Genomic DNA, 55972 nt, shown 5'->3' with positions numbered 1-55972 from the left:
GGCCGTGAAGGTACTCCAGCCGCCGTGTCAGCCCCTCGAAGTCGCCGCAGCCGTCGCCGTTGGAGTCCATGAAGGTTCCCACGGAGAGGCAATACACCACGGCGTTTTTGTACCAAAGGTCGTTGATCATGCCGGGGAACCTCCTGAAGATCGGAGCCTCGCAAACACGGAACACACGAAAGGAAACCCGATGTCGGCCGATGCTTGGTGGAAGAACGGAATCGTCTATCAGATCTATCCGCGTTCATTCCAGGACAGCGACGGAGACGGCATCGGCGACCTGCGTGGCATCCGCAAGCGGCTCGATTATCTGGTCGAGCTTGGCGTGGATGCCGTCTGGATATCGCCGATCTACCCCTCACCAATGGCCGACTTCGGGTACGACATATCCGACTACTGCAACATCGATCCGCGCTTCGGCACGCTCGAGGACTTCGACGCGCTCGCGGCGGAGTGCAAGGCGCGCGGCCTGAAGCTGGTGCTGGACTTCGTGCCCAACCACACCTCCGACCAGCACCCGTGGTTCGTGCAGAGCCGCGCCTCGCGCACCAGCCCCAAGCGCGACTGGTACCTGTGGCGCGACCCGGCGCCCGGTGGCGGCCCGCCCAACAACTGGCTCAGCAATTTCGGCGGTCCGGCATGGACCTTCGACGAAGCCAGCGGCCAGTACTACTGCCACTCCTTCCTGAAGGAGCAGCCCGACCTCAACTGGCGCAACCGCGAGGTGCGCGAGGCGATGTACGAGGTGCTGCGCTTCTGGCTGCGGCGCGGCGTGGACGGTTTCCGCATCGACGTGCTCTACCACCTCATCAAGGACGACCAGTTCCGCGACAACCCGCCCAACCCGTCGTTCCAGCCGGGGCAGGATCCTTCGCACCGGCTGCTGGCGCTCTACACGACGGACCGGCCGGAGATGCAGGACATCGTGTTCGAGATGCGCCGCGTGGTCGATGCGTTCAGCAGCGAGGCTTCGGCGCGCGTGCTGATCGGCGAACTCTATCTTCCGCTCGAGCGGCTCATGGCCTACTACGGGCTCACGTCGGAAGGCCTGCTGCAGGGCGTGCAGCTGCCGTTCAATTTCCAGCTCATTGCGGCGCCGTGGCACGCGGCCGAGATCGACCGCATCGTGCGCAGCTACGAAGCGGCGCTGCCTCACGGCGCGGCGCCCAACTGGGTGCTCGGCAACCACGACAAGCCGCGCATCGCGAGCCGCGTGGGGCAGGAGCGGGCGCGGCTCGCGGCCATGCTGCTGCTCACGCTGCGCGGCACTCCCACGCTCTACTACGGCGACGAGATCGGCCTGACCGACGTTCCCATTCCGCCCGATGAGGTGCAGGACCCGTTCGAGAAGAACGAGCCGGGCAAGGGCCTGGGGCGCGATCCGCAGCGCACGCCCATGCAATGGAGCCGGGCCCACATGGCCGGCTTCACCGACGGCACGCCGTGGCTGCGCCTGGGCGGCGACTGGGGCATGCGCAACGTCGAAGCGCAGCTGGCCGATCCGGCCTCGATGCTGCAGCTCTACAGGAAGCTCATCGCGCTGCGCCGCAAGGAACCCGCGCTGCACGAAGGAACCCACGAACAGCTCCACGCCGGCGACGACGTGCTGGCCTATGCGAGAGCATCGGGAACGCGGCGGCTGATCGTGCTGCTGAACTTCTCGACCTCCGACACCCGGATCGCGGCCGAGCTGCTGCCGCGCGAAGTGGTCGTGCTGGCCTCGACGCATCCTGAGCGCACCGGAGCGGTGGCGGGCGAACTGGTGCTGCAGCCGCTGGAGGGCGTGATCGTCGCGCAGTGATCGGTGCGTGAAAGCGGTGCGTGAACGCGACGCGGCTACTGGCCCGAGGGATAGGTCTCGGGCACCTCCGCGTCGGTTGCGGCCGCATCGCGCTCCGGCGGATCGACCGCGCGGCTCTGGTCGAAGTGCAGCAGCGCATCGAACTGCACCGGCAGCCGCGCGAAGAAATAGTGGCTCTGCCGTTCGGTCTCGGGCCGGTAGATGACGCCAATGGCGCGTTCGAGCCGCGGCTCCCGCAGCGCGAAGAAATGGCTTCCCTCGCCACGCAGCGGCAGCATGAAGCGCTCGAGCCCGGTCTCGTGCATGAGGCCCTCGTAGCTGTCCTCGCGCGAGGGGACCACCTGCTTGCGTTCGGCGGCCGCGCCCCAGTCGGAGGCCGCCATCACGCTGCCGGTGTGCGTGGTGAAGCCCACCAGCACCGCATCGCGGCCCTGGCGTTCGCGCACCAGCTGGCCCACGTTGAGTTCCCCGCGGCGCTCGCCCATCTCGGTGGCGCGGGCATCGCCCAGGTGCGAGTTGTGCGCCCACACCACGATCTTCGGTCGATCGCTCGCGCGCCACAGGTGGCGCTCGATCTCGCCCAGCGTCTCCACCATGTGCCGGTCGCGCTGGTTCCAGGAGGACACGTCGCTCAGGTACATCGAGCGGTAGTAGGCCTCGGCGTTCTTGACGAGGCGCGCATTCTGCTCGGCGTTGAAGGCGTCTTCCTCATTGGCCGCGCCGCCGCTGCGCCATGCATCGCCGGCGGCGCGGCGCATCTCGACCAGCATCTCGACCACTTCGCGCTGGCAGGAGGGCGTGTTGCCGAGCCCGGCCATCAGGCCGTAGACCTGGCCGCCGTCGCCGAAGCGGTCGAAGCATGCGTAGCGTTCGCGGGCGCTGCGCGCTGCCACGGGATCGGTGCGGTCGAAATAGTCGAGCACGGCTTCGATGGAGGCGTGCAGGCTGTAGAGGTCCAGGCCGTAGAAGCCGGTCTTGCCCTGCGGCGGGCCCGCGTCGTTGAAGGCGCGCTGCCATTCGATAAAACTTGCGACGTCCTCGTTGCGCCACATCCAGGTCGGAAAGCGCCGGAAGCCCGCGAGCGCTTCGCGCGCATTGGCGTCGCCGCCGGCGCCCCTCACGTAGCGGTTCGCGCGGTAGGCGTCGGGCCAGTCGCCTTCGATGGCCACCGCGTGGAAGCCTTTCTCGGCCAAGAGGCGCCGCGTGATGTCGGCGCGCGCCGCATAGAACTCGTGCGTGCCGTGCGAAGCCTCGCCGAGCAGCACATAGTGCGCATCGCCGATCAGCTCGAGCAGCGCGTCATGGTCGCTGGAAGATCCGTCCATCGGATGCGCCACGGCACGCAGCGCCTCCGCTTCGTTCGAAATGCGTGAGGGATTCATCGTCCACGGTCCTCAGGCAGGAAGCGCGCCATGAGGGTTGGCGTCTTCGATCAGGTGGCAGACCTCCTCATCGCTGGTCTGCGAGAAGTCCAGGTACCAGCGCCCCACGCCGAGGAAGGGCTCCGGTGTCTCGGCGCAGACCACGTCGTCGGCTTCGCCTAACAGCAGCGCGCAGGCTTCGCGCGAAGCCACGGGCGCTGCAACCACCACGCGGGCCGGCGCCTGCCGGCGCACCGCGCGCACGGCCACGCGCATGGTCGCGCCGGTGGCCAGGCCGTCGTCCACCAGGATGGCGGTGCGGCCATGCAGGTCGGGCGCGGGCCGGTCGCCGCGGTAGGCGCGTTCGCGCCGCTCGAGTTCGTCCTGCTCGTTGCGCACGACCTCGTCGACCTCCTTCGCGCCGATGCCGAGTTCGCGCACGAGGTCTTCATCCAGCACCCGCTCGCCGCCGCCCGCGATGGCGCCCATCGCGTATTCCTCGTGTCCCGGAACGCCGAGCTTGCGCACCACGAGCACGTCGAGCGGCGCATGCAATGCCTTGGCCACTTCGTAGGCCACCGGCGTCCCGCCGCGCGGCAGGGCCAGCACAGTGACGTCCGGCTTGTGCGCATAGGCGGCGAGCCTGTGAGCGAGCACGCGGCCCGCCTGCTGCCGGTTCCTGAAAAACTCGAAAGCCATTTCTCGGGTGTCCTTGCGGCCACCTTATTTTTCCTGGCACAGGGGTGCTGTAGGGGGATGCGCACATTGGCGTAGGCGTGCACTGCCATGGGGCGGCGCGCCGTGCCCCCGTCTCTCAGCGGCAGCTAAGGGTGCTGCTGGATCAGGCGCCAGCCTGCCGCAGCCCACCCCGCCCGCGCCGCGCCCCCTCCCGCCACGCATTCACGATCAGCTCGCGCGCCTTCGGGTGCTCGGGGTCGGTGACCACCCATTCGGGGTAGGCGTGCGGAAGGCTGGCCGCGGTGGCGCGGATCGCGTCGAACTCGATGGGGGAGAGCGGCGCGGCCGCGCCGGCGCGGTGGGCCAGGGTCTTGCGCAGGCCCGCCTTCCATGCGTCCGGCAGGTGGTCGACGGCGGGCAGGAGCGCCAGCGCGATGTGCGCGGCGCGCGGGCTCAGGGCCGCGGCGTCGGCGCGCAGCCGCGCCAGGCACTCGGTGCCGCTCATCTTTCTTCTTCCATCGCCTTGGTCGCACGGCATGCTGCGCCCCTCGCTCAGGCCGCCTGGATCTCGATGCGCCGCGGCTGCGCGTGCTGGGCCTTGGGAATGCGCAGCTTCAGCACGCCCTGCGAAAGCTCGGCCGAGACGGCGTTGGTGTCGAGCTCCTTGCTGAGCGTGAAGACGCGGCGGAAGCGGGCCAGCCCCACCTCCGTGTGGCTCGACTCGAGCCCCTCGGGTATCGAGAGCCCCGACTCGGCCTCGATGGTCAGCGTGTCGGATGCGACCTGCAGGCTGAGCTTGTCGCGCGAGACGCCCGGCAGGTCGGCAAAGAGCGTGATGCCGCCGCTGTCCTCGACCACGTCGACCGGCGGCGTCAGCGCCGCGTCGCTGTAGCGCGTGCTGTCGTCCTTGCGCGCGAGCTCCTTCGACCCGGCCGCGCGGGTCGAAGTGCTGGGGGTGTTGCTGCTGTCCATGATCGTCTCTCCTTTCTTCATTTCAGGGTTGCGTCGTCGTCATCACTGCACCGTGATGCGCCGCGGCTGCGACGAAGCCTGGCGCTGCACGCTGATGTGCAGCACGCCGTCGCGGTACTTGGCGGTCACGGCGTCGGGGTCGGCATCGTCGGGCAGGGTGAGCACGCGGCGGAACGAGCCCTCGAAGCGCTCGTTGATGTGCACGGCTGCCTTGGCGTCGGACTCGGGCAGCTTGTTGGCGCGCTGGCCGGCAATGGTGAGCAGGCCGCGCTCCAGGTTCACCTCGAGGCTGGACGGGTCGACACCGGGCGCGAACGCGTAGATCTCCACGGTCTGCGGCGTGCCGCCGATGTTCAGGGCCGGAAAGCCGTTGCGGCCGAAGCCCCGGATGGTCGGAGACAGATCGAAGGCCTGCTGCATCTCGCGCTGCAGGCGATCCATCTCTGCAAACATGTCACGCGGAAACAGGGATCGGTACATGGCGAAAACCTCCATTCAAAGAAAGAACAACAGGTTGAACGGTGCGCTCGAGGCGTGCGCCTCCAGCGCTTCCGATCAGCGAAATAGGCGCAGGCGGCAGGTTTTCAAGAGGGGATGTCCGGGGGGCGGTAGCCCGATTGCGCGGGTGCTATGAAGGCCGATGCCGCAATTGAAAAAAACTCGACGCCGGGCCTCTTGAAGGGGCGCGGCGCGGACCTAAATCGATCCTCGTCGAAATCGTCAATCGTCATTCCAAACCTGAAGGAGATTTGCCATGCCGATGGACCTGCTCAAGCAGATAGCCGCATCCCGCCTGCCCGTGTCTTTCCGCACGCCCAAGGAGATCGACGAGGTCAGGATCCTGCGCCAGGCGGGGCTCGTGATCGCACTGATTCCGGCGCCAGCCGACCCCCTGAAGCTCGCGGGCAGCGAGCCCGCGGCGCAGGTGCTGGCCATCACCGAGAAAGGACGCGAGGAGCTCGCGCGGATCCGCTATCCGGGTGAGTTGCCGCAGCAGTCGAAACGCCGCCATGCGGGCCTGAAAGGCTGGCTTGGCGAGAAGCGCTTCGGACATGCATTGCAGCAAGTCTTACCAGCCCGAAGCCGCGATTCGCGCCCCTCGCAGGGTTTGTAGGCCGCATCCTTCCTGAACATGCGCGCAAATCCATGCCGCCGGATGCGTGCTTCCGCGCTGAATCCGATTCGCTCATGCAAGCGAAAAATTCATCAGGAGACAGACATGGACTTCGAAGGCATCTATTGCTTTGACACGGCGGCCGTCCGCTTTGCGATCTACCCGGACGGCCACGATGGCGCGCGGATCATCGGGCAGATTTCGGAGGAGACCCTGCACGACGTGTTCGGCACCAGGGACCTGGGCGACCGCCTGCTGGAAACCTGCAAGGCGCACTTCGAAGCCATTGGCGCCGCGGCGCTCAAGCGCTACCGCACCGACCCGAACCAGCCGATCGTGCTGACCGTGGACGATTTTTCCCAGCGCCTTTCTCCCCGTTCCGGCGGCTCGCAAACCGCACCGCAGGCCACGTCGCTGGCTGCCTGAAAACGCCGCGCCCGGTGCGCGGCCGGTTTTCGCCCCTGGTCGCGTGATGGGCAACTCTCCGACACGGCAAGGAGGTTTCAGCCTTACCCGCTGCGCCCGGATTCTTTGCAAATTGTGTGCTCAGGCCTTGTAGATGCCGAAAGCGTGTCCGTTGGACACCCGGTCGCTGGCCTTCATGCGAGCAAGGAACACCGGTGCCAGTGACCCAACTGCTTTCAGAGCCTGAGGCGCAAGACGCCTACCTGTTCCGCGAAGGAACGCATTCCCGCCTGTACGACCTCATGGGTTGCCATCTTCTGAAGGAGGGCGGCGCGCGCTTCGCGGTGTGGGCGCCCAACGCGGAATCGGTGGCGGTGGTCGGCGACTGGAACCACTGGTCCGGCGATGCCGATCCGCTCGCGCCGTCCGCGGACGGCACCGGCATCTGGCTGGGCCGTGCGCCCCATGCCGCGCCGGGGCAGGCCTACAAGTACCGCATCCGCTCGCGCTTTGGCGGCTACACGGTCGACAAGGCCGACCCGTTCGCGTTCTGCGCCGAGCTGGCGCCCGCCACGGCCTCGCGCATCTGCGAACTTTCTTATGAATGGAACGATGCCGAATGGATGGCCACGCGGGGCGCGCGCAATGCGCTCGATGCGCCGATGTCGGTCTACGAGGTGCACCTGGGCTCGTGGCGCCGCCGCGAGGGCCGGTTCATGGGCTACCGCGAGATCGCGCATGAACTCGCGGCCTACGTGAAGGAGATGGGCTTCACGCACGTGGAGCTCATGCCCGTGACGGAGCACCCCTTCTACGGCTCCTGGGGCTACCAGACCACCGGCTACTTCGCGCCCACGGCGCGCTACGGCTCGCCGCAGGACTTCATGTACCTGGTCGATCACCTGCACCAGAACGGCATCGGCGTGCTGCTGGACTGGGTGCCCTCGCATTTTCCGACCGACGAGCACGGCCTGGCGTTCTTCGACGGCACGCACCTCTACGAGCATGCCGATCCGCGCCAGGGCTTCCACCCGGAGTGGAACTCCAGCATCTTCAACTACGGCCGTGCGGAGGTGCGCAGCTTCCTGGTGTCGTCGGGCCTGTTCTGGCTCGACAGGTACCACGTGGACGGGCTGCGGGTCGATGCGGTCGCCTCCATGCTCTACCTGGACTACGCGCGCAAGCACGGCGAATGGATTCCCAACCGCCATGGCGGCCGCGAGAACCTGGAGGCGATCGACTTCCTGCGCACCCTGAACCGCGCCGTCTACCGCGAGCACCCCGACGCGATCACCGTGGCCGAGGAATCCACGGCCTGGCCGCGCGTCTCGCGGCCGACCGATATGGACGGGCTGGGCTTTGGCGAGAAATGGAACATGGGCTGGATGCACGACGTGCTCGCCTACATGAAGGAAGAGCCGATCCACCGCAAGTACCACCACCACAAGATGACCTTCTCGCTGGTGTATGCGTTCCATGAGAACTTCGTGCTGCCGCTGTCGCACGACGAGGTGGTGCACGGCAAGGGCTCGCTGCTCGGCAAGATGCCGGGCGACCACTGGCAGCAGTTCGCCAACCTGCGCGCGCTGTTCGGCTTCATGTGGGCGCACCCGGGCAAGAAGCTGCTCTTCATGGGGGGCGAGTTCGGCCAGCGGCGCGAGTGGACGCACGACGGCGAGCTCGAATGGTGGGTCTGCGAACTCGAGGGGCACGGCGGCCTGCAGCGGCTGGTGGCGCAGCTCAACCGCGTGTACCGCGATGCGCCCGCGCTCTACCAGCAGGATTTCTCGGCCTCGGGCTTCGAATGGGTCGCGGCCGACGATGCCGACGCCAGCGTGTTCGCCTTCCTGCGCAAGCCGCGCGATGGCCACGCGCCGCTGCTGGTGGTCAGCAACATGACGCCGGTGCCGCGCACCAACTACCTGCTGGGCGTGCCGCTGCCCGGCTTCTGGCGCGAGCTCATCAACACCGACGCCGTCGAGTTCGGCGGCTCCGGGTGGGGCAACCTTGGCGGCGTCGAGGCCGCACCCGTGCGTTCGCATGGCCGCATGCACTCGGTGTGCATGACCCTGCCGCCGCTGTCCACGCTGATTCTCGAGCACCGGCCATCATGAAAAAACTGTTCGCAAATCCGCAGGCCCCCGCGGCTTCCTCCGTGGCGCCCGAGGTGCAGGACGGCAACCGGCGCGCGGTCGTCGATGTCGTGCTGCCATCGGTGGACAACGGCCGCTTTGCCGTGAAATGCATCGTCGGCGAAAGGATGCAGGTGAAGGCGCACTGCTTCACCGACGGCCACGATGTGCTGCGCGTGCTGCTGTGCTGGCGTCCGCAGGGCAAGGCCGAGTTCCGCGAAGTGCCGATGAAGCCGCTCGTCAACGATGTGTGGGAGGCATCCTTTGCGCCGCCCGCGCTCGGGCGCTACTTCTACACCGTGGTGGCCTGGGTCGACCCGTTCGAATCGTGGCGCCATGAAATGACACGCCGCGTGGACCCCGACGACGTGCGCATCGCATCGCAGGTGGGCGCACTGGAGGTGGCCGGCGCAGCCGAGCGGGCCGAGGGCGCGGACCGGCAGGCGCTGGCCAACTGGGCGACAGAGCTCGATGCCGTGGCGGCCGACCCCGGCGCGGACGTGTCGGCGCTCAAGGCGCTGGCGCTGGACGAAGAGCTCGCCATGCTGGCGCGCCGCCACCCCGACCGCCGGCACGAAGTGCGCTTTGCTCTCGAGCTGCCGCTGGAGGCCGAGCGCGAGCGTGCGCGCTTCAGCACCTGGTATGAGCTGTTCCCGCGTTCGGCCGGCACCACGCCCGGCGTGCACGGCACCTTCAAGGACGTGGAGGCGCGGCTGCCCGCCATCGCCGCCATGGGCTTCGACGTGCTGTACTTTCCGCCGATCCACCCGATCGGCCGGCTGCAGCGCAAGGGCCCCAACAACGCGCTGGCCAGCGGCGCGGACGACGTCGGCAGTCCCTGGGCCATTGGCGCGGCCGAGGGCGGCCACAAGGCCATTCTTCCGGCGCTGGGCACGGCGGAAGACTTTCGCCACCTCTGCGCAGAGGCCGCCTCGCACGGCCTGGAGATCGCGCTGGACATCGCCTTCCAGTGCGCCCCCGACCATCCCTATGTGAAGGCGCACCCCGACTGGTTCCGCTGGCGCCCCGACGGCAGCGTGCAGTACGCGGAGAACCCGCCCAAGAAGTACCAGGACATCTACCCCTTCAACTTTGAGAGCGAGGACTGGCGCGGCCTGTGGGCTGAGCTGCGCAGCGTGATCGAGCACTGGATAGGCGAGGGCGTGCGCATCTTCCGCGTCGACAACCCGCACACCAAGGCCTTCGCGTTCTGGGAATGGGTGATCGGCGAGATCCGGCGCCAGCACCCGGAAGTGATCTTCCTGGCCGAGGCCTTCACGCGGCCCAAGGTGATGCACCGGCTCGCGAAGCTGGGCTTCTCGCAGTCCTACACCTACTTCACCTGGCGCAACACCAAGCAGGAACTGGTCGAGTACTTCACCGAGCTTTCCACGCCGCCGGGCGTGGACTACTTCAGGCCCAACGTGTGGCCCAACACGCCCGACATCCTGCACGAGCAGCTGCAGGGCGGCGAAGCCTCGGTCTACATGGCGCGGCTGGTGCTGGCCGCCACGCTCGCGGCCAACTACGGCATCTACGGGCCGGCCTACGAGCTGCGCGAACACCGGCCGCGCTCGTCCGGCAGCGAGGAATACCTCGACTCCGAAAAATACCAGCTGCGCCACTGGAACCACGACGACCCGGGCAGCCTGGCGCCGTTCATCACGCGCGTGAACCGCATCCGCCGCGAGAACCCGGCGCTGCACCGGGACCGCGGCCTGCGCTTCCTGCGCATCGACAACGACCAGCTGCTGGCCTATGCCAAGGTGTCGGAGGCCGGCGACAACGTGGTCGTGACCGTGGTCAACCTCGATCCGCACAACGTACAGTCGGGCTGGCTCGAGCTCGACCCCGAAAGCGTGAACGTCGAGCGTTCGCGCCCGTTCCAGATGCACGACCTGCTGAGCGGGCAGCGCTTCATCTGGCAGGGCGGCTGGCACTACGTCAAGCTCGATCCGCACAGCGTGCCCGCGCACATCTTCGTGGTGCGGCGGCGCCATGGCGACGAGCGCGACTTCGACTACTTCCTGTGAGGCCGCAACGATGAACGCCCCTGTCTCCCACATTGCGCTCGAAACGGTAGAGATCGACATCAGCGACGACCCGCTGTGGTACCGCGATGCGGTGATCTACCAGCTCAACGTCAAGGCGTTCTTCGACTCCAACAACGACGGCATCGGCGACTTCAAGGGCGTCACGGCCAAGCTCGACTACGTGAAGGAGCTGGGCGTCAACACCATCTGGCTGATGCCCTTCTATCCATCGCCGCTGCGCGACGACGGCTACGACATTTCGGCCTACGAAGACGTGAACCCGCAGTACGGCACGCTGGACGACTTCCGCGAGATGCTCGACGCCGCGCACGAGCGCGGGCTGCGGGTGATCACCGAGCTGGTCATCAACCACACCTCGAGCGACCACCCGTGGTTCCAGGCCGCGCGGCGCGCACCGGCCGGCTCGCCCGAGCGCGACTTCTACGTGTGGAGCGACACCGACCAGATCTACCAGGGCACGCGCATCATCTTCACCGACACCGAGACCTCCAACTGGGCCTGGGACCCGGTGGCCAAGGCCTACTACTGGCACCGCTTCTTCAGCCACCAGCCGGACCTCAACTTCGACAACCCCGCGGTGCTCGAAGCCATCTTCAAGGTGATGCGCTTCTGGCTCGACATGGGCGTGGACGGCTTCCGGCTCGACGCCATTCCCTACCTGGTGGAGCGCGACGGCACCAGCAACGAGAACCTGCCCGAGACCCACGCGGTGATCAAGCAGCTGCGCGCGGCGATCGATGCGCAGTACAAGAACCGCTTCCTGCTGGCCGAGGCCAACATGTGGCCGGAAGACGTGCGCGAGTATTTCGGCGATGGCGACGAGTGCCACATGGCGTACCACTTTCCGCTGATGCCGCGCATGTACATGGCCATCGCGCAGGAAGACCGGCATCCCATCGTCGAGATCATGCAGCAGACGCCCGACATTCCCGAGGGCTGCCAGTGGGCCATCTTCCTGCGCAACCACGACGAGCTCACGCTCGAGATGGTCACCAGCAAGGAGCGCGACTACATGTACACCATGTATGCCGCCGACCTGCGCGCGCGCATCAACCTGGGCATCCGCCGGCGCCTGGCGCCGCTGATGGAAAACGACATCGACCGCGTGAAGCTCATGAACGGCATGCTGCTGTCGATGCCCGGCTCGCCGATCATCTACTACGGCGACGAGATCGGCATGGGCGACAACGTGTTCGTGGGCGACCGCAACGGCGTGCGCACGCCCATGCAGTGGAGCCCCGACCGCAACGCCGGCTTCTCGCGCGCCGATCCGCAGCGGCTGTACCTGCAGCCCATCATGGACCCGATGTTCGGCTACGAGGCGCTCAACGTGGAGGCACAGGCGCGCGACAGCAGCTCGCTGCTCAACTGGACCAAGCGCATGCTGGCCGTGCGCAAGACCAGCCACGCCTTCGGCCGCGGCAAGCGGCGCTTCCTGAAGCCGGGCAACCGCAAGATCCTGGCCTACCTGAGCGAGTACGACGAGGACATCATCCTCACGGTGTTCAACCTGTCTCGCGCCGCGCAGCCGGTGGAGCTGGATCTCTCGGCCTTCAAGGGCCGCGTGCCCATCGAGATGCTGGGCCGCGCGCCGTTTCCGCCCATCGGCGAGCTGCCCTACCTGCTCACGCTGGCCTCGTACGGCTTCTACTGGTTCAGGCTCACTTCCGATGCCGAGATGCCGAGCTGGCACCAGGAAGGCGTGGCGCTGCAGGAGTGGCCCACGCTGGTGCTGTTCGACGGCTGGACCAGCTTCTTCCGCGACCGCGTGATGCCCTGGCGCATCGGCATGTCGGAGCGCATGCGCAACCAGTTCGAGCTGGAGACGCTGCCGCGCCACATCGAGATCCAGCGCTGGTATGCATCCAAGGGCACCCCCATCGAGCGCGCGCGCCTGGCGGACCACGTCATCTGGGAGGCAGGCCCGCTCAGCTGGATGCTGCCCTTGCTCGAACTCGATGGGCCGCCCGGCGGCGCCACCTACTTCATGCCGCTGGCACTGGCCTGGGAAGAGCGCGACGAGGAGCGCATGGCCGGCGTCGCGCAGGCCGCGCTCGCCAAGGTGCGGCAACAGGCGCAGGTGGGGCTGATGGGCGATGCGTTCTATGACGAAGCCTTCTGCCGCGAATTGGTGCTGGCCATCCGCAGCGGCATGGAACTGGAAACCGCCCAGGGGCGGCTGCGCTTTCGCGCGACGGCGGCCTTTGCCGAAGTGGAGGCCGATATCGCCAGTCTGCCGATCGGCCGGCCGAGCGGCGTGAGCAGCAACACCGTGGTCACGCTCGACGAAACCCTGTTCCTCAAGGGCTACCGCCACCTGCGCGAAGGCCTGAACCCCGAGCTGGAGATGGGCCGCTTCCTGACCGAGGTGGCCAAATATCCGCACTGCGTCCCGGTGCTGGGCGCGCTCGAATACACCGGCAACGACGGGCGCACCATGACCCTGGCCATGGTGCAGTCCTATGTGTCGAACCAGGGCGATGGCTGGGACCACACGCTGGGCTACCTGGAGCGCTTCCTGCGCGACTTCGCCACCACCAACGGAGCGCTGCCGGACCCGATGGCCGTGCACGGCGGCTTTCTCGCGCTCATGGCCACGCTGGGCCGGCGCACCGCCGAGCTGCACCAGGCGCTTGCGCTGCGCACCGGCGCGGCGGCCTTCGATCCCGAGCCGCTGCTGGACAGCGACATCGCCCGCTATGCGGAGCAGGCCCGCGCCGACGCCACCGCCACGCTGGCGCTGCTGCGCGAAAGGCTGGCCCAGCTGCCGGCGCCGGCGCAGCCCGATGCCCAGGCCCTTCTGGCCATGGAAGACGCGCTGCAGGGCTCCATCGCGGCGCGCAGGCCGCAGGCGCAAGGCGGCATCAAGAGCCGCTACCACGGCGACCTGCACCTGGGGCAGGTGCTGCTGCGGGACAACGACTTCGTGATCATCGACTTCGAAGGCGAGCCCGCGCGCAGCTTCGACGAGCGCCGCGCCAAGGGCTCGCCGCTGCGCGACGTGGCCGGCATGCTGCGTTCGTTCAACTATGCGCGCTGGTCCGCGCTGCGCCGCGTTGCGCAGAGCGTGGAGGAGGCCGCCTACCTGGGGCCGCCCGCCGCGGCCTGGGAGCAGTCGGCACGCCAGGCCTTCCTGGACGGCTACATGGAGGCCGGCGCGGGCGAGGAGGCCACCCGCATCGACGCCGACCTGCTCGCGCTGTTCGAGACCGAGAAGGCGCTGTACGAGCTGCGCTACGAGCTCAACAACCGCATCGACTGGGCGCAGGTGCCGCTGAACGGCGTGCTCGCGCTGCTGCAGGTGGAGCGGCCCGGTTGATGCTTGCACCGCATCCACCGCCTTCGTCCGCAACCGCAACCACGCACCGGAGAGAAACATGGACCGATTTGGCATTCACCTGGAGCCGCTGAACGCAATGCTCTACCAGGTCGGGGCCTTCGTGCCCCGCCTGGCGATTGCATTGGTGGTGGTGCTTGCCGGCTGGCTCATTGCCAAGGCCGCGCGCTTTGCGGTGACCAAGGCGCTGCGCGCGATCAACTTCAACGTGCTGACCGAGCGCGCGGGCCTGGACAACTTCCTGCGCCAGGGCGGCTGGCCGGGCGACACCTGCAGCCTGTTCGGCGTGCTGGCCTATTGGCTGGTGATCTTTGCGGCACTGCTGCTGGCGTTCAACGGCATGGGCCTGAGCTACATCGCCGACCTGCTCGGGCGCGTCGTGTGGTTCGTGCCCAATCTCTTCGTGGCCCTTTTGGTGCTGGCCTTCGGTTCCTACTTTGCCCGCTTCGTGGGAGAGGCGGTGTCGAGCTACTTCCGGGGCGCGCAGCTGCGCGACGCCATGCTGCTGGGCCAGATCGCGCGCTACGCGGTCATGGCCTTCGTCATCCTGATTGCGCTGGACCAGGTCAAGGTGGGCGGCGACATCGTGCGCGAAAGCTTCCTGGTGATCCTGGCGGGCGTGGTGTTCGCGCTGGCGCTGGCCTTCGGCCTGGCGGGCAAGGATTGGGCGGCCGAGCAGATCGAACGCTGGTGGCCGCGCCTGCCGAAGGACGGCAGCGACAGCAGCAGCGGCACGGCCAGGCCCAAGCCGAACCCGTTCGACGAGCGCCCGCCGCGCTGAAATTTCTTTCTCCCACATCCAACTTGATGACACGCAGCAGCCAACGCAATCCGATCTCGGCCGTCTGGCCGGGGCGCCCCTATCCGCGGGGCGCCAACTGGGACGGGGAGGGCGTGAACTTCGCGCTTTTTTCCCAGCACGCACAAGGGGTGGACCTGTGCCTCTTCGACGACAAGGGCCGCCACGAAATCCAGCGCATCCCGATCCGGGAGCGCACCGACGGCGTATGGCACTGCTACCTGCCCGAAGCCCGCCCGGGCCAGGCCTACGGCTACCGCGTGCACGGCCCCTACAAGCCCGAGGAGGGCCACCGCTTCAACCCGCACAAGCTGCTGGTCGATCCCTACGCAAAAGACCTGGTGGGCGAACTGCGCTGGGGCGATGCGCTCTACGGCTACACGGTCGGCAGCAAGCGCGAAGACCTCTCGTTCGACCGCCGCGACAGCGCGCCGCTGGTGCCCAAGGGCCGCGTGCTGGAGCCGGCCTTCACCTGGGGCGACGACCGCCGGCCCTCGGTGCCCTGGCAGGACATGGTGATCTACGAGCTGCACGTGCGCGGCTTCACCATGCGCCACCCCGACGTGCCGCCCGAGCTGCGCGGCACCTACGGCGGCCTGTGCTGCGCGCCCGTGGTCGACTACCTCAAGCGCCTGGGCGTGACCACCATCGAGCTGCTGCCGGTGCACAGCTTCCTCAACGACCGGCACCTGGCGGAGAAGGGCCTGCAGAACTACTGGGGCTACAACTCGCTGGCCTACTTCGCCCCCGAGACGCGCTACAGCGCCTCGGGCAAGGTGAAGGAGTTCAAGACCATGGTGAAGACGCTGCACTCGGCCGGCATCGAGGTGATCCTGGACGTGGTCTACAACCACACCTGCGAAGGCAACCAGCTCGGGCCCACCCTCTCGATGCGCGGCGTGGACAACGCCTCCTACTACATCGTCAACGCCGACAACCGGCGCTACTACGACGACTTCACCGGCTGCGGCAACACCGTCAACCTGGAGCATCCGCATGCGCTGCAGCTGGTGATGGATTCGCTGCGCTACTGGGCCGAGGAAATGCACGTGGACGGCTTCCGCTTCGACCTGGCCTCGGCGCTCGCGCGCGAGGCCGGCAAGGTCGAGAACCTGGGCGGCTTCTTCGACGCCATCCGCCAGGACCCGACGCTCAACCGCGTCAAGCTCATCGCCGAGCCCTGGGACCTGGGCCACGGCGGCTACCAGGTGGGCAACTTCCCGCTCGGCTGGGCCGAATGGAACGACCGCTACCGCGACGGCATGCGCGGTTTCTGGAAGGGCGACCCGGGCGTGATCGGCGAGGTCGGCAAGCGGCTCACCGGCTCGGAAGACCTGTACGGCTGGTCGGGCAAGCGGCCCAACGCGAGCATCAACTTCATCACCGCGCACGACGGCTTCACGCTCGACGACCTGGTCTCCTACAACGACAAGCACAACGAGGCCAACGGCGAGGACAACCGCGACGGCAGCAACCACAACATCTCCTGGAACTGCGGCGCCGAAGGGCCGACGGAGGACCCCGAGATCGCCGCGCTGCGCGAGCGCCAGAAGCGCAACCTGCTGGCCACGCTGCTGCTGTCGCAAGGCGTGCCGATGCTGCTGGCCGGCGACGAGCGCGGCCACACGCAGAACGGCAACAACAACGCCTACTGCCAGGACAACGACATCAGCTGGCTCGACTGGACGCCCACGCCCGAGCGGCAGGCGCTGATCACCTTCGTGGAGCGCACCATCGCGCTCAGGCGCGCCCACCCCTCGTTCCGGCGCCGCAGCTTCTTTGCCGGCAAGCCCTCGGAGGCCGAGAGCGTGACCGACGTGGTCTGGCTGCGGCCCGACGGCGCCGAGATGCGCCCCGAGGACTGGAGCGACGCCAACGCGCGCTGCCTGGCGATGTACATGTCCGGCGGCGGCATTGCCGACCGCGGGCCGCGCGGCGAGGCGCTGCACGACGATGATTTTCTGGTGCTGTTCAACGCGCACCACGACGAGATCCCGTTCACCCTGCCGCCCGCTCCCTATGGCGCGTGGCGGCTGCTGCTCGACACCGCCAGCGGCACCCCGCCGCCCGCCACCGAGGACGTGGCCGCGCTCGCGCCCGCCTGGTCCGAGCCCGCCTATCCGCTGCAGTGCCGCTCGCTAGTGGTGCTGAGCCGGCCGGACGTGCGGCCATGAAGCGTTTCCACCGCATGCCGTTCGGCGCCACGGTGCGCGGCGATGGCGGCGTGGACTTTGCACTGTGGGCGCCGTCCATGCATGGCGTCACGCTCGTGCACACACCGGCGGGCGGGAAGGAGGCCTCGCACGCCATGGCGCAGGACACGGACGGCTGGCACCGCCTCACGCTCGCCGATGCGCGCGCTGGCGACCTCTATGCCTACCGGCTCGCCGACGGCACCACCATGCCCGACCCGGCCTCGCGCTTCAATCCGCAGGACGTGCACGGTCCGAGCCAGGTGGTCGATCCGGCCCTCTACGAATGGGCCGACACCGCTTGGCGCGGCAGGCCCTGGCACGAGGCCGTGGTCTACGAACTGCACGTTGGCACCTTCACCGCGGAAGGCACCTTCCGGGCCGCGCGCGAGCGGCTCGGCGAGCTGGCGGAACTGGGCATTACCGCGGTCGAGCTCATGCCGCTCGCGGATTTTCCCGGTGCGCGCAACTGGGGCTACGACGGCGTGCTGCAGTTCGCGCCCGACGCCAGCTACGGCACGCCCGACGAGCTCAAGGCCCTCGTCGACAGCGCGCATGCGCTGGGGCTGATGGTGCTGCTCGACGTGGTCTACAACCACTTCGGGCCGGAGGGCAACTACCTGCACGCCTGCTGCCCCGAATTCTTCGACGCGGCCCAGCACACGCCATGGGGCGCGGCCATCAACTTCGACGGGCCGGGCTCGCGCACCGTGCGCGACTTCTTCGTCCACAACGCGCTGTACTGGGTGAAAGAATTCCACTTCGACGGCCTGCGCATGGATGCGATCCATGCCATTCGCGATGCCTCGCCCAGGCACATCGTGCAGGAGATCCGCGAGGCGCTGAACGCCGGGCCGGCGCGCGAGCGGCAGGTGCACCTGGTGCTGGAGAACGACGCCAACCAGGCCTCGCTGCTGGCGCGCGACGGCAACGGCCTGCCGGTGGCGGGCACCGCGCAATGGAACGACGACCTGCACCACGCCGCCCATGTGCTGGCCACCGGCGAGCGCGACGGCTACTACGCCGACTATGCCGACGACGCCGCGGCCCGCTTTGCGCGTGCGCTGGCCGAAGGCTTCATCTACCAGGGGCAGCCCTCGGCCTTTCGCGGCGGGGAGCCGCGCGGCGAACCCAGCACGCAGCTGCCGCCGACCGCTTTCGTGTCCTACCTGCAGACCCACGACCAGGTCGGCAACCGCGCGTTCGGCGAGCGCATCCATGCGCTCGGCGATCCGGTGCTGGTGCGCGCCGCGCTGGCCTGCGTGCTGCTGTCGCCACACGTGCCCATGTTCTTCATGGGCGACGAGTTCGCGGCTTCCTCGCCGTTCCTGTACTTCTGCGACTTCGGCCCCGAACTGGCCTCGGCCGTGGCCGAAGGGCGCCGCGCAGAGTTCGGCCGCTTCGCCGCCTTTGCCGACGAAGCCGCGCGTGCGCGCATTCCCGATCCCAATGCGGACCAGACCTTCCAAGCCTCGAAGCTGCGCTGGCGCGAGCGCGGCACGCGGGCGCATTTCGCGCAGCTGTGCGAGGTGCAGCAATTGCTCGACGCGCGCCATCGGCTGCTGGTGCCGCACCTGGCCGGCGTGCGCGGCGCGGGAAGCCATGGCTGCGAAGACGGGATGATCCGGGTTCAGTGGAAGCTCTCGGACAAGCGCCTTCATCTGCTTGCGAATCTTGGTGCGCAGCCTGCGGTGGAAGCAGCCGCGCCTGCGGGCACGGTGCTCTACAGCAGGGGCGCCGTGGCCGCAGCGGCGGGCCTGCAGCTCGAGCGGGGCGCCGTGCATGCGACGCTGGAGGACATCGCCGGTGGCTGATCCGGGTCATTGGAGCGACGATGTGCTGGAGCGCCTGTGCCGGCACTACGGCATCTCGCCGGCCTACCACGACGCCTTCGGAACGCTGCGCCATGCATCGCCCGAGAACCTGGCCGCGCTGCTGGCCGAGTTCGGCGTGCAGGCGGGTGCCGCAACTGGCGCAGAGGCCGATGCGCCCGCCATGCCACCGGTGCAGGTGGTGCAGGCGCATGCACCGCACTGGTCGCTGCAGCTGCCGCAGCGCTCAGGCAGCCTGCGCTGGCGGCTGCGCGACGAGCAGGGGCTCGTGCGCGAGGGCGAAGCCGACGCGCAGCCCTGGCCGCATGGCAGCTGCACGCTGCAGCTGGCCGAGCCGCTCGCGCCCGGCTATCACTGGCTGCAGATCGACGGCCTGGCCGGCGAGACCCTGCTCGTCGCTTCGCCCGGCCGCTGCTACCGCCCGCCCGCCGTGCAGGACGGTGGCCGCGTCTGGGGGCCGGCGCTGCAGCTGTATGCGCTGCGTTCGGCGCGCAACTGGGGCATCGGCGATTTCGGCGACCTCGAAGCGCTCGTCGACCGCATGGCCGGGCAGGGCGCCGACCTGATCGGCCTGAACCCGCTGCATGCGCTGTTCCCGACCGATCCGCCGCGCGCCAGCCCCTACAGCCCGTCGTCGCGGCAATGGATCAACGTGCTGTACATCGACGTCGAGGCGGTCGACGACTTCGCCGCCTGCGAGGCCGCGCGCCGGCACGTCGAATCGCCGGGGTTCCAGGGCCGGCTCGCGGCGCTGCGGGCCGCGCCGCTGGTCGACCATGCCGGCGTGGCCACCGCCAAGTTCGAAGTGCTGGAGCTGCTGTTCGAGCACTTTCGCGCGCGGCATCTTTCGCCGGCCGGCGCTCCCGATGCACGCGGCGAGGCCTTCCTGGCCTTTGTCTCGGCGCAGGGCGAACCGCTGCGCCAGCACGCCTTGTTCGAGACGCTGCAGGCCCACTTTGCCGCGGCCGATCCGCAGTGCTGGGGCTGGCTCGCATGGCCCGAGGCCTACCGGCAGGCAGATTCGCCCGAGGTGCAGGCCTTTGCGGCCGAGCATGCCGAGCGGCTGCAATACCACCAGTACCTGCAATGGGTGGCCGAGCGCCAGCTCGCGCGCGCGGGCGAACGCTGCAAGGCGCTGGGCATGGGCATCGGGCTCTACCTGGACCTGGCCGTCTCGGTGGACCGCGGCGGTTCCGATGCCTGGGCCGCGCGCCACTGCTTCGCGGTCGGCGCGAGCATCGGCGCGCCGCCCGACGAGTTCAATCCGGCGGGGCAGAACTGGGGCCTGCCGCCGCTGCGCCCCGACCACCTGCGCACGCACCACTACCAGCCCTTCGTGCAGATGCTGCGCGCCAACATGCGGCACGCCGGCGCGCTGCGCATCGACCATGTGATGGGGCTGATGCGCCTGTTCTGGATTCCGCCGGGCCGCTCGCCGCACGACGGCGCTTATGTGCGCTACGCGGTCGAGGAGATGCTGGCCATCGTGGCGGTCGAGAGTCATCGGCATGGCTGCATGGTGGTGGGCGAAGACCTGGGCACGGTGGAGGACGTGATGCGCGAAGCGCTCGCGCGCGCCGACGTGCTCTCCTACCGGCTGCTCTATTTCGAGAAGCAGCAGGGCGGTGGCTTCACGCCCCCTGCGGCCTACCCGGCAGCCGCGCTGGTGGCCATCAGCACGCACGACCTCGCCACGCTCGCGGGTTGGTGGTCGGGCCACGACCTGCGGCTGCGGCTGGCGCTCGGGCTTTTTCCCGATCCGCGGCTGTTCGATGCGCAGCTGCTGGACCGCGCGCAGGAACGCATCCGGCTGATGCTGGCCGTGCGCGAGGCGGGCCTGCTGTCTGCCGACGAGGCGGCGCAGGCGCTGTCGCTCGCAGTGCCTTCGCCGCGCATCATGCAGGCGGTCCACGCGTTCCTGGCCGCGGCGCCGTCGGCGCTGATGGTGTTCCAGCTCGAGGACGTGGCCGGCGAGGTGGAGCAGGCCAACATGCCCGGTACCACCGACACGCATCCCAACTGGCGGCGCAAGCTGGCGCCCAGCGTGCAGGAGCTGGCGGCCGGCGCGGCGATGCAGGGGCTCACGGAACACTTGCGCGCGATTCGCCCGCGCCGCAGCCTGCGCGCGGAAGCGGCGCCGTCCACGCTGCTGCAGGCGCGCGTGCCGCGGGCCACCTACCGGCTGCAGTTCCACCAGGGCTTCGGCTTCGACGACGCCATCCGCGTGCTGCCCTATCTCGCGCAGCTCGGCGTGAGTCATGTGTATTGCTCGCCCATCCAGCGCGCCCGTGCGGGCAGCACGCACGGCTACGACGTGGTGGCCCATGCCGAGGTCAATCCCGAGCTCGGCGGCGCCGAAGGCTTTGCGCGCTTCGTCGCGGCGCTGCAGGCGCACGGCCTCGGGCAGCTGCTCGACATGGTGCCCAACCACATGGGCGTGCTCGGCGCCGACAACGCCTGGTGGATGGACGTGCTGGAGAACGGCCCGGCTTCGCTGTTCGCGCATCACTTCGACATCGACTGGCAGCCGCTCAACAAGGAGCTGGCCGGCAAGGTGCTGCTGCCGGTGCTCGGCGGGCACTACGGCGAGGTGCTCGCGAGCGGGGAGCTGGCGCTGCACTTCGAAGCGGCGCACGGCAGCTTCGCGCTGCGCTACTTCGACCACCGGTTTCCGCTGGCGCCCGAAAGCTATCCCGTGGTTCTTGCATGCGCATTGCCGCACCTGAAGGACCCGATGCTCGCAGCGCAGCTCGCCAGCCTCTCGGCCGCCTTCGGCCACCTGCCCAGCCGCCGTGCGCAGACGCCCGCCGAATGCACCGAGCGCGTGCGCGACAAGGAACTGTTCAAGGCCCGACTCGAGCATCTGGCAGAGGCGCATCCGTCGCTCGCGCGCGCCGTGCTGGCCGCGGTGGCGGAGTTCAACCTGGCTTCGGACGAGGCGCGCGACCAGCTGCACCGGCTCATCGACCTGCAGGCCTACCGGCTCGCCTACTGGCGCGTGGCCGCCGACGAAATCAACTACCGGCGCTTCTTCGACATCAACGACCTGGCGGCCGTGCGCATGGAGCGCGACGAGGTGTTCGAGGCCACGCAGTCCTTCGCGCTCGACCTTGCCGCGGCCGGCGTGGTGGACGGCCTGCGCATCGACCATCCCGATGGCCTGTACGACCCCGCGCGCTACTTCCGCCAGCTGCAGGAAGGCTATGCGCGCCGCGCGGGCATCGTGCTGCCGGCTACCGGCCCCGATGGACGGCCGCCGCGCCCGCTGTACGTGGTGGCCGAGAAGATCGCCGCCTCGGAAGAAGAGGTGCCCGCCGAATGGCATGTGCACGGCACCACCGGCTACCGCTTTGCCAACGTGGCCAACGGCGTGCTCGTGGACACCGCCGCGGCCGACGCCCTGCGGCAGGCCTGGCATGGCTTCACGGGCGAGGCGCAGGACTTCGGCTCGGTCGCAAGGGCCGGCAAGCGCGAGGTCATGCGCAGCGCGCTGTCGTCGGAGCTCAACGTGCTCTCCTCCGAACTGCTCAGGATCGCGCGGGCCGACCGCGGCACGCGCGACTACACGCTCAACGCGCTGCGGCGCGCGCTCGCAGAAGTGGCGGCCTGCATGCCGGTCTACCGCACCTACATCGTCGATGCGCCTTCCGCGCAGGACGCGCATTTCATCGACGCCGCCACCGAGGCCGCCGAGCGCCAGAGCGTCGACGCCGACCGCTCCGTCTTCGCCTTCGTGCGCCGCTCCTTGCGTGGCGAGACCGCGGCCACGCACGCGCCACCGGCGCTGGCCGGGCGCGTGCGCCGGTTCGCGATGCGCTTCCAGCAGTTCAGCGCGCCGGTCGCGGCCAAGGGCGTGGAGGACACCTCGTTCTACCGCTACTTTCCGCTCAGTTCGCTCAACGAGGTCGGCGGCGAGCCCGACCAGTTCGGCTTCGACGTGCCCGAGTTCCATGCATTGAGCGCCGACCGCGCGCGGCACTGGCCGCACACCATGCTCGCGACCTCCACGCACGACAACAAGCGATCGGAAGAGGTGCGCAACCGCATCGACGTGCTCTCCGAAATGCCCGGCGAGTGGCGCGACGCGCTCGCGCGCTGGCACGCGCTGTGCCGCGGCGGCGAGCCAGCGGGCGCGGCGCCGTCGCGCGCCGACGAATACCTGCTCTACCAGACCCTGCTCGGCACCTTGCCCTTCGGCGGCCTCGATGCTGCCGACGTGCCGGCCTATGCCGCGCGTGTGTGGCAGTACATGCAGAAGGCCGCGCGCGAAGCCAAGCTCCACACGCGCTGGACCCAGCCCGATGCACCGTACGAAGCGGCGCTCGAAGGCCTGGTGCAGCGGATCCTCTCGGACCTGTCGAAGGACGGCTGCCTTGCGGACATCCAGCGCCTGGCCGATCGCTTGTCATGGTTCGGTGCGTGGAACGGCTTGACGCTCACGCTGCTGAAGTACGGCTCGCCGGGCGTGCCGGATCTCTATCAAGGAAGCGAGCTGATCGACCTGAGCCTGGTCGATCCCGACAACCGGCGGCCGGTGGACTATGAACTGCGCAGCCGTCGGCTCGATGAGCTCCAGGCGATGGCAGGCGGGCACGACCTTGCTGCGCGCGTGCAGGCGCTGGCCGGGTCGCCGCACGATGGCCGCGCGAAGCTCTGGTTCATCTGGCGGCTGCTGTCGATGCGGCGCGCGCATGCGGAACTATTCCGCGAAGGCAGCTACGAAGGGCTCGCGGTCGAAGGGCCGCTGGCGCGGCATGTGGTGCCCTTTGCGCGCAGGCACGAAGGGCGGACGCTGGTGGTGATGGCGGGGCGGTTGTTTGCGGGGATTGCGTGCGCCGGGGCGGATGGTGTGCCGGTGCTTCCCGATGCGGAGGCGTGGAGGGGGACGAGGGTGGTGTTGCCTGAGGATCTCGGAGGCGCAACGCTGGTGAACGTGCTCACCGGCGAATCGCTGGCTGCCGAGGATCGCGTCGTCTCGCTGAAAGATGCGTTCTGCCGCATGCCTTGGGCTATCTTCCAAAAATAGGAGCTTGATTCATCGAATCGTTTGCAGAGTAGCGGAGTGCGGCCGACTGGACGTAGTTCAGAGATCCGCCGCTCTCGGAGACTTGGCTGAGCGAGGTCGAGAACTACTTGAGCGAAGTCGACTCATGGTTGAGCAGCGGGACGCCGAAGCAGAGGTGTGTCGGACGTCGTCGGAAATGATCGGCACTCATGATGTTGGCGCCGCAATAAACTTCAAACTGTTCGGGACCTGAGAATCTCGACAGCGCCGACGCAACGTCGGTGCACCGCCAGCCGGCCAAGCCGCCGGCGCCCGAGTTGCGCCAAGCGCCACGGGGGATCACTTCAACGTGAAATCTTATGACGCACAGAACCAACCTCTGCGCGCTCCGCGAGAGCGCTTTCTGGGCTCAAGGCCACCTTTGTTTTTGCTGTCTGCACCCGATGTAGCGCGCAGACGCGAAAGCGTTCGCAGTGGCGCATGGCATCTCGCCCGACCGGGCGCGAATGGTTCGGCTGACGGCCGAGCACCTGACCCGCGAAGATCGATGGCGGGCGCACCATTGCTTCCAACATCGCGGCCGCTTGCTGTGACTGGAACCGCTGCCGCCATGCGCTGGTTCCGGGCGCCGCCCCCCACCCCGAAGCTTATTCATTCTTTGTGCTGCTGAGTGTTGCCGCCGGAGTTTGGCTTGCGAAGGCGCCGACGATTGAGGATCCGTGTCGCCCCGCAGCGCGGCAGTGCCGCCAGAACAGCCTACTCTCGCAGCGTGAACACTACGGACAGGTAAGAGACCGGCTGAGTGTGAATGGCCTCGATCCCATGCAGTGCGGTCGCTTCGAACAGCAGCGAGTCCCCAGCCCCCACCCCGACTGACTTGCCGCCATAGCGGTAGGTGACCCCCCCGGAGAGGAAGTACAGGAACTTCAAGCCGGGGTGCTGGAAGGTCACGTAGGGATCGGCGCCGGGCAGCAATGTGACCAGGTAGGGCTCGACGAACAGGTTGCCCGACAGCAGGTGGCCCAGCAGCTCGTAGCGGTAGTCCGCCACCGCGCCGATGCGATCGACCAAGACACCATGTCCTGCACGCACATGGCAAAAGTCAGTGCGCCGCGCCTGGTCACTGAAGAAGCGTGAGGTCGGCACGTGCAGCCCCTGCGCCAGGCGCTCCAGTGTCTCCACCGAAGGCGAGACCAGCCCGCGCTCGATGCGAGAAAGCATCGACGCAGAAATCCCCGAGGTCTTGGCCAGTTCGCCGCCAGACACCTCGGCCGCCATGCGCAGCGCCCGCACCTGCGCGCCGATGCGGGCTGTGGAGAGGCTGCGCACAACAGGTGCGGGTTGCCGTGGCCGGACACGCGTCACCGACGCTGGCAAGCGCAACGGGTGAGCCGTTGGCAGAGGCGAAGCGAGCTGTCGACGCGCCATTTGAATCTCACTCCGCTCCAGATAGTTGAGTTGTCGAAGGAAGAAATTTGATCGAACCAAAACACACTTTGCGTTTTATTTTCAGCTAGTTTGCCAGAATCCGCCTCCTAACCAAACTGATAGTTTGTGTACTCTTAGTGTTGGAGATTGAAAACTTGGGCGCATGCCCCGAGTAGTTGCAAACAAGCCCCAGCCACTGGACTCTGTGTCCAGCAAAGAGCTGGAGCGTCTGCAACAAGCATTTGGCGAGCATCTGCGCGCCTTACGGCACGACCGCCTCATCACGATCGAGCAACTTGCGGAGTTGGCCGGCTTGCACCCCAATTACGTTGGTTCTGTTGAACGAGGCGAGCGCAACTTGTCGCTCTTCAACATTTGGAGGCTGGCCGGCGGCCTGGAGGTCTCGGTCTCGCAACTTGTGGAAACGCTGCCCGCGCGGGTGGTCAAGCGTGGCCGCCGAGCCAGCTAACAGCCCCCGTCACACTCAGGCAAAGTACGTCGCCGAGCCGAGTAATCCTCCGACGATCGACAGGCAGTGCAGGCATATATTCGACAAGGTGCCCCGCAGGGAGCCCGTCGCCGGCGTGGGCGGGAGTTCGTCGGACTATGCCCGCCGACCTCCCGCCCATGCCATCCTTCTCATCTTGTTTGACGCGCTCTTCTCATCCTGATTGTTGCGCCGCAACCAAACGCACGCGGTCTACAACTGGGGGCGCAAGATCCGGCACCAGCTTCCGAAGCTGCGCACAATCAAGGGGCGGCGCGAAGAGAACGGGCCCTCCCTAAACGAAAAGGCCTCCAGCTCCGACCGCTCGGTCGCATGGCTCTGCCACAAGGAAAAAGGCCGAAACCCGCATGGATGCTAGGTTTCGACCGTTCTTGGTGTTGGTGGTGGCCCTGAGTAACTCGACCACTCGACCCACGGACTAAGCGTCCGTTGCTTGCGACTGCTGCCCGGCATTTTGCTGCTCGGTCAAAACGGACTCGGTTTCGAGCAGCAGTTCGCCAGCAGTACGACCGAGAGCGTTCGCGATGCGCAGGATCATGGCGAGTGTTGGCATGTGTTCACCGCGCTCGATTTTTCCCATGTGCGACCGTTCGATGCCTGCTTGGTGGGCCAATGCTTCCTGTCCGACACCATCCGCCGTTCGCAGCGCTCTCACGACGGCGCCAAATGCAAGGGCCGGCTCGACCTCAAATGTGGTTGCCCCAAGTGGCCTTCCTCTCCGCGTGACTTGCTTCTGCATGGACAGAAGGCTCGGATTTGGAGACAATTAAAACCACGTTATCTTTAACTCATAACTTCTTCTCTGGTGCAGATCTCTTAGTTTGCAATCCGCATCGCGGCTTGCCAGCGAATTCCAATGACGCGTCGACAGCTTGCCTCGCCTCTTCCAACGGCACGACCGTTGCGGCTTCCGCGCTCGGTGACGCATTTTCTGCCGCGGCAGTCAACGCCGGTCGTGCGCAGCATGTCTGCGGCGCGCATCGGCGCGCAGGTGAGGGCGCTTCGCATGGCGGCTGAGATGTCGGCTGGTTCGCTGGCAAAGGCCTCGGGGGTCTCTGCTTCGATGCTTTCGCGCATCGAGCGTGGTCTGGTGTCACCGTCGGTGGAGACCTTGGAGCGCGTTGCGCAGGGGTTGCATGTGCCGGTGTCGCGCTTCTTCGGAGATCAGGCGCGCCGCACGGACTTCTCTCATGTGCGTGCGGGGAAGGGCGTTGTTGTCGATCGGGTCGGCGCGGTCAAGGACTACCGCTACGAACTGCTGGGGCACCTCCTTTCGGGCAACCTGTTTGTTGAGCCCTATCTGGTCACGCTGTTGCCCGGTGCCGATCCCTACGTGACCTTCCAACACCCGGGCCTCAAGTTCCTGTACTTCCTGTCCGGGGAAGTGACCTACCGCTACGGTGCCAAGACAGCTGCGGTGAGGGCGGGGGACTCGCTGCTGTTCGATGCGACCGCGCTGCACGGCATCGAGGTGATAGAGGTCCAGCCGGTGTCCTACCTGTCAGTGGTGTTCACACTGCGCGAGTGAGGAGGGAGCAGGCGAGTCTTCCCGAGGGCGATCTTCGGTGTGTCTTGTGTGCAAGAGCCCGAGGAGCTCTCGCGCGGAATAAGTGAAGATGTGTTCGGGATGTCCGGCCGTAGGTCGTATGCACTTCCCGCTCGCGATGACTCGTGGCCGGGCGGCCTTGGCATCTTCCGACGACAGTTACCGAGACCTCGACGGCCAGCACTTGGTCGATTTGAACATGCATCCGGCTCGGCGGTTCTCGAGGGTCGAGGGGCTTTTTGGGGCCGTTCCTTTCGTCAGGGATTCCGCGTGTTGGCTCGCGCTCGCTGCCGTTGCCTCTGCGTCCGTTCGCCCGGTGCTATCGCGCCCGAGCGAGGATGGATTGTTCGCAGACTCGATTCGCGTGGTATCGCTCTTCTCCTTCACTCCTCGATGTTCGGCATGCCGAACATCGAGGAGTCGCGCGTGGAAAGGCGTGCTTGCCTGCTTACGTGATGGTGGCCTTGGCTGTTGAATTCCGCCGACTTTGACTGGGTCACTTCGATGGCAATCAAGGGGCTGTCCGCGCGGCGTGTTGATCCCTGCTTTGAACTATCGCCCTAATTGACGAATGTCAACCAAGCGATCGACACTCCCGGAAAGGGCCAAACCCGCGAGGAGACCAAGATGCTGTCGAACTTGAGCCAACTGTGCCGCCGCGGCCTGTTGCGGCAGAAGGATACGCTCCTCCTGATGACCACCTTGACGGCGCTGTCGTCCTGGCTCGTGTTCTGGTTCGGCGACTGACCGCCGCCCGGCGGCGATGGCAGCAGCCGCCGTATCCGGTGAGGCTACGGACGGCCGTGGGCTTTCAAAGCCCGTAGTACTTGTCCACCGTCCCGCTGTACGTATCGTCGTACTCGGGCACGCGGTCGCTCGCATACTTGGGCGCACCTTCGATCTGCGCCTTGGTCAACGGCACCACATAGCCGTCCTGCGAGGTGTCGTACTTCAGCATGGACCAGGGGAGCGGATAGCGGTCCGTGCCCATGCCCAGGAAGCCGCCGAACTCCAACACGGCATAGCGGACCTGGCCCGAGATCTTGTCGATCATGAGTTCATCGATGCTGCCGAGCTTGTCTCCCGACGTGTTGTAGACGGATGTCCCCTCGACACGATCCGACGAAATAACTGGATTGGCGCTCACCATGGAAAAGTCTCCGGCCGGCATTTCTGGGGGATGACGGCATAGATTGCAGTGCCCAGGGTTGCAACTTTCGATCCAGAAAATCCGCGCCGCATCGGCCAAGAGACCGTCGTGTTGTAGGAGGCTGTCTGGCAGCCGGGTGCAGCATGAGGCAGCACCTAATTCGGCAACTTCGGCGCCTTCTTTTTTTCGCGTGCGCCAATGGCGCCGGAGGCCGCGGCGCGGACGATGCGCCTGAAGGTCGGGCACTCCATGTGGCTGGGCGCGGGGCAGGCCGCCGCGTGCCGCAGGCCGTCGCGCATGGCGCTCAGTTTGCGGATGGTGCGGTCGAGCTCTTCGGCCTTGGCGGCGAGCATTTGCCGGTCGATGCGCGGTGCGCCCTCGGGCGCGAACATGCGCGCGATCTCGTCGAGCGAGAAGCCCGCGGCGCGTCCCACCGCGATGAGCGCGAGGCGTTCCAGCACGCCGGCACCGAACAGGCGGCGCAGGCCGTGCCGGCCGGTGGAGGCGATGAGCCCCTTTTCCTCGTAGAAGCGCAGCGTCGATGCGGGGACGCCGGATTGCTGTGCCACTTGGGCGATGTCCAGATGTTGTGCCGCCACCTCTTGACCTCAAGTCGACTTGAAGTTGCACAGTCTAGCTTTCGCCCAAACAGACACGCCAAGGACAAACCATCATGGACATCACGGACCAGCAACACAACGAACAAGCCGCCCTCTGGAACGGCCGCGGCGGCCGCGCCTGGGTCGATGCGCAGGAGTCGCTCGACCAGCTGTTCGCGCCGTTCGAGAACTTGCTGGTGGACGAGGCGCGCGCCGCCTCCGCGCAGCGGGTGCTCGACGTGGGCTGCGGCACCGGTGCCACCACGCTGGCCATCGCAGGGGTGCTCGGCGCGGCGGGGCATTGCGTCGGCGCCGACATCTCCGAGCCGATGATTGCCGCCGCCCGCGTGCGCGCCGAACGGGCGGGAATACCGGCAAGCTTCATCTGCGGCGACGTGCAGCGGCACGCCTTCGAGCCCGCGAGCTTCGACCTGGTCGTTTCGCGCTTCGGCGTGATGTTCTTCGACAGCCCGGTGCAGGCCTTTGCGAACCTGCGGCATGCCGCGAAGGATGGCGCCGCGCTTCGGGCCATCGCATGGCGCAGCGCCGCAGAGAACCCATTCATGACGACGGCCGAGCGCGCCGCCGCGCCGCTGCTGCCGAACCTGCCGGCGCGCAGGCCGGGTGCGCCGGGACAGTTCTCCTTCGCGGACCGCGATCGGGTGGTGTCCATCCTGGAAGAGAGCGGCTGGGCCGGCATCGACATCCGGCCGATCGATGTGGAATGCACATTGCCCGAGAAGGCGCTGCATGGCTATCTCACGCGGCTCGGCCCCGTCGGGCTCGTTCTCCAGGATGCGGACGAGCGAACGCGCACACGGGTCACCGAGGGCATGCGCGCGGCGTTCGAGCCCTATGTGCACGGCAGCGAAGTCCGCTTCACCGCCGCCTGCTGGACGATCGGCGCGCGGGCGCCGGCCGCGTAGCGGCGCTCAGCCCAGGAGCCGCGGCACGCCCTGCACCGCAAGCGCTCCGATGATTCCCTGCGCTGTCACGCAGTGCCACATCAGCGCGGTGTTGTCGATGGTCGCGCGGGCCGCGGGCTGCAGCCTGCCCGACCACGAACGCACGAGCACATAGCCACCCATCAGCATCAGCACTGCGATGTGGAAGGCCTGGTAGCCCAGCAGCATGCCAACCGATGCGCTCCAGCCTTGGGCGCGCGGATCGAGCCCGGCGAGCTGGTGGCCGCCGATGTCGAGCGCCGCCGCACCGGCCGCGCAGGCCATGGCCAGTGCCGCAAGCATGCGCAGCCTGCGCTGGCGGCGCGGATCTGCTGCATGCAGCCTGCGCGCGGCCAGCGCCATCGCGGCCGAGCCGGCCGCGAGCAGCAGCGCCGCGCCCAGCGGCCAGCGCAGGGGCGGCAGCGCGGCACCGGGCGGCGGGCACACGTCGCTGGCCATCGACAGGTGCACATGGGTGTACAGCAGCGACACGAAGATCGTCATGTCCACCGCAATCAGCACGACCATGGCCCACCACGAGTGCGATGCCCGCCCCCGCGCGCCGACCGGCAGCTGCACGCCATGGCCGACGTCGACCGTGGCCACCGGCGGCGGACGGTCGGAGTCCCACAGCCAGCGCAGGATGCATGCCACCGCGATCACGCCGCAGGCCAGCGCAGGCAGCGTCTGCGACACCGTGAGAAGCAGGAAGAAACCCGCGGTGCCGGCGGCTGCCGCCAGCGGCCACCAGCTGTCGGTCGGCAGGCGCAGCAGGTGCATCGGCCGCGCATCGCGCGGGCTGGTCACCAGCGTTTCGCGGCCGCCGAAGACGGTGCCCGGCAGCCAGTGCCGACCGGCCTCCACCTCCTGCGGCAGCGCGAGCCGCCGCCACAGCGGATAGCGCGAATCCACCTGCGGAATGCTGCGCACGCCGTATTCGCGCGGCGGCAGCCATTCGAGCGTGCCGGCGCGCCAGGGATTGCCATGGTCCTGCCCGGGCCGGCGCAGCGTGCGCGCCGCGTCCACCGTGAAGAGCAGCACACCGGCCGCCAGCGTGTAGGCGCCAAGGGTGGACAGCATGTTGAGCGCGTTCCAGCCCAGGTCGGCGCTGTAGGTGTACACGCGCCGCGGCATGCCGAGCATGCCCGCGATGTGCATCGGAAAGAAGGCGAGGTTGAAGCCGCCGAACATGAGCCCGAACACCCAGCGGCCCCAGCGCTCGGAAAGCCGGTGGCCGTTGAAGACCGGCGCCCAGTAGTAGAAGCCCGCGAACACCGGAAACACCATGCCGCCGATGAGCACGTAGTGCAGGTGCGCGACGATGAAGTAGCTGTCGTGCGCCTGCCAGTCGAAGGGCAGCACTGCCACCATCACGCCCGTGAGGCCGCCCAGCACGAAGATGAAGTGAAAGCCCAGGAGGAACAGCGTGGGCGCATCGAGCGCGACGCGGCCGCGCCAGAAGGTGGCGATCCACGCGAACACCTGCACGCCGCTCGGTATGGCGACGATGAAGCTCGCGGCCGACACCACCAGCAGCGAGAGATTGCCCAGGCCCGCGGTGAACATGTGGTGCACCCACAGCGCAAAGCTCACCACGCCCACGCCGATGAGCGCCAGCACCACCGCCCGGTGGCCCACCAGCGGCGTGCCCGCGAGCGTGGCGACCATCATCGACACCATGCCGGCCGCGGGCAGGAAGATGATGTAGACCTCCGGGTGGCCGAAGAACCAGAACAGGTGCTGCCACAGCAGCGGATCGCCGCCGCGCGCGGGAATGAAGAAGGGCCAGTCGAGCGCGCGCTCCAGCTCCAGCAGCATGGTCGCCGCGATCACCGCGGGAAACGCGAAGACGATCATCAGCGCGGTGACCAGCATGGCCCAGGCGAAGATCGGCATGCGCATCAGCGTCATGCCGGGCGCGCGCGTGAACAGCACGCCCACGATCAGCTCGATGGCGCCCGCAATGGCCGAGATCTCGATGAACCCGATGCCCAGCAGCCACCAGTCGGCGCCGCGCCCGGGCGAGAACTCCTTGCCGGTGAGCGGCGGATACATGAACCAGCCGCCATCGGGTGACACGCCGAAGAACAGCGTGCAGAAGAAGGCGATGCCGCCGATGGCATAGGCCCAGAACGCATAGGCCGAGAGCAGCGGAAAGGGCAGGTCGCGCGCGCCCAGCATGCCCGGCAGCAGGTAGATGGCCACGGCCTCGACGATGGGCACCGCAAACAGGAACATCATCACGGTGCCGTGCATCGTGAAGAGCTGGTTGTAGGTGCCCGCGTCGATCAGGTGGTTGTCCGGCACCGCGAGCTGCGTGCGCATCATCAGCGCCAGGATGCCGGCCAGCACGAAGAAGAGCATGGCGGTGGCGATGTAGAACACGCCGATGCGCGTGTTGTTCACCGCCGAGAAGAGCCGCCAGCCGGTGGGCGGGCGCCACGCGCGCTCGAGGGCCTCGCGCTCGCCTGCGGGGCGCGGCGGCAGATTCGAAGGATCTTCCTTGGGAGCCTGCGTCGTCATTTCAGTTGCGCGAGCCAGGCCGCGATGGATTGCAGGTCGGCCTCGCCGATGCGCTCGCCGGAGGAGGGCATGCGCGCGCCCGGCTTCAGCTGCTGCGTGTGGGCCACCCAGGCGGCGAGCTGCGCGGCATCGTTGGGCGCGGTGCCGGCGCCCAGGTGCAGCCGGCTGCCCACGTGCGTGAGGTCGGGCCCGAGGCGGCTCTGCTCGCTGACGCCGCGCACGGTGTGGCAGGCGTTGCAGCGGTGCGCGAGGAAGGCCTCGCGGCCGCGTTCGAGCTCGCGCGAAGCCGCGGCCGCCGGCCGTGCCTGCCCCGCAAGCCATGCATCGAAAGCCGCGGGCTCTTCGGCCACCACGTGCAGCGCCATGCGCGCATGCTGCTCGCCGCAGTATTCGGCGCACTGCCCGCGCCAGGTGCCGGGCCGGCCGGCCTGCAGCAGCAGGTGCTGCACGCGGCCGGGCAGCATGTCCATCTTGCCGCCGAGCGAGGGCACCCAGAAACTGTGGATCACGTCGGCGCTGCCAAGGCCGAAATAGACCGGCCGGCCGACCGGAATGCGGATCTCGTTCGCCGTGACCACCTCGGCGCCGCTGGCGGGGTCGCGGTAGCGCACCTCCCACCACCACATGTGGCCCGTGACGCCGACGATCAGCGCGCCGGGCGGTGGAATGGGCCGCCACGGCGGCCGGTGGAATTCGCTGTGGGCGAAGAGCGCCGAGAGCACCACCGTCGGAAAAGCAAGGCCGCCGCCGAGCAGCCACCAGCGCGTGTTCACCCGGCCGCCACCGCGGTGGCGAACGGCCAGTGCGAGCAGCAGCATCACGCCGGCGAAGATCACCGCGCCGCCCACCGCCAGCACGCCGCTCACTTCGAGCAGCGATTGCGCGACGGGGCCGGCGGCCCGCAGGGCGGATTGGGGTGCGCCCTCGCTCGCCGCGTTCATTTCTCGAGCGCGAGCAGGTAGGCCGCCATGTCGCGCGCGTCCTGGGGCGACACACCCATTGCAGGCATGGTGGTGCCCGGCACCACGGCGGCCGGCGCCACGATCCAGCGCACCAGGGCGTCGGGGCCGTTCGGCACCTGGCCGGCAATGTAGCTGCGCTTGCCGAAGGCGGCGAGCGTGGGGCCGGTGCGGCCGCGCGCGGCCTGCACGTCGGGGATGGTGTGGCAGCTTCCGCACTGGTATTGCGCCAGCAGCTGCCTTCCGCGCTCGCGCTGCGCGGGCGGCGCGCGCTCGAAGATGGGGCTGCTCTCTCCCGGCGTGCATCCGGCCGCGAGCGCCACCAGCACCAGCAGGGCGAGCGGGCACACGGCAGGGCATGACGGGGCGGCCACCATGCCGCGATTCTGCGGATTGGAATGCGGCTTGCGCCGACATGGCGGCGCCGGTGCGCGTCGGACAATGCCGCCAATTGAATGCTGCCGATGGGTGCACCCAAGACCGCTCTACTCACCGTCGCCGCGCTGGGCATCGCGGGCGTGGCGGCGGGCGCGCTGGTGGTGTATGGCGGCCTCTACGACGTGGCGGCCACGCAGCAGCATTTCCAGCCGGTCTATTCGATGCTGGAAACCGCCATGCGCCAGTCGGTGAAGATGCGCGCGCGCAACATCGAGCCGCCGCGGCTCGACGACGAGCGGCTGGTGATGCGCGGCGCGGCCTGTTTTCGCGACAAGTGCGTGCAATGCCATGGTGCGCCGGGCGTCGCGCAGGGCGACATCGGAAAGAGCATGCAGCCGCTGCCGGGGCCGCTGGTGGATGCGCGGCACCACTGGAAGCCGCGCGAACTGTACTGGCTGACCAAGCACGGCATCCGCATGAGCGGCATGCCGGCCTGGGAGTTCAGGTTGTCCGAGGAAGACCTGTGGTCGGTGGTGGCGTTCATGGCGCGCCTGCCCGAGCTCACGCCGCAGCAGTATGCCGAAGCCACGCGCGTGGAGCCCACCGGCGCACAGGGCGCACAGGGCGCACCGGCGCGGCCGGCATGCGGGCCGGCAGATGGCGCCGCGCCGCTGCGGGCGGCCGATGCGCAGCGCGGCGCGCGGGCGCTGCCCCAGTACGCATGCAGCGCCTGCCACACGATCCCCGGCATCACGAGCTCGTCGCCCAACGTGGGGCCGCCGCTTGCGGGCATGGGCGGCCGTTCGCTGATTGCGGGAAAGCTCGCCAACACGCCGGACAACATGGTGCGCTGGCTGCGCCACACGCACGAGGTCGATCCGCTCACGGCCATGCCGCAGATGAGCGTGTCCGAGCAGGACGCGCGGGATATCGCCGCCTATCTGGCGGCGCTGCGCTGACCAGCCTTTCTAGAATTTGGCCGCGTTGCGTTCGTCGTCGACCGTGGCAATGCGCAGCCGGGCCCGCTCGTGCTTGATGACGAGCTGCGCGCACCGCTCCCGCATGGAAGGGTCCGTGGGCTGCTGCTCGCTGCAATCCACGAGAAGCTGCGACTCGTCGAAGTCGAGCCCGTGAAGAACCTCCTGGCCATGCGAATTGATGGCCAGGAGGTTGTCGGCCGACAACTGGGCGCGCAGGGCCTCGGAGATGGCGAGCGTCTGCAAGGGCTTCACCGCTTCTCGGGTCCTGTGGCGGGGGCTGTGCGCCACTGCCTACTTCTTCATCGCCTTGATGTCGGCCTTGCCCTTGGCCTCGGTGGCCTTGGCTTCCTTCACGCAAGCGCTCTTGGCGTCGCCCTTCTGGTCGTCGCACTTTTCCTTGGCGATCGCATAGGCCGCTTCCACCTTGGCTTCGGCCACCTTGCGTGCGTTGCTGTCGCTGGGCTTCTGCTTCTGCTCGAGTTCGGCCTTGGCAATCTTTTCCTTGCCCTTGGCTTCTTCGATGCAGACGTCCTTGGCGTTGTCCTTCATGGCATCGCAAGCCGCCTTGTCGGCCTTGTAGTCGGCCGAGATCTTGTCGCGCGCAGCCTTGTATTCGGCCATGGCCGGATCGGTGGCCGCCGCGGGAGGCGTGTTCACTTGCGCATGCACCTGGCCCACTGCCATGCAGGAGGCTGCGGCACACATCAATAACAGTTTCTTCATGGTTGAGCTCCTTGACGCCGGTGGTTTTTCTTGCAGGGGAGGATCCGGCGTCCGAAATCAATATAGAAGTCGGCAGCGCCGGGGCGGTAGGACGCCTTGCGAAGCGGCCGTAAGCACATGCTGACGCTTCCTGCGCAAGGGGCATGAATGGGCGGCGGGGCGTCGGCGGTGCCCCCCGGCCGGCTTGGGCGCACGTCCTACCGGCGCGGACGATGCGGCGCCCACACTGCGGCAAGAGCGACTGACAGGAGATCGCCATGCAAAAGCTACACGCGTTGTTCGCCGCCGCGCTGCTATGGGCGGGGGCGATCGTTCCGGCGGGTGCGCAAACCTCGCCGCCGCATCCGGCGGAGATCGACCCGGCCATCGTCGAATACGGCGCGGCGCGGGAACGGATCGGCGCCAACCTGAAGGCCGCGCTGGAACAGTGCGAAAAGCAGGTCGAGCCCGCCAGGGCAGTCTGCGTCAAGGAAGCGCAGGGCCGCCAGAAGATTGCACTGGCCGAGCTCGACCACCAGCGTAGCCCCAGCGACGCCAATGCCCGCAGGCTCGCTGAAACGCGGGTGGCGGTGAACTACGAGGTGGCCAGGGAGAAGTGCAACGAGCGGCAGGGCGGCGACAGGGCCGCGTGCCTGTCGCGCGCGAGCGAGGAAGAATCAAAAGCCAGGGCGGACATCAAGACCGGGCAGTAGCGGGAGAGACAAGGCTCATCACGCCGTCGCGCTGGCCCAGTATTCCCGCATGGTGGCCTTGATGGTCCGCATGGCTTCGGGGTCGCCCTGCCAGAGGGCCAGCAGGTAGGCCTTGGCCTGGGCGAGCGAAACATCGGGCGGCAGCGGCGGCACGGCGGAGTCGGTGACCATTTCCAGCAGCATCGGGCGGTCGGCCGCAAAGGCGGCGTCCCATGCCGGGCCGATGGCTTCTGGCGTATCGACGCGCAGGGCCGCAAGGCCGAGCATCTGCGCGAAGCGCGCGTAGGGAAAGTCGGGCAGCTCCTGCGAAGCGTTGAACTTCGGATCTCCGCCGAGCACGCGCTGCTCCCAGCTCACGAGGTTGAGGTCGCGGTTGTTGAGCACCATGACGACCAGGCGCGGATCGGCCCAGTCGCGCCACATGCGCGCCAGGGTGATGAGCGCATTGAGGCCGTTCATCTGCATGGCGCCGTCGCCCAGCATCGCGACCACGGGCCGGTCGGGATGCACCAGCTTGGCCGCAATCGCGTAGGGGAGGGCCGGGCCCATGGTGGCGAGGCCGCCGGACAGGCTGGCCTTCATGCCGCGGCGCAGCTTGACGTCGCGCGCGTACCAGTTGGCGGCGGTGCCGCTGTCGCAGGTGAGCACCGTTTCTTCGGGCAGGCGCGGCGACAGCTCCCAGAACACGCGCTGCGGATTGACCGGCGAGGCCTCCACATGCGCGCGCGCCTCGAGCACGCGCCACCAGCGCGCCACGTCGGCCTCGATGCCTTGGCGCCAGGCACCGTGTTCCTTGTGGTCGAGCAGCGGCAGCAGCGCCGCGAGCGTGGCGCGGCTGTCGCCGACCAGGCCCAGCTCCGTGGGGTAGCGCAGCCCGATGGCGCGCGGGTCGGTGTCGATCTGCACGCAGCGGGCCTGCCCTTCGGGCGGCAGGAATTCCGCGTACGGGAACGACGAGCCCACCATCAGCAAGGTGTCGCAGTCTTCCATCATGCGCGAGCTGGGCCGCGTGCCGAGCACGCCGATGGCGCCGGTCACGAAGGGCAGATCGTCGGGCACCGCCGCCTTGCCGAGCAGCGCCTTGGCAATGCCGGCGCCGAGCCGCTCGGCCGCATGGATCAGCTCATCGGTGGCATGCAGGGCGCCCGCGCCCGCCAGGATGGCCACCTTGCTGCCCGCGTTGATGATGTCCGCCGCCTGCCCCAGCGCCGCGGCGTTCGGCACCGCGGCGCTGGCCGTGCTGCCGATGCCGCTGTGCACGGTGCCGTGCTTGCGCGGCGGCACCGGCACCGCCGGCAGCTCCTGCACGTCGTTGGGGACGATCACGCAGGTGACGGCGCGGCGGTCGCGCGCGATGCGCATCGCGCGGTCGACCAGGTGGCGAACCTGCTCCGCGCTGGTGGCCATCTGCACGAACTCGTGCGCCACGTCCTTGAACAGCGAAACCAGATCCACCTCCTGCTGGTAGTCGCCGCCGAGCGCGCTGCGCTGCTGCTGGCCGACGATGGCGACCACCGGCTGGCGGTCGAGCTTCGCGTCGTACAGGCCGTTCAGCAGGTGGATCGCGCCCGGTCCCGAGGTGGCCAGGCAGACGCCCACCTCGCCCGAGAACTTGGCATGCGCACAGGCCATGAAGGCGGCCAGTTCCTCATGGCGGCTCTGGATGAACTCGATGGCGCCGTCCGCCCGGTCGAGTGCGCCCATGAGGCCGTTGATGCCGTCGCCGGGGTAGCCGTAGACGCGCCGCACGCCCCAGTCGTGCAGGCGCTGGACCACGAAATCGCTGACTGTCTTTTTCATCGCACGGATACTCCGCGCCTCGCGCGCGGCGGGCTGTCGTGCAATCGGCCCCAGGCACCGTCGGTGCAATCCCACAAGGGCCGCGTGCACCGCGCCGCCGACAGACTGCTCCCACGCGCAAGGCCTGCGTCTTCCGACCCGCAATGAAGACCAGGGGCGCAGCATGAAGGCTTCTTCATCCTCCAGGAGAGTTCAATGCCAAGAGGTGACAAGTCGTCCTATACGGACAAGCAGAAACGCAAGGCCGAGCACATCGAGGAAGGCTACGAGCATCGCGGCGTGGGCAAGGGCGAAGCCGAAAGGCGTGCCTGGGCCACCGTCAATGCCGAGACCGGCGGCGGCAAGAAGAGCGGCAGCGGCCGCGGCAAGGCGGAGAACCACGCGCCCTCGCGCACCGGCGGCCACAAGGGCGGCGCCGCGGCGGCGTCCCGTACGGCCGCCGAACGCTCGGCCTCGGCCAAGAAGGCTGCGGCCACGCGCAAGCGCAACGCCGAGCGGCGCAGCGGCTGACCCCCGAACGAAGGCAGGCAATGACACGCGTATCCGAACTGATGACCCGCGGCGTGCGGACCCTGTCGCCGTCCGACACGGTGGCGCTGGCCGCCCAGGCCATGGACGAGCTGGACATCGGCGCCATTCCCGTGTGCGACGGCCAGCGGCTGCTGGGCATGGTGACCGACCGCGACATCGTGCTTCGCGTGGTCGCGCAGACGCGCCCGCTGGACACCGCGCTGTCCGAGGTGATGTCGAAGGACGTCAAGTGGTGCAGCGAGAACGACAACGTCGAAACCGTGATGGACGAGATGGCCGGCTACCAGGTGCGGCGCATGCCGGTGGTGGACCGCGGCCGCAGGCTGGTGGGCATGCTGTCGCTGGGCGACACCGCCGCCAAGGGCGACATCGGCAAGGCCGGCGACACGCTCAACATCATCTCCCAGCCGGCCGAGCCCGACCGCTCGGGGCAGTCCGCGGCCAGCGGACCCACCGGCGGGGGCTCCTCGTAGGTCCGGCGCGGCGCGGGTTCTCTGTTTGTCTGCCAACGGCGTGTGCACGCATCAGCGCTTCGCAGGCAGGCGGATGCGCGCCCCGGGCGTGGTGGAGACGCGCAGCGCCTCTTGCGCCTGGCGCAGGAAGCGCTCATTGCGTGCGCTCGTCTGCGAGGCGACGCAATCGCGCGGAACGACGGCCTCGAGGTCGCGCATGCCCGCGTCGGCCACGGTGGCCCAGATGCACTGGTCGCTGGCCACGCCGGTCACGATCAGCCGCGTGGCCTTGAGATAGGCGAGCAGCAGCTCGAGCGGCGTCGCGAAGAAAGCGGACTGCTTGGGCTTGAGCACGAAGTAGTCCGTTTCCTCGGGCAGCAGCGTCGAGGTGATCTCGGCACCGGCGCCTCCAGAGGCCAGCGACAGTTCCACCAGCTTGGGAAAGTCCGAGCGCCAGCGCCCGCGGTTGTCGTTGACGTAGATGGCGGGCACCCCGGCGCGCGTGCAGCGCGCCTTCAGCGCTGCGATGCGCCCCGCAATGAAATGCGCGCCGGGCAACAGCTTTTCGGCATCGGGAAAGTCCCAGCAACTGATCATGTCGATGATCAGGAGGGCCGTGTGGCCCGCGGCGGGAGCCGGTGCGAGGGCGGGGGGCTGCGAGTGCGAGCGGGGAGGCGCCATGGCGCCCCACCATTCCAAATGGGCGGCGCCGCAGCCGTAGGAAAGGCCCGCATGGCTGCGAAAGTCGCCACCACGCGCGCCGGTCAGGGCCGGCCGGGGTCGCCGCCGCTCAACGGCCTTGCGGCACGCCGAACGCCGCGCGCACTTCGTCGAGCCGTGCTTGCGCGACCTCGAAGCACTCGGCCAATTGCTCCGGCGTGGCCGGCGGATAGCCGGCCGGCGGCTGCAGCGCATTGCCCAGCCGTTCCCAGGCGGCCTCCCAGGCCAGCTTGGCAAGCGCACGGGACTCCGGGTTGGAAGGAGCGGGCATGTTCGTCCTCGGTTGTGGCGAATGGGAGTATGCGCCCGAGGAAAGAAGGGCGGTTTGGCAGAGGCCGCGTAGGAGGCCTCTTTCACAACGACGCGCGTTATCCCGCCCCGCCGGGCCGAAACCTGTCCGACCATCGGCGCGAGGACGACGCCCGCCCTGGGCCTGCTGCAAAGAAGCCACAAGCTAGGCCCGTGCAGGAGAGCCTTCTGTAGGAACCGGCCTCATCGAGATGCACGGATTGCCCCCATGCACCCAGCCAACCGTTCACAAGGAGTTTTCCCGATGAACAGATCCGCTTTCACCCGGCCTCTTGCCCTTGTTGCCCTTGTCACCGGCGCTTCCTCCGGCATCTGCCCGGAGGCGCACCGCTAAGCCCGGGCCCATGCCATGGACACCCTTTTCAGCTCCGGAGTCGCCCTCGTGGACACGGTCCTCAAGAGCACCGGCGGCAGCGTCGTGGTCTGGAGCGCGGACCCGCAGGCCTACGGCAGCGATCACGAACGGGCCACGCGCAGCAATTTCGCGCAGCGGCTCGCAGCGCTGAAGCAGTTCCGCTACGCGGGCGAATACGACGCCTCGCGCGCCCACGAGAGCACGCCGCTGTACTTCGTGCCGAGCGACACCATCGCCAGCACGCAGCTTGCGCGCTCGCTCGGCATCTCGACGCTGCACGACCTGTTCGGCGGCGTGGTTCCGCACCCCTTCGTTGCCACCAAGGCGATCACGCACCCGCTGGTGGGCAGGGCGGCGGCCTGTCCCGAGGGATGGGAGCCGGCCTTCGCCCCCGCCGTGTCGCAGGCGGTGCTCGGCGGCTTTTCGGCGTTCTCGGTCGAGGACGCGCGATGGGCCGGGCGCCACCTGCTGGAAAGCGGCGCGGTGCGCATCAAGCCGGTGTGCGCCACCGGCGGGCGCGGCCAGGCGATGGCCGCCGATGCCGAAGCCCTGGACCGCTGCCTCGCGGCCATGGACGAGAGCGAGATCGCGCTGCACGGCGTGGTGCTCGAAGAGAACCTCGCCAAGCCGGAAACCTACAGCGTCGGGCAGGTGCTGGTCGACCAGATGATCGTGAGCTACTTCGGCCGCCAGCGGATGACGCTCGACAACACCGGCCAGAACGTCTACGGCGGCTCCGACCTGACGCTCGTGCGCGGCAACTTCGATGCGCTGCTGGCCATCACCAGCCCGCCGCCGGCGCTTTGCCTGGCGATCGAGCAGGCGCGGCGCTACCACCATGCGGTGATCGAGAGCTACCCGGGCTTCTTTGCGTCGCGCGTGAACTACGACGTGGCGCAGGGCCTGGGCGCGGACGGCGCCTGGCGCTCGGGCGTGCTCGAGCAGTCGTGGCGCGTGGGCGGCGCCACCGGGGCCGAAATGGTCGCGCTCGAATGCTTCTGGCGCGACCCGGCGCTCGAGCGCGTGCGCATCTCCTGCTTCGAGGCGTATGGTGAGGCGCCGGCGATCCCGGCGGGCGCAACGGTGCACTACCGCGGCGTCGACTCGCAGATCGGGCCGCTCGCCAAATACGCATTGTTCCAGCCATATGACAGCGACACGACATAACTTCATAGACATATCCGTAGACGGCCAGCACATTGCCGGAACGCTGGTTGCCGCCTCCACGATGGTGCCCGGCGTTCTCCTGGTCCATGGCTGGGATGGCAGCCAGGAGCAGTACATCGCGCGCGCGCACGAGATTGCCGCGCTCGGCTGCGTCTGCCTCACCTTCGACCTGCGCGGCCATGCGCGCCATGCCTCGCTGCGCCAGGAGGTCACGCGCGAGGACAACCTGCGCGACGTGCTCGCGGCCTACGACACGCTCATCAGCCACCCCACCGTCGACCCGCAGGCCATTGCCATCGTCGGCAGCAGCTACGGCGGCTACCTGGCGGCGCTGGTCAGCACCATGCGGCCGGTGCGCTGGCTCGCGCTGCGGGCGCCGGCGCTCTACCGCGACCGCGAGTGGCTCGCGCCCAAGGGCCAGCTGAGCCGGCCCGACCTCGTGGCCTACCGCCGCACCCTGGTGGGCCCGCGCGACAACCGGGCGCTCGCGGCCTGCGAGGCCTTCACGGGCGACGTGCTGATCGTGGAATCGGAGCACGACCAGATCGTGCCGCACCCGGTCATCGAGAACTACCTGGGTGCCTTCAAGCGCGTGCGCTCCGCGACCTACCGCGTCATTTCGGGGGCCGACCATGCGCTGTCGAAGCAGGCGCACCGCCAAGCCTATGGACAACTCCTCGTCTCCTGGATGACGGAGATGACGCTGGGCGCCCGGGCGACCGGCACCATGACGCGGCCCGTCTCCGCGAGTCCCGCATAGAAAGACAGGTTTCCTATGCAAACCCCCGCCCTGACCCTGAGCGAAAGGCAACGCTCGACGCTGCGGACCGGCCTCGTCGCGGGAACCCTTGCAAGCTTCGCCTCCACCGCCGCGCTGATGCTGTGCGGCCGCCGCGAGGCCGGCAGCCTGGTGGCGCCGACCAATGCCACCAGCCACTGGCTCTGGGGCGACCGGGCCTTCGATGTGCGCGGCCCCACGCTGAAGCACACCGCGCTCGGCTATGCCACGCACCATGCGAGCGCCATCTTCTGGGCGCTGATCTATGGCTGGCTGCATGCCAGCCGGCATCCCGCGCAGTCGGCTCCCGCGGCGCTCGCGAGCGCCGGCGCCGCCACCGCGCTGGCCTGCGCGGTGGACTACACGATCACGCCGCACCGGCTCAGGCCGGGCTTCGAGCACCACCTTTCGAAGCGCTCCCTGGGGGCGGTCTACGGCCTCTTTGCCCTGGGGCTGGCGGCCGGCTGCCTGCTGGCCCAGCGCGGCAACGCGCACGAGTAGTGCGCCTTGCTACGCGCAGCACGAGTAGTGCGCCTTGCTACGCGCACTCAGGGAGCTTTCCTACGCCGCGGCGCCGGCAGCCCTTTCATCGTTCGGCTTCCATCAACCCAACCGGAGCCCACGATGCCCAACTCCACCAAGCGCGCAGCACCCGATGCATGCAGCCTTCTCGATACCGACCACCGCAACGTCAAGAAGATGTTCAAGGCGTACGAGGAACTGACCCATTCGCGCGCCGCCGACGTGCAGCAGAAGAAGCGCGAACTCGCCAACCAGATCTGCACCGAGCTGACCGTCCATGCCCAGATCGAGGAAGAGATCTTCTACCCGGCCGTGCGCGAGGCGATCAGCGAAACCGATCTTCTGGACGAAGCCGAGGTCGAGCACACCAGCGCCAAGGAGCTGATCGCGCAGATCGAAGCCGCGACCGAGGTGGACGACAAGTTCGATGCCAAGGTCATCGTGCTCGGCGAATACATCGACCACCACGTGAAGGAAGAGCGCAACGAGATCTTCGTCAAGGCACGCGCCGCCAGGGGGCTCGACCTGGTGGCCATGCGCGAGCAGCTCGCCGCGCGCAAGGAAGAGCTCATGGAAGAGCTCACCGCCGCCGCCTGACCGGGCGCCGCACACAACACCCGACGACCCAGTCCAGCGCACCCGTGGAACCGGCTCCGCCGGGCCACCGGGTGCGTCCCCCAGTGGGGGGAGGCGCCGCAGGCGCTTCGGGGGGCGTCCTACCCTGGAGTTCCACATGACCAACATCGTCTCCCGGCTCTTTCCCACGGCGACCAACATGATTCGCCTGGACCACACGCACGTGCTCTCCACCTTCCACCAGTACAAGGCCGGCGCGCCGGAACGGGTGAAGAAAGGGCTGGTCAACACCATCTGCACCGCGCTCGAGATCCATGCGCAGCTCGAGGAAGAAATCTTCTATCCCGAGATGCGCAAGGTCTGCGAGGACGACGAACGCATCACCAAGGCGCTCGAGGAGCATTCCGAGATGCGCCGCCTCATCGGCCTGCTTCGCGCCATGGAGCCCGAAGCGCGCGACTATGACGAAACCCTCTCGGCGCTGATGCGCGACGTGATGCACCACGTGGCCGACGAGGAAACCATCCTGCTGCCGACCGCCGAGAAGCTGCTGCCCGACCGGCTCGGCGAGCTGGGCGCGCAGATGACCAAGCGCCGGCTGCAGCTTGCCGGGCCGCGCACCGGCGAGATCGCGCTCGACATGGGCCGTGCGGCATCCGGCAACACGGCCGCCATTGCGATGGTCGGGCTGGCTGCGGCCGGGCTGCTGCTCGCGCGGCGTTCCGGCCATCTGCGCTGGCCCCACGCGCACCACGCGCGCACCTGAGGCACCAGCAGAGGCCGTCCCATGCCCGAAGACAGCAACATTCCCGTGCCTGCCGCGCCCGAGTCACCGCGCGCCGCATTCCAGGCCCTGGCCGAGCGCGTGGGCGTTCTCGCGCCGGGCGCGCCGCTCTCGGACGAACTCATGAAGTTTGCCGAGGGCGTGCTGCAGCTCGCGGCCGAGGGCAAGGTGCCGCGCGAGCGCGCGCCCCGCTGAACCCTGCCCCGCCATCCCATCGAACGGAGTTTCAATGCCGCCTTCCAGAACACCTTCTCCTCCCGAATCCGGCAGCGCCGCCACCAGCGCAGCGGCGGCCGCCCGCAACACCGACAGCGGCGCCGCGCACCTGCCGGGGGGGCCGCCGCCCGATCCGCCCTCGCAAAAAGCCGCGCATGCGCAGGCGCTGGCCGCAGGCATGCCTTTCAATGCGAACAAGCCGTTGGAGCACGGCATGGACAACGCGCTGCGCCCGCCCGCCGGCCAGACCGTGCAGCCGCTGTCGTCCGCGGCAACGGCCAGCACCTTGTCCGAAGAGATCAACTCGGAGAAGGCCGGCGGCATGGCCATGCCGGGCCTGAATGCCACCATCGAATCGCTGGACCGGGTGCGCGTCGACTCTGGCGGCCAGCGGCTCACCACCAACCAGGGCGTGCCCATCGCGGACAACCAGAATTCGCTCAAGGCCGGCCTGCGCGGCCCCGCGCTGCTCGAAGACTTCATCCTGCGCGAGAAGATCACCCACTTCGACCACGAGCGCATTCCCGAGCGCATCGTGCATGCGCGCGGTTCGGGCGCCCACGGCTACTTCGAATGCTACGAAGGCATCCCGCAGTTCACCAAGGCGGCGCCGCTGCGCGAAGGCGGAAAGATCACGCCGGTGTTCGTGCGCTTTTCCACCGTGGCCGGCGAGCGCGGCTCCAAGGACACGGCGCGCGACGTGCGCGGCTTTGCCGTCAAGTTCTACACGGACGAAGGCAACTGGGACCTGGTGGGCAACAACATGCCCGTGTTCTTCATCCAGGACGCCATGAAGTTTCCCGACCTGGTCCACGCCGTGAAGCCGGAGCCGCATCACCAGATGCCGCAGGCCGCGAGCGCGCACGACACCTTCTGGGACTTCGTCTCGCTCATGCCCGAGTCGACCCACATGCTGATGTGGCACATGTCCGATCGCGCCATTCCGCGCAGCTACCGCATGATGCAGGGCTTTGGCGTGCACACCTTCCGGCTCGTGAACGAGGCCGGCGATTCGGTGTTCTGCAAGTTCCACTGGTCGCCGGTGCTCGGAACGCATTCACTGATGTGGGACGAGGCCGTGAAGATCTCGGGCGCCGACCCCGACTTCCACCGCCGCGACCTGTGGGAAGCCATCGAGGCCGGGGAGTTTCCGGAATGGGAACTCGGCCTGCAGATCTTCACCGAGGAAGAGGCCGAGGCCTTCAGCTTCGACGTGCTCGACGCCACCAAGATCGTGCCCGAGGAACTGGTGCCGCTCACGCCCGTGGGGCGCCTGGTGCTCAACCGCAATCCCGACAATTTTTTTGCCGAGACCGAGCAGGTGGCCTTCTGCGCCGCGCACGTGGTGCCGGGCATCGACTTCACCAACGACCCGCTGCTGGCCGGGCGCATCCACTCCTACGTCGACACGCAGATCACGCGCCTGGGCGGGCCGAACTTCCATGAGCTGCCGATCAACGCGCCGATGGCGCAGGTGCACAACAACCAGCGCGACGGCATGCACCGCCAGGCCATCCACCGCGGCCGTGCGGCCTACGAGCCCAACTCGCTGGGCGGCGGCTGTCCGTTCCAGGCCGGGGCTTCGGCCGGCTTCATGACTTTTCCGCAGCGCGCGGAGCAGGACAAGGTGCGCGGCAAGCCCGAGAAGTTTGCCGACCACTACACGCAGGCCACGCTCTTCTTCGAAAGCCAGACGCCCACCGAGCAGGCCCACATCGCGGCGGCGTTCCGCTTCGAGCTCTCCAAGTGCACCGTGCCTGCCGTGCGCGAGCGCATGGTGGCGAGCCTCGTCAATGCATCGCCGCTGCTCGCGCAGCAGGTGGCCGACGGGCTCGGCATTCCGGTGCCGCCTGCGCTGCCTCGCGCACTTGCGCAGCCTGTAAATCCGGAGGTCACGCATTCGCACGCACTGTCGCTCACGGCGCGGCCCGGCGATGGGTCCGTGCGCACGCGCAAGGTGGCGCTGCTGGTGGCGGACGGCGTGCAGGGCGAGCAGATCGCCGCCATCCAGGCGGCGCTGCTGGCCGAAGGCGCCGTCGGCCGCCTGGTGGGACCGCGTATCGGACCGTTCCGCACGGCCGAGGGCGAGACGATGGAAGCCGACGCTTCGATGGAAAACGAACCCGGCTTCCTGTTCGATGCGCTGGTGCTGCCCGATGGCGCCGAAGGCGTGGAGCTTCTCTCCGCCCATGCCTATACCGAGCAGTTCATCAAGGACCAGTACCAGCACGGCAAGACCATTCTCGCGCTCGGAGCCTCGGCCACGCTGCTGGCCGAGGCGAAGATTCCGGAGACCCTGCCGTCGGGCGACGCGGACCCGGGCGTGCTGCGCGGCACGGCGGAGAATTTCGAATCCACCATCGAGGCCTTCGTCGCGGCTCTCGCCAGGCACCGGCATCCGGCGCGCGAGATCGGGGCGCTGGTGGTGGACGCCGGCTAGAGAAAGTCCCGCAGCCGGTAGTACATCATCCCCAGCACCAGCGCTGGCGTGCGCAGCAGGGTGCCGCCCGGAAAGGCGTGGTGCCCGATGCGCGCGAACAGGTCGAAGCGCTCCGCCTGGCCCGCGATGGCCTCGGCCGCCAGCTTGCCCGCCATGCCCGTGAGCGCCAGGCCGTGGCCCGAGAAGCCCTGCAGGTAGTAGATGTTGGTGCCGATGCGCCCGAAGTCGGGCGCCTTGTTCATCGTGATGTCGACGAAGCCGCCCCATGCGTGGTCGATGCCCAGGTCCGCCAGCTGCGGAAACACCGCGAGCATGCTCTTGCGGATCTTCTCGATGAGGTTGCGCGGCGTCCGCGCACTGTAGCTGTCGCCCGAGCCGAACAGCAGGCGATGGTCGGCGCTCAGCCGGAAGTAGTCGAGCACGAAGTTGGTGTCCGACGCGGCCGGCCTGCCGCGCATGAGCGCATCGGCGCGCGCCGGCTCCATCGGCTCGGTCGCGATCATGTAGGTGCCCACCGGCATGATGCGCGACGAGACCTCGGGCGCCACGTCGTCGCCGTACTCGGCCAGGTAGACGTTGCCCGCCAGCACCACGAAGCTGCAGCGCACCTCGCCCTGCGCGGTCTTGACGACGGGCCGCGCGCCGCGCTCGATCACCTGCGCGGCCGAGTTCTCGTGCAGCTGCGCGCCGGCCGCGCGCGCCGCGGACGCCAGGCCCAGCGAATACTTCAGCGGATGCAGATGGCCCGAGCGCACATCGAAGGTGCCGCCGTCGAAGCGCTTGCTGTCCACGCACTGCGCGACCTCGCCGGGCCCGAGCCATTGGAGCGGATAGCCGTGGACGCGGCCCACGTGGTCCATCCATTCACGCAGCGCGCGCGACTTCGCGGGCTTGACCGACAGGTTCAGGTAGCCGGCCTGCCAGTCGCAGTCGATCGCATGGCTCGCGATGCGGTCCTGCAGCAGATCCAGGCCCTCGACCGATATGTCCCAGGCGCGCCGCGCATCCTCGGGCGTGAACTGCTTTTCGATGGCCTCTTCGCCGTCGGCGCCGAAGCCCACGATCACCTGGCCGCCGTTGCGGCCCGAGGCACCCCAGCCCACGCGCTGCGCCTCCAGCAGCACCACCGCGTAGCCGCGCATGGCAAGCTCGAGCGCGGCCGACAGCCCCGCGAGCCCGCCGCCCACCACGCAGACGTCGGCGGTGGCAATGCCTTCGAGCGGGCGCGCGGGTTCGAAGCGCGCCGCCCGTTGCACGCTGGCTTCGTAGTAGGAGTTCTCGACGACGCCGAGTTCTTTGCGCAGCAGCAATCAGGCCACCCGGAAGTTGATGAACTGCCAGGGGTCGTCTTCGTCCTTCTCCTCGTCGAAGAGCGGGCTGCGTTCCTTCAGCGGCGTCCAGTCGCCATACACGCCCGCCACTTCTCCGAGGTAGGGCATGGCGGCTTCCAGCACCACGCGGTGGTCCAGGTCGTCCGGCTCCACAAGGCCCGCGTCGGGATGGCGCAGCGCCCACGACATGCCGCCCAGGATGCCGGCCACCACCTGCAGGCTGGTGGCGCTGTTGGCGGGCGCCAGTTCGCGCGCCTGCTCGATGGTGAGCCGCGAGCCGTACCAGTAGGCCCCCTTGGGGTTGCCCATCAGCAGCACGCCTAGCTCGTCCATGCCTTCGGCGATCTCGTCGCGCACGATCCGCTGGCGGTGCTGCAGCTGCCAGTTCTTTCCCGCCATCTCGTGCAGCGAGAGCACGGCGTCGTCGCACGGGTGATAGGCGTAGTGCACCGTGGGGCGGTACACCACCTGGCCGTCCTTGCGCAGCGTCAGGTGGTCGGCAATGGAAATCGATTCGGCATGCGTCACCAGGAAGCCGTGGTAGGGGCCTTCCAGCGGCGTCCAGCTGCGCACCCGCGTGCCGATGCCGGGGCGTTTCAGGTAGATGGCCGCATCGCTGCCGAAGCCGTGCCGCGCGGCATCGGCCGGCCAGTGCCGCTCGTGCGTTCCCCAGCCCAGCTCGGCGGGCTGCAGGCCCTCGTCGGCGAAGCCCTGCACCGACCAGGTGTTGACGAACTCGCCGCGCTGCTTGCGCTCCTTCGCAACCTGGGTGTCGCGCTCGGCGATGTGCACCACCTTGATGCCCAGCTGCTGCGCGAGCGCTGCCCAGTCCTCGTAGCTCGACGGCATGGCTTCGAGCTCGGCATGCGTGTCGGCCGCGATGTTCAGCAGTGCCTGCTTGAGCAGCGCCGAGACCAGCCCCGGGTTCGCGCCCTGCGTGATCACTGCCGTGGGCCCGCTGCGCTTGTCCAGGCGCCAGGCCAGCACCTCTTCGCGCAGGCTGTAGTTCGAGCGGCGCGAAGGCGGAAGCGCGGGATCGTCGTAGCGGCCGCCCCAGGGCTCGTTGCAGGTGTCCAGGTAGAGCGCGCCGCGTTCGCGGCAGAGCTTGATGAGCGCCAGGCTCGACACGTCGACCGAGAGGTTGACCAGGAAGTCGCCCTTGTCCACCAGCGGCTCCAGCACGGCGGCGAAGTTGCCTTCCTCGAGCCGCACCGGGATGATCTCCACGCCCAGCTGCTTTGCCAGGCCGCTGCGGTCTTCGCCCGGCTTCACGATCCTGATGTCCGCCGCCTTGAGTCCGAAATGGCGCAACAGCAAAGGCAGCAGCGCCTGGCCGATGGAGCCGAAGCCGATCATCGTGAGCTTGCCGTCCAGGCGAGCCAGCGCTTCGTTCTTCTTCGTCATCCCATCACCTCGCTGAGTGGCGCCGGACCGGCCGGCCTTGTCCTTCGTTTCCTCGAACGAATGTGGAACGCGCCGGCCGGCGAATGCGTCAGCTTGCCTTTGCCGATGGTGTAGGAGGACTCCATGAGCGCATGCTCCGCCCGCGGCCATGGTAGAAACCGGCCACCCTGCGCACGTTGCGCATGGCACCCCACCGATGGCCGAAGACTTCTCCTTCAATCCACGACGTTCCGCCCCGCCAACCGGCCGGCTTGGCCTGCGCTTGGCGCGCGCGCCCTGGCTGTTGCTGCTCGGCCTGGCCCTGCTGCTCCTGGGCGGCTGCGCGGGGCTGCCGGCTGGGGTGGAGCGCAAGCCTTCGGTGGCCATCACCGATGGCGCCGACACCATGCTGGGGCGCCTGGTGGCAGCGGCCTCGCCGCCGGGGCAGGGGCTGAGCGGCTTCCGGCTGCTGCCGATGCCGCAGTATTCGCTGCATGCGCGCATCGAGCTCGCGCGCCGCGCCCAGCGCTCGATCGACGTGCAGTACTACCTGGTGCAGAACGACGAAACCGGCCGCTACCTGCTGCGCACGCTGCGCGACGCGGCCGACCGCGGCGTGCGCGTGCGCCTGCTGGTGGACGATCTCTACACCGCGGGCGCCGATCCGCTGTTCGCGGGCTTCGCGGCGCATCCGAACGTGGAGGTGCGCTTCTTCAATCCCTTCCCGGCCGGCCGCGGCCTGCTGGGCACGCGCTGGGCGGCGTCGCTGCTCGACTTCGACCGGGTGCACCGGCGCATGCACAACAAGCTGTTCGTGGTGGACAACACGATGGCGGTCATGGGCGGGCGCAACATCGCCAACGAATACTTCCTGCGCGATGGCGGCTCCAACTTCATCGACATCGACACGCTGGTGGCCGGCACGGTCGTGCCGCGGCTGTCGTCGCTGTTCGACATGTACTGGAACAGCCCGTACGTCTACCCGATCGAGTCGCTGGTCTCCAATGGCGGGGCCACGCCGCAGCAGCTGCGCGAACGCTTCGAGCAGATGACTGCCGGGCCGGACACGCTGCATCCCGAGCCGCTGACTTCCACCGACCTGCTGGGCAACAACGCGCTCGCCAAGGACCTGGGCGAGGGTGCGCTGTCGCTGGTCTGGGCGCGCGCCGAAGCCTATGCCGATGCGCCCGCCAAGGCACTCGGGCCGCCCGAAGCCCGCGGACTGCCGGCCGACGAATCGACCGACAGCGTGCTCTACAACGTGCGGCGCTACCTGCGCGGAGCCCAGCAGGAGATCCTGCAGACCACGCCCTACCTGATTCCGGGGCGCGGCGGCATGGAGACGATCCGCCTCGTGCGGCAGCGCGGCGTGAGCTACACCATCGTGACCAATTCGCTGGCCGCCACGGACGAATCGCTGGTGCACATCGGCTATCGCCACTACCGGCCCGAAATGCTCGCCCTGGGCGTGGAGCTCTACGAGCTGAGCCCCAAGCGCGTGGAGCAGACCAAGCGCTTCGGCATCTACGGTTCGGCCAGTGGCCGGCTGCACGGCAAGTCGGCCGTGGTCGACCGCAGCATGGTGTTCATCGGCTCGATGAACTTCGATCCGCGCTCGATGCTGCACAACACCGAGATCGGCCTGTTCATCTTCAGCCCGCAGATTGCCCAGCAGCTCACCAGCCTGATCGGTTTCATCCGGCTGGACGGCGCCTACCAGCTGCAGCTGGGGCCGCGCGGCGGCATCGAGTGGGTGAGCCCGGCCTCGGGCGATGGCGCCGACACCATCCTGCACGTGGAGCCGGAAACGGATTTCTGGGCGCGCTGGAAGCTGGAGCTGTTCGCCCCGCTGGTGCCCGAGAGCCTGCTGTAGCGCGGGCCGGCAGGTGCTACTGCTGCAGGCGGCCGTTCAGGTAGGGCTCGGGATCGACGGCGGTGCCGTTCTTGCGGATCTCGAAATGCAGCTTCACGCGGTCGGTTTCGCTCTTGCCCATTTCGGCGATCTTCTGGCCTTGCCGCACCACCGCGTTTTCCTTCACGAGGATGGTCTGCGCATGGGCGTAGGCGGTGAGAAAGGTCTCGTTGTGCTTGATGATGACCATGTTGCCGTAGCTGCGCAGCTCGCCGCCCACGTACACCACGCGGCCATCGGCCGAGGCCACGATGGGATCGCCCAGGTTGCCTGCAATGTCGAGCCCCTTGTTGCGCACGCCGTCGAAGCGGGCAATGGTGGTGCCGGCGGCGGGCCGGATGAACATGGCCAGGGGCTGCTGCACGGGCGGCGGAATGACGACGCCGGGCCGCGCGGGCGGCTGCGGCGTGGTGCAGGCGGCCAGGCCGGCAGCCACCAGGAGCGCGGCGCCGGTACGAAGGGCAAAAGTCTGAAGGTGCATGGCTCTGTTGGAACGAATTCGTTGCTGAGGGTTCCCGCGGTCGGCGCGCCGGGCGAGCCACCTCGTCCATGCTAGCAAACTCCGCCGGGGCCGGGTCTACTTGAGCGGAATGGGCGTGCCGCGGTCGATCGGCACCGCCGTCACGCTGTTCTTCGGCGAGCCTTCGATCAGCAGGTCGGAGTAGGTGAGATAGACCAGCGTGTTGCGCCTGGCGTCGACCATGCGCACCACGCGCAGCCGCTTGAACAGGATCGACAGCCGCTCGCTGTAGACCTCTTCGCGCTTTGGAAGCGGCTGCACGATGCTGACCGGCCCGACCTGGCGGCAGGCAATGGAGGCTTCCGACTTGTCCTCCGCCACGCCGAAGGCGCCCGCCAGCCCGCCGGTCTTGGCGCGCGAGACATAGCAGGTCACGCCGTTCACCTTGGGGTCGTCGTAGGCCTCCACCACGATCTTGTGATCGGGGCCGATGAGCTTGAAGGCGGTGTCCACGTCGCCCACCGTTTCCGCATGCGCGGCGAAGGCCAGCGCCAGGCCCGCCAGCGCCAGGCCGCATGCGAAGGCGCCGCGAAGGAGGAGGGGAGCGCGGGAGGCCTGGGTCATGGGGTGGTGTTTCAAACGATGCTGAGTTCGTGCACGCGGTCGAAGCTGCCGCGCCGCCGGTCTTCGAAGAAGTGTTCGAGCGCCTCGCGCACGGTGCGAAAGGCGATCTCTTCCCAGGGAATTTCTTCCTCGGTGAAGAGCCGGGCCTCGATGGTCTCGTGGCCCGGGTCGAAGCGGTCGTCGAGCAGGCGGGCGCGGTAGAACAGGTGCACCTGGCCCACGCGCACCACGCTGATCACCGCGAACAGGCCCTGCATCTCGTAATGGGCGCCGGCCTCTTCGTCGGTCTCGCGGGCCGCGCCCTGGGCCGCGGTTTCGCCCAGCTCCATGAAGCCTGCGGGCAGCGTCCACTTGCCCCAGCGCGGCTCGATGTTGCGCTTGCACAGCAGCACCTTGTCGCCGAGCACGGGAATGGTGCCCACCACGTTCAGCGGGTTCTCGTAGTGGATGGTGCTGCAGGTCGGGCAGACCGCGCGCTCCTTGGTGTCGCCGTCGTCGGGGACGCGGTAGACCACGGCGGTGCCGCAGTTCTTGCAGTGCTTGATGGGTACGCGCAGGATCATGGAGCGGGTGTCAGGCGATCTTGATGGTGAGCTTCGGCAGGCCCTCCACTTCGCCCACCAGCGTGTCGCCCGCCACCACCGCCGCAACGCCTTCGGGCGTGCCGCTGTAGATCAGGTCGCCGGGTTGCAGCTCCCAGGCGGCCGACAGGTGCTCGATGGTTTCGGCCACGTTCCAGATCAGCTTGCTCACGGTGCTGCGCTGGCGGTCGGTGCCGTTCACCTGCAGCGAGATCTCGGCGTTCTCGGCATCGCCGGCCTCGGCCACCGGCACGATCGGGCCGATGGGCGCGCTCTGCTCGAAGCCCTTGCCGATGTCCCAGGGGCGGCCCTGCTTCTTCATGTCGTTCTGCAGGTCGCGCCGCGTCATGTCCAGGCCCACGGCATAGCCGTAGATGTGCTTGTGCGCATCGGCCGCTGCAATGTTCTTGCCGCCGGTGCCGATCGCCACCACGAGCTCGATCTCGTGGTGCAGGTTCTTCGTGAGCGTGGGGTAGGCCATGGTGCCCGTCTGGCCCGCATCGACCACCACCAGCGCGTCGGCCGGCTTCATGAAGAAGAAGGGCGGCTCGCGGCCGGTGAAACCCATTTCCTTGGCGTGGTCCTCGTAGTTGCGGCCCACGCAGTAGATGCGGTGCACCGGAAAACGGGCGGCCTTGCCGACCACGGGGATCGAAACGGTCGCGGGCGGGGCGAAAACAAACTCGGAAGCCATTGCGTCTGTCCTTTTCAGCGGAACGGAGAAAAAACGGCAGTGTGCCAGAGGCAGGCACGGGCTGCCGGTGCGGCGCTATGCTTGCGGGATGATGAAGCTGCACAACTACTTCCGATCCTCCTCGTCGTTCCGCGTGCGCATCGCGCTCCACCTGAAGGGCCTGGAGTTCGACTACATCCCGGTGCACATCGCCCGCGGCGAGCACCGCACGGGGCCGTTCTCGGCCATTTCGGCCGACATGCTGGTGCCGCTGCTCGAGGACGAGGGCGAGCGCTTTTCGCAGTCGATGGCCATCATCGAATACCTGGACGAAACCCACCCCGAGCCGGCGCTGCTGCCGCACGATCCGGTGGGCCGCGCCCATGTGCGCGCGCTGGCGGAATCCATCGCCTGCGAGATCCATCCGCTCAACAACCTGCGCGTGCTCAAGTACCTGGTGAAGGAGCTCAAGCTCGACGACGAGGCCAAGAACGCCTGGTACCGCCATTGGGTGCGCGACGGCATGCTGGCCTTCGAGCGCCAGCTCGCGCAGCATCCCGGCGGCCGGTTCTGCTATGGCGACACGCCCACGCTGGCCGACTGCTGCCTGGTGCCGCAGATCTTCAACGGCCGCCGCTTCGACTGCGACTTCAGCGGGCTGCCGCGCACCATGGCCGCCTTCGAGGCCTGCATGGAGCTCGACGCCTTCCAGCGCGCCCAGCCTTCGCAGTGCCCCGACGCGGAAGCCTGAACGCGCCCGCCGCCATGGACGACGCGCACTGGATCGTGCCCGACTGGCCGGCGCCGCCCAACGTGCGGGCCGTGTGCACCACGCGCGAGGGCGGTGTCTCGCAGGGCCGCTACCAGAGCCTCAACCTGGGCGACCACGTGGGCGACCTGGCCGCCCACGTCGCCGAAAACCGCCATCGCCTGGCGCAGGCCATCGGCGGCGCGCGGCCGGTCTTTCTTCAGCAGGTGCACGGCACCGGCTTGGTGGCGCTCGACGCCGAGGCGGGCGGGGCGGGCGACGGCACGCCGGCCGATGCCTGCACCGCCACGGCCACCGGCGTGGCCTGCACCATCATGGTGGCCGACTGCCTGCCCGTGCTCTTCACCGACGAATCGGGCCAGCGGGTGGCGGCCGCGCATGCCGGCTGGCGCGGCCTGGCCGGCGGCGTGCTCGAGGCGGCGGCCCGGTGCTTCGAGCCCGCGCAGGGCGGCGGCAGGGTCATGGCCTGGCTCGGCCCGTGCATCGGGCCCCGTGCCTTCGAGGTCGGGCCCGAGGTCAAGGCCGCGTTCGAGGCGCATGCGCCCGAGGCTGCGCGCTGCTTCCTGCCCGCGGCGGCGCCCGGCAAGTGGCTGGCCGACCTGCCCGCGCTCGCGCGCCAGCGCCTCTGTGCAGCCGGCGTGGAATCGGTGCATGGCAACGACGGCAGCGACGCGTGGTGCACCGTCGCCAACCCGTCACGGTTCTTTTCGCACCGGCGGGACGGCGTCAGCGGGCGTTTCGCCGCGCTGGTCTGGAAGGCCTGAGGCCGCGCCTGCCGCTGCGGCCGCCTCGCTCGCGGCGCGGCGCGCTTCTTCCTGTGCCTTTGCCTCGCGCTCCCTGATCGCGCGGCGCCGCCCCGGCGTCCCCATCAGGTAAACCACCAGTGCGACAGGCGCCAATCCGTACAAAAGAAATGTGAAGATGGCACCCAGCACGGTGCCGGTGGTGTTGGTGGCTTCGGCCACGGCCATCATCAGGGCGACGTAGAGCCAGCCAATCACGATCAGGTGGATGAACACAAGAAGTTTCAGTCGGTAAGTGAGCGGGGAGCGTTGTGGGCGCCTTGCGAAATGCAGGATACTCAAAATACGCAAGCCATCCGTATCGATTCAGGTGAGGACCAGGAGACATGATGAAGCAACAAGCAACGGGGGCCGACGCGTTCGCGCCCCTCCAGCAGGCTCTTTCGGAGGGATGGACCAAGGCGCTGGAATCGCTCCAGCAGTCCGCCGTACAGGGGGCCTCGGCCTTCAACGGCGGCGGCACGCCGCTGTGGCAATTGCCTCCGGGGGCAACGCTGCCTGAATTGCCGAAAGTCTCCATCGCGCCCGAGAAGCTGCAGTCGATCCAGCAGCAATACATGGCCGAGGCCACCGAGCTCTGGCGCCGCGGCTTAGACGCCAGGCCCGAGAGCGACAGGCGCTTTGCCGGCGAAGCCTGGGGCAGCAACCCGCTCGCGGCCTTCTCGGCGGCGGTC

General features: G+C 68.3%; 54 protein-coding genes (2 of these 54 only partly in view). 28 read left to right on the top strand and 26 right to left on the bottom strand.

Annotation, left to right across the window (positions count from 1 at the left end; all coding sequences use genetic code 11):
- On the bottom strand, positions 1–130 hold the start of the coding sequence (locus AC1DMS_RS27570; RefSeq protein ID WP_012747100.1) for an alpha-amylase family protein. 1535 nt of this gene lie to the left of the window's left edge; the window shows 130 of its 1665 coding nt (coding positions 1–130); its start codon is at positions 128–130; its stop codon lies beyond the left edge, outside the window.
- A 60-nt stretch (positions 131–190) separates the two neighbouring features.
- On the opposite strand from AC1DMS_RS27570, the gene AC1DMS_RS27565 reads away from it, so the two are divergent.
- A complete protein-coding gene (locus tag AC1DMS_RS27565; protein WP_478182004.1) occupies positions 191–1801 on the top strand; it encodes an alpha-amylase family glycosyl hydrolase in 1611 nt (536 codons plus the stop codon).
- Positions 1802–1836: 35 nt separating this feature from the next.
- Here the strand turns inward: AC1DMS_RS27565 and AC1DMS_RS27560 are convergent, their stop codons facing one another.
- The 5 genes from AC1DMS_RS27560 to AC1DMS_RS27540 form a co-directional block, all read right to left on the bottom strand.
- A complete protein-coding gene (locus AC1DMS_RS27560; RefSeq protein ID WP_478182003.1) occupies positions 1837–3183 on the bottom strand; it encodes an erythromycin esterase family protein in 1347 nt (448 codons plus the stop codon).
- A gap of 12 nt (positions 3184–3195) precedes the next feature.
- Entirely contained in the window at positions 3196–3861 is a 666-nt protein-coding gene (locus tag AC1DMS_RS27555; protein ID WP_018902900.1) for a phosphoribosyltransferase, read from the bottom strand.
- 142 nt (positions 3862–4003) lie between these two features.
- Positions 4004–4345 (bottom strand): hypothetical protein, encoded by a 342-nt coding sequence (locus AC1DMS_RS27550; RefSeq protein ID WP_012747104.1) that lies wholly within the window; start codon positions 4343–4345, stop codon positions 4004–4006.
- Positions 4346–4392: 47 nt separating this feature from the next.
- On the bottom strand, positions 4393–4812 hold the full coding sequence (locus AC1DMS_RS27545) for an Hsp20/alpha crystallin family protein (protein ID WP_478182002.1): 420 nt from the start codon (positions 4810–4812) through the stop codon (positions 4393–4395).
- 42 nt (positions 4813–4854) lie between these two features.
- A complete protein-coding gene (locus tag AC1DMS_RS27540) occupies positions 4855–5292 on the bottom strand; it encodes an Hsp20/alpha crystallin family protein (protein ID WP_018902897.1) in 438 nt (145 codons plus the stop codon).
- Positions 5293–5566: 274 nt separating this feature from the next.
- Here AC1DMS_RS27540 and AC1DMS_RS27535 point away from each other — a divergent pair, with 274 nt between their 5' ends.
- From AC1DMS_RS27535 to AC1DMS_RS27495, 9 genes are all read left to right on the top strand, one after another.
- Positions 5567–5926: a hypothetical protein gene (locus tag AC1DMS_RS27535; protein ID WP_012747108.1), complete on the top strand. Its 360-nt coding sequence runs from the start codon at positions 5567–5569 to the stop codon at positions 5924–5926.
- Between the two features lie 105 nt (positions 5927–6031).
- On the top strand, positions 6032–6352 hold the full coding sequence (locus AC1DMS_RS27530) for a hypothetical protein (RefSeq protein ID WP_478182001.1): 321 nt from the start codon (positions 6032–6034) through the stop codon (positions 6350–6352).
- 194 nt (positions 6353–6546) lie between these two features.
- A complete protein-coding gene (gene glgB, locus AC1DMS_RS27525; protein WP_478182000.1) occupies positions 6547–8445 on the top strand; it encodes a 1,4-alpha-glucan branching protein GlgB in 1899 nt (632 codons plus the stop codon).
- Positions 8442–10496, top strand: a complete 2055-nt coding sequence (locus AC1DMS_RS27520) for an alpha-1,4-glucan--maltose-1-phosphate maltosyltransferase (protein WP_478181999.1) — start codon at positions 8442–8444, stop codon at positions 10494–10496. The genes glgB and AC1DMS_RS27520 overlap by 4 nt, the downstream gene beginning before the upstream one ends.
- Positions 10497–10506: 10 nt before the next feature.
- The gene (gene treS / locus AC1DMS_RS27515; protein ID WP_012747112.1) at positions 10507–13836 is read left to right on the top strand and encodes a maltose alpha-D-glucosyltransferase; all 3330 of its coding nucleotides are present in this window, start codon (positions 10507–10509) and stop codon (positions 13834–13836) included.
- A gap of 58 nt (positions 13837–13894) precedes the next feature.
- Entirely contained in the window at positions 13895–14635 is a 741-nt protein-coding gene (locus tag AC1DMS_RS27510; protein WP_012747113.1) for a mechanosensitive ion channel family protein, read from the top strand.
- A 26-nt stretch (positions 14636–14661) separates the two neighbouring features.
- On the top strand, positions 14662–16827 hold the full coding sequence (gene glgX, locus AC1DMS_RS27505) for a glycogen debranching protein GlgX (RefSeq protein ID WP_012747114.1): 2166 nt from the start codon (positions 14662–14664) through the stop codon (positions 16825–16827).
- Complete coding sequence (gene treZ / locus AC1DMS_RS27500) at positions 16824–18659, top strand: malto-oligosyltrehalose trehalohydrolase (protein ID WP_012747115.1); 1836 nt, start codon at positions 16824–16826, stop codon at positions 18657–18659. The genes glgX and treZ overlap by 4 nt, the downstream gene beginning before the upstream one ends.
- Before the next feature lie 22 nt (positions 18660–18681).
- A complete protein-coding gene (locus AC1DMS_RS27495) occupies positions 18682–23703 on the top strand; it encodes a malto-oligosyltrehalose synthase (protein ID WP_478182005.1) in 5022 nt (1673 codons plus the stop codon).
- A gap of 735 nt (positions 23704–24438) precedes the next feature.
- On the opposite strand, the gene AC1DMS_RS27490 is transcribed toward AC1DMS_RS27495, so the two are convergent.
- On the bottom strand, positions 24439–25011 hold the full coding sequence (locus tag AC1DMS_RS27490) for a helix-turn-helix domain-containing protein (protein ID WP_478181998.1): 573 nt from the start codon (positions 25009–25011) through the stop codon (positions 24439–24441).
- A gap of 304 nt (positions 25012–25315) precedes the next feature.
- On the opposite strand from AC1DMS_RS27490, the gene AC1DMS_RS27485 reads away from it, so the two are divergent.
- Positions 25316–25579 carry a helix-turn-helix domain-containing protein gene (locus AC1DMS_RS27485; RefSeq protein ID WP_307597013.1) on the top strand — a complete coding sequence of 88 codons (264 nt, stop codon included), beginning with the start codon at positions 25316–25318 and terminating at the stop codon, positions 25577–25579.
- 457 nt (positions 25580–26036) lie between these two features.
- On the opposite strand, the gene AC1DMS_RS27480 is transcribed toward AC1DMS_RS27485, so the two are convergent.
- Positions 26037–26357, bottom strand: coding sequence for a helix-turn-helix domain-containing protein (locus AC1DMS_RS27480; RefSeq protein WP_018902889.1), 321 nt, complete (start codon positions 26355–26357; stop codon positions 26037–26039).
- A gap of 225 nt (positions 26358–26582) precedes the next feature.
- Here AC1DMS_RS27480 and AC1DMS_RS27475 point away from each other — a divergent pair, with 225 nt between their 5' ends.
- Positions 26583–27146: a helix-turn-helix domain-containing protein gene (locus AC1DMS_RS27475; RefSeq protein WP_012747119.1), complete on the top strand. Its 564-nt coding sequence runs from the start codon at positions 26583–26585 to the stop codon at positions 27144–27146.
- Positions 27147–27547: 401 nt separating this feature from the next.
- Here AC1DMS_RS27475 and AC1DMS_RS27470 read toward each other — a convergent pair whose 3' ends face one another.
- The 3 genes from AC1DMS_RS27470 to AC1DMS_RS27460 all read right to left on the bottom strand — a co-directional run bounded on the left by AC1DMS_RS27470 (position 27548) and on the right by AC1DMS_RS27460 (position 28913).
- Positions 27548–27679, bottom strand: a complete 132-nt coding sequence (locus AC1DMS_RS27470; RefSeq protein ID WP_018902887.1) for a hypothetical protein — start codon at positions 27677–27679, stop codon at positions 27548–27550.
- A gap of 296 nt (positions 27680–27975) precedes the next feature.
- On the bottom strand, positions 27976–28314 hold the full coding sequence (locus AC1DMS_RS27465) for a PRC-barrel domain-containing protein (protein WP_012747121.1): 339 nt from the start codon (positions 28312–28314) through the stop codon (positions 27976–27978).
- A 155-nt stretch (positions 28315–28469) separates the two neighbouring features.
- Positions 28470–28913 carry a helix-turn-helix domain-containing protein gene (locus AC1DMS_RS27460; RefSeq protein ID WP_012747122.1) on the bottom strand — a complete coding sequence of 148 codons (444 nt, stop codon included), beginning with the start codon at positions 28911–28913 and terminating at the stop codon, positions 28470–28472.
- A gap of 74 nt (positions 28914–28987) precedes the next feature.
- On the opposite strand from AC1DMS_RS27460, the gene AC1DMS_RS27455 reads away from it, so the two are divergent.
- Entirely contained in the window at positions 28988–29839 is an 852-nt protein-coding gene (locus tag AC1DMS_RS27455) for a class I SAM-dependent methyltransferase (RefSeq protein ID WP_012747123.1), read from the top strand.
- Between the two features lie 6 nt (positions 29840–29845).
- Here AC1DMS_RS27455 and AC1DMS_RS27450 read toward each other — a convergent pair whose 3' ends face one another.
- The 3 genes from AC1DMS_RS27450 to AC1DMS_RS27440 are packed head-to-tail and all read right to left on the bottom strand — an operon-like array spanning position 29846 to position 33716.
- The gene (locus AC1DMS_RS27450) at positions 29846–32380 is read right to left on the bottom strand and encodes a cytochrome c oxidase subunit I (protein ID WP_012747124.1); all 2535 of its coding nucleotides are present in this window, start codon (positions 32378–32380) and stop codon (positions 29846–29848) included.
- Entirely contained in the window at positions 32377–33321 is a 945-nt protein-coding gene (locus AC1DMS_RS27445; protein WP_012747125.1) for a cytochrome c oxidase subunit II, read from the bottom strand. Before AC1DMS_RS27445 ends, AC1DMS_RS27450 begins: the two co-directional genes overlap by 4 nt.
- Positions 33318–33716: a c-type cytochrome gene (locus tag AC1DMS_RS27440; protein WP_012747126.1), complete on the bottom strand. Its 399-nt coding sequence runs from the start codon at positions 33714–33716 to the stop codon at positions 33318–33320. Before AC1DMS_RS27440 ends, AC1DMS_RS27445 begins: the two co-directional genes overlap by 4 nt.
- 87 nt (positions 33717–33803) lie before the next feature.
- On the opposite strand from AC1DMS_RS27440, the gene AC1DMS_RS27435 reads away from it, so the two are divergent.
- Positions 33804–34676, top strand: coding sequence for a c-type cytochrome (locus AC1DMS_RS27435; RefSeq protein WP_244883339.1), 873 nt, complete (start codon positions 33804–33806; stop codon positions 34674–34676).
- A 9-nt stretch (positions 34677–34685) separates the two neighbouring features.
- Here AC1DMS_RS27435 and AC1DMS_RS27430 read toward each other — a convergent pair whose 3' ends face one another.
- Positions 34686–34949 carry a hypothetical protein gene (locus AC1DMS_RS27430; protein ID WP_012747128.1) on the bottom strand — a complete coding sequence of 88 codons (264 nt, stop codon included), beginning with the start codon at positions 34947–34949 and terminating at the stop codon, positions 34686–34688.
- A gap of 39 nt (positions 34950–34988) precedes the next feature.
- The gene (locus AC1DMS_RS27425) at positions 34989–35420 is read right to left on the bottom strand and encodes a hypothetical protein (protein ID WP_012747129.1); all 432 of its coding nucleotides are present in this window, start codon (positions 35418–35420) and stop codon (positions 34989–34991) included.
- A gap of 257 nt (positions 35421–35677) precedes the next feature.
- Between AC1DMS_RS27425 and AC1DMS_RS27420 the strand changes: the two genes are divergently transcribed.
- Complete coding sequence (locus tag AC1DMS_RS27420; protein ID WP_012747130.1) at positions 35678–36112, top strand: hypothetical protein; 435 nt, start codon at positions 35678–35680, stop codon at positions 36110–36112.
- Between the two features lie 18 nt (positions 36113–36130).
- On the opposite strand, the gene AC1DMS_RS27415 is transcribed toward AC1DMS_RS27420, so the two are convergent.
- Complete coding sequence (locus AC1DMS_RS27415) at positions 36131–37912, bottom strand: thiamine pyrophosphate-requiring protein (protein ID WP_012747131.1); 1782 nt, start codon at positions 37910–37912, stop codon at positions 36131–36133.
- Positions 37913–38107: 195 nt separating this feature from the next.
- Between AC1DMS_RS27415 and AC1DMS_RS27410 the strand changes: the two genes are divergently transcribed.
- Positions 38108–38422: a hypothetical protein gene (locus AC1DMS_RS27410; RefSeq protein WP_012747132.1), complete on the top strand. Its 315-nt coding sequence runs from the start codon at positions 38108–38110 to the stop codon at positions 38420–38422.
- A gap of 20 nt (positions 38423–38442) precedes the next feature.
- A complete protein-coding gene (locus AC1DMS_RS27405) occupies positions 38443–38916 on the top strand; it encodes a CBS domain-containing protein (RefSeq protein WP_012747133.1) in 474 nt (157 codons plus the stop codon).
- A gap of 51 nt (positions 38917–38967) precedes the next feature.
- Here the strand turns inward: AC1DMS_RS27405 and AC1DMS_RS27400 are convergent, their stop codons facing one another.
- Entirely contained in the window at positions 38968–39576 is a 609-nt protein-coding gene (locus tag AC1DMS_RS27400) for a cysteine hydrolase family protein (RefSeq protein WP_012747134.1), read from the bottom strand.
- A gap of 109 nt (positions 39577–39685) precedes the next feature.
- Positions 39686–39886 carry a hypothetical protein gene (locus AC1DMS_RS27395; RefSeq protein WP_012747135.1) on the bottom strand — a complete coding sequence of 67 codons (201 nt, stop codon included), beginning with the start codon at positions 39884–39886 and terminating at the stop codon, positions 39686–39688.
- A gap of 420 nt (positions 39887–40306) precedes the next feature.
- On the opposite strand from AC1DMS_RS27395, the gene AC1DMS_RS27390 reads away from it, so the two are divergent.
- The 7 genes from AC1DMS_RS27390 (at position 40307) to AC1DMS_RS27360 (ending at position 46762) form a co-directional block, all read left to right on the top strand.
- Positions 40307–41446: a DUF3182 family protein gene (locus tag AC1DMS_RS27390; protein WP_478181997.1), complete on the top strand. Its 1140-nt coding sequence runs from the start codon at positions 40307–40309 to the stop codon at positions 41444–41446.
- A complete protein-coding gene (locus AC1DMS_RS27385) occupies positions 41427–42206 on the top strand; it encodes an alpha/beta hydrolase family protein (RefSeq protein ID WP_012747137.1) in 780 nt (259 codons plus the stop codon). Before AC1DMS_RS27390 ends, AC1DMS_RS27385 begins: the two co-directional genes overlap by 20 nt.
- A gap of 15 nt (positions 42207–42221) precedes the next feature.
- Positions 42222–42725 (top strand): hypothetical protein, encoded by a 504-nt coding sequence (locus tag AC1DMS_RS27380; protein ID WP_012747138.1) that lies wholly within the window; start codon positions 42222–42224, stop codon positions 42723–42725.
- Positions 42726–42848: 123 nt separating this feature from the next.
- The gene (locus AC1DMS_RS27375; protein WP_012747139.1) at positions 42849–43343 is read left to right on the top strand and encodes a hemerythrin domain-containing protein; all 495 of its coding nucleotides are present in this window, start codon (positions 42849–42851) and stop codon (positions 43341–43343) included.
- A gap of 136 nt (positions 43344–43479) precedes the next feature.
- Positions 43480–44088, top strand: a complete 609-nt coding sequence (locus AC1DMS_RS27370; RefSeq protein ID WP_012747140.1) for a hemerythrin domain-containing protein — start codon at positions 43480–43482, stop codon at positions 44086–44088.
- Positions 44089–44109: 21 nt separating this feature from the next.
- The gene (locus AC1DMS_RS27365; RefSeq protein ID WP_018902877.1) at positions 44110–44301 is read left to right on the top strand and encodes a hypothetical protein; all 192 of its coding nucleotides are present in this window, start codon (positions 44110–44112) and stop codon (positions 44299–44301) included.
- A 34-nt stretch (positions 44302–44335) separates the two neighbouring features.
- Complete coding sequence (locus tag AC1DMS_RS27360; RefSeq protein ID WP_012747141.1) at positions 44336–46762, top strand: catalase; 2427 nt, start codon at positions 44336–44338, stop codon at positions 46760–46762.
- On the opposite strand, the gene AC1DMS_RS27355 is transcribed toward AC1DMS_RS27360, so the two are convergent.
- Positions 46759–48072, bottom strand: coding sequence for an NAD(P)/FAD-dependent oxidoreductase (locus tag AC1DMS_RS27355; protein WP_012747142.1), 1314 nt, complete (start codon positions 48070–48072; stop codon positions 46759–46761). The genes AC1DMS_RS27360 and AC1DMS_RS27355 overlap by 4 nt on opposite strands.
- Entirely contained in the window at positions 48073–49497 is a 1425-nt protein-coding gene (locus tag AC1DMS_RS27350) for a saccharopine dehydrogenase NADP-binding domain-containing protein (RefSeq protein ID WP_012747143.1), read from the bottom strand.
- A 196-nt stretch (positions 49498–49693) separates the two neighbouring features.
- Between AC1DMS_RS27350 and AC1DMS_RS27345 the strand changes: the two genes are divergently transcribed.
- Positions 49694–51349 carry a phospholipase D family protein gene (locus AC1DMS_RS27345; protein ID WP_012747145.1) on the top strand — a complete coding sequence of 552 codons (1656 nt, stop codon included), beginning with the start codon at positions 49694–49696 and terminating at the stop codon, positions 51347–51349.
- A 16-nt stretch (positions 51350–51365) separates the two neighbouring features.
- On the opposite strand, the gene AC1DMS_RS27340 is transcribed toward AC1DMS_RS27345, so the two are convergent.
- The 4 genes from AC1DMS_RS27340 to AC1DMS_RS27325 form a co-directional block, all read right to left on the bottom strand.
- On the bottom strand, positions 51366–51869 hold the full coding sequence (locus AC1DMS_RS27340) for a murein hydrolase activator EnvC family protein (protein WP_012747146.1): 504 nt from the start codon (positions 51867–51869) through the stop codon (positions 51366–51368).
- A gap of 96 nt (positions 51870–51965) precedes the next feature.
- A complete protein-coding gene (locus AC1DMS_RS27335; RefSeq protein WP_012747147.1) occupies positions 51966–52472 on the bottom strand; it encodes a CreA family protein in 507 nt (168 codons plus the stop codon).
- Between the two features lie 11 nt (positions 52473–52483).
- Complete coding sequence (locus tag AC1DMS_RS27330) at positions 52484–53035, bottom strand: NUDIX hydrolase (protein ID WP_012747148.1); 552 nt, start codon at positions 53033–53035, stop codon at positions 52484–52486.
- A gap of 10 nt (positions 53036–53045) precedes the next feature.
- Positions 53046–53747, bottom strand: coding sequence for a fumarylacetoacetate hydrolase family protein (locus tag AC1DMS_RS27325; RefSeq protein ID WP_012747149.1), 702 nt, complete (start codon positions 53745–53747; stop codon positions 53046–53048).
- A gap of 91 nt (positions 53748–53838) precedes the next feature.
- On the opposite strand from AC1DMS_RS27325, the gene maiA reads away from it, so the two are divergent.
- Both maiA and pgeF read left to right on the top strand, forming a co-directional pair.
- Positions 53839–54477 carry a maleylacetoacetate isomerase gene (gene maiA / locus AC1DMS_RS27320; protein ID WP_026283796.1) on the top strand — a complete coding sequence of 213 codons (639 nt, stop codon included), beginning with the start codon at positions 53839–53841 and terminating at the stop codon, positions 54475–54477.
- Between the two features lie 14 nt (positions 54478–54491).
- Complete coding sequence (gene pgeF, locus AC1DMS_RS27315; RefSeq protein ID WP_012747151.1) at positions 54492–55259, top strand: peptidoglycan editing factor PgeF; 768 nt, start codon at positions 54492–54494, stop codon at positions 55257–55259.
- Here pgeF and AC1DMS_RS27310 read toward each other — a convergent pair.
- Entirely contained in the window at positions 55191–55514 is a 324-nt protein-coding gene (locus AC1DMS_RS27310) for a hypothetical protein (RefSeq protein WP_012747152.1), read from the bottom strand. The genes pgeF and AC1DMS_RS27310 overlap by 69 nt on opposite strands.
- Positions 55515–55627: 113 nt before the next feature.
- On the opposite strand from AC1DMS_RS27310, the gene phaC reads away from it, so the two are divergent.
- On the top strand, positions 55628–55972 hold the 5' end (the start) of the coding sequence (gene phaC, locus AC1DMS_RS27305; RefSeq protein ID WP_012747153.1) for a class I poly(R)-hydroxyalkanoic acid synthase. 1407 nt of this gene lie beyond the right edge of the window; only the first 345 of its 1752 coding nucleotides appear in the window; it begins with the start codon at positions 55628–55630; the stop codon falls past the right edge of the window.

This window comes from Variovorax sp. 05T418 (assembly GCF_056396385.1).
The sequence above is the reverse complement of the archived record's forward strand: the minus strand, read 5'-3'. Positions and strand labels throughout refer to the sequence as shown.

Coding starts and splice junctions, on each gene's coding strand:
- AC1DMS_RS27565 (WP_478182004.1), top strand. CDS start 191: ATGTCGGCCGATGCTTGGTGGAAGAACGGAATCGTCTATCAGATCTAT.
- AC1DMS_RS27560 (WP_478182003.1), bottom strand. CDS start 3,183: ATGAATCCCTCACGCATTTCGAACGAAGCGGAGGCGCTGCGTGCCGTG.
- AC1DMS_RS27555 (WP_018902900.1), bottom strand. CDS start 3,861: ATGGCTTTCGAGTTTTTCAGGAACCGGCAGCAGGCGGGCCGCGTGCTC.
- AC1DMS_RS27550 (WP_012747104.1), bottom strand. CDS start 4,345: ATGAGCGGCACCGAGTGCCTGGCGCGGCTGCGCGCCGACGCCGCGGCC.
- AC1DMS_RS27545 (WP_478182002.1), bottom strand. CDS start 4,812: ATGGACAGCAGCAACACCCCCAGCACTTCGACCCGCGCGGCCGGGTCG.
- AC1DMS_RS27540 (WP_018902897.1), bottom strand. CDS start 5,292: ATGTACCGATCCCTGTTTCCGCGTGACATGTTTGCAGAGATGGATCGC.
- AC1DMS_RS27535 (WP_012747108.1), top strand. CDS start 5,567: ATGCCGATGGACCTGCTCAAGCAGATAGCCGCATCCCGCCTGCCCGTG.
- AC1DMS_RS27530 (WP_478182001.1), top strand. CDS start 6,032: ATGGACTTCGAAGGCATCTATTGCTTTGACACGGCGGCCGTCCGCTTT.
- AC1DMS_RS27520 (WP_478181999.1), top strand. CDS start 8,442: ATGAAAAAACTGTTCGCAAATCCGCAGGCCCCCGCGGCTTCCTCCGTG.
- treS (WP_012747112.1), top strand. CDS start 10,507: ATGAACGCCCCTGTCTCCCACATTGCGCTCGAAACGGTAGAGATCGAC.
- AC1DMS_RS27510 (WP_012747113.1), top strand. CDS start 13,895: ATGGACCGATTTGGCATTCACCTGGAGCCGCTGAACGCAATGCTCTAC.
- glgX (WP_012747114.1), top strand. CDS start 14,662: ATGACACGCAGCAGCCAACGCAATCCGATCTCGGCCGTCTGGCCGGGG.
- treZ (WP_012747115.1), top strand. CDS start 16,824: ATGAAGCGTTTCCACCGCATGCCGTTCGGCGCCACGGTGCGCGGCGAT.
- AC1DMS_RS27480 (WP_018902889.1), bottom strand. CDS start 26,357: ATGCAGAAGCAAGTCACGCGGAGAGGAAGGCCACTTGGGGCAACCACA.
- AC1DMS_RS27475 (WP_012747119.1), top strand. CDS start 26,583: ATGTCTGCGGCGCGCATCGGCGCGCAGGTGAGGGCGCTTCGCATGGCG.
- AC1DMS_RS27465 (WP_012747121.1), bottom strand. CDS start 28,314: ATGGTGAGCGCCAATCCAGTTATTTCGTCGGATCGTGTCGAGGGGACA.
- AC1DMS_RS27455 (WP_012747123.1), top strand. CDS start 28,988: ATGGACATCACGGACCAGCAACACAACGAACAAGCCGCCCTCTGGAAC.
- AC1DMS_RS27450 (WP_012747124.1), bottom strand. CDS start 32,380: ATGACGACGCAGGCTCCCAAGGAAGATCCTTCGAATCTGCCGCCGCGC.
- AC1DMS_RS27445 (WP_012747125.1), bottom strand. CDS start 33,321: ATGAACGCGGCGAGCGAGGGCGCACCCCAATCCGCCCTGCGGGCCGCC.
- AC1DMS_RS27440 (WP_012747126.1), bottom strand. CDS start 33,716: ATGGTGGCCGCCCCGTCATGCCCTGCCGTGTGCCCGCTCGCCCTGCTG.
- AC1DMS_RS27435 (WP_244883339.1), top strand. CDS start 33,804: ATGGGTGCACCCAAGACCGCTCTACTCACCGTCGCCGCGCTGGGCATC.
- AC1DMS_RS27425 (WP_012747129.1), bottom strand. CDS start 35,420: ATGAAGAAACTGTTATTGATGTGTGCCGCAGCCTCCTGCATGGCAGTG.
- AC1DMS_RS27420 (WP_012747130.1), top strand. CDS start 35,678: ATGCAAAAGCTACACGCGTTGTTCGCCGCCGCGCTGCTATGGGCGGGG.
- AC1DMS_RS27415 (WP_012747131.1), bottom strand. CDS start 37,912: ATGAAAAAGACAGTCAGCGATTTCGTGGTCCAGCGCCTGCACGACTGG.
- AC1DMS_RS27410 (WP_012747132.1), top strand. CDS start 38,108: ATGCCAAGAGGTGACAAGTCGTCCTATACGGACAAGCAGAAACGCAAG.
- AC1DMS_RS27405 (WP_012747133.1), top strand. CDS start 38,443: ATGACACGCGTATCCGAACTGATGACCCGCGGCGTGCGGACCCTGTCG.
- AC1DMS_RS27400 (WP_012747134.1), bottom strand. CDS start 39,576: ATGGCGCCTCCCCGCTCGCACTCGCAGCCCCCCGCCCTCGCACCGGCT.
- AC1DMS_RS27395 (WP_012747135.1), bottom strand. CDS start 39,886: ATGCCCGCTCCTTCCAACCCGGAGTCCCGTGCGCTTGCCAAGCTGGCC.
- AC1DMS_RS27385 (WP_012747137.1), top strand. CDS start 41,427: ATGACAGCGACACGACATAACTTCATAGACATATCCGTAGACGGCCAG.
- AC1DMS_RS27380 (WP_012747138.1), top strand. CDS start 42,222: ATGCAAACCCCCGCCCTGACCCTGAGCGAAAGGCAACGCTCGACGCTG.
- AC1DMS_RS27375 (WP_012747139.1), top strand. CDS start 42,849: ATGCCCAACTCCACCAAGCGCGCAGCACCCGATGCATGCAGCCTTCTC.
- AC1DMS_RS27370 (WP_012747140.1), top strand. CDS start 43,480: ATGACCAACATCGTCTCCCGGCTCTTTCCCACGGCGACCAACATGATT.
- AC1DMS_RS27365 (WP_018902877.1), top strand. CDS start 44,110: ATGCCCGAAGACAGCAACATTCCCGTGCCTGCCGCGCCCGAGTCACCG.
- AC1DMS_RS27360 (WP_012747141.1), top strand. CDS start 44,336: ATGCCGCCTTCCAGAACACCTTCTCCTCCCGAATCCGGCAGCGCCGCC.
- AC1DMS_RS27350 (WP_012747143.1), bottom strand. CDS start 49,497: ATGACGAAGAAGAACGAAGCGCTGGCTCGCCTGGACGGCAAGCTCACG.
- AC1DMS_RS27345 (WP_012747145.1), top strand. CDS start 49,694: ATGGCCGAAGACTTCTCCTTCAATCCACGACGTTCCGCCCCGCCAACC.
- AC1DMS_RS27340 (WP_012747146.1), bottom strand. CDS start 51,869: ATGCACCTTCAGACTTTTGCCCTTCGTACCGGCGCCGCGCTCCTGGTG.
- AC1DMS_RS27335 (WP_012747147.1), bottom strand. CDS start 52,472: ATGACCCAGGCCTCCCGCGCTCCCCTCCTCCTTCGCGGCGCCTTCGCA.
- AC1DMS_RS27330 (WP_012747148.1), bottom strand. CDS start 53,035: ATGATCCTGCGCGTACCCATCAAGCACTGCAAGAACTGCGGCACCGCC.
- AC1DMS_RS27325 (WP_012747149.1), bottom strand. CDS start 53,747: ATGGCTTCCGAGTTTGTTTTCGCCCCGCCCGCGACCGTTTCGATCCCC.
- maiA (WP_026283796.1), top strand. CDS start 53,839: ATGAAGCTGCACAACTACTTCCGATCCTCCTCGTCGTTCCGCGTGCGC.
- pgeF (WP_012747151.1), top strand. CDS start 54,492: ATGGACGACGCGCACTGGATCGTGCCCGACTGGCCGGCGCCGCCCAAC.